The sequence below is a fragment of the Desulfosoma caldarium genome (genome assembly GCF_003751385.1).
Classification (GTDB): Bacteria; Desulfobacterota; Syntrophobacteria; order Syntrophobacterales; family DSM-9756; genus Desulfosoma; species Desulfosoma caldarium.
The window spans coordinates 115,343-171,722 of the sequence record NZ_RJVA01000013.1; the positions used below are offsets into that span (position 1 = coordinate 115,343).

Annotated in this window: 55 protein-coding genes, 1 tRNA gene and 1 pseudogene (1 of these 57 only partly in view); 44 read left to right on the top strand and 13 right to left on the bottom strand. The window is 57.3% G+C overall.

The features are described 5' to 3' along the window. On the top strand, positions 1-985 hold the 3' portion of the coding sequence (rmuC, locus tag EDC27_RS10845) for a DNA recombination protein RmuC (RefSeq protein ID WP_123290941.1). The gene continues 422 nt to the left of window position 1, outside the view; the window shows 985 of its 1,407 coding nt (coding positions 423-1,407); its start codon lies off the left edge, out of view; its stop codon occupies positions 983-985. 333 nt (positions 986-1,318) lie between these two features. After that, positions 1,319-1,966 (top strand): superoxide dismutase, encoded by a 648-nt coding sequence (locus tag EDC27_RS10850; protein WP_123290942.1) that lies wholly within the window; start codon positions 1,319-1,321, stop codon positions 1,964-1,966. A 128-nt stretch (positions 1,967-2,094) separates the two neighbouring features. Here the strand turns inward: EDC27_RS10850 and EDC27_RS10855 are convergent, their stop codons facing one another. Both EDC27_RS10855 and EDC27_RS10860 read right to left on the bottom strand, forming a co-directional pair. Continuing rightward, the gene (locus EDC27_RS10855) at positions 2,095-3,507 is read right to left on the bottom strand and encodes a coiled-coil domain-containing protein (protein WP_123290649.1); all 1,413 of its coding nucleotides are present in this window, start codon (positions 3,505-3,507) and stop codon (positions 2,095-2,097) included. A 211-nt stretch (positions 3,508-3,718) separates the two neighbouring features. After that, positions 3,719-4,543: a sterol desaturase family protein gene (locus EDC27_RS10860; protein ID WP_123290650.1), complete on the bottom strand. Its 825-nt coding sequence runs from the start codon at positions 4,541-4,543 to the stop codon at positions 3,719-3,721. A gap of 268 nt (positions 4,544-4,811) precedes the next feature. On the opposite strand from EDC27_RS10860, the gene EDC27_RS10865 reads away from it, so the two are divergent. From EDC27_RS10865 to EDC27_RS16305, 6 genes are all read left to right on the top strand, one after another. Then, positions 4,812-5,288: a MarR family winged helix-turn-helix transcriptional regulator gene (locus EDC27_RS10865; RefSeq protein WP_123290651.1), complete on the top strand. Its 477-nt coding sequence runs from the start codon at positions 4,812-4,814 to the stop codon at positions 5,286-5,288. Between the two features lie 49 nt (positions 5,289-5,337). Beyond that, positions 5,338-5,895: a DsrE/DsrF/DrsH-like family protein gene (locus EDC27_RS10870; RefSeq protein WP_211334872.1), complete on the top strand. Its 558-nt coding sequence runs from the start codon at positions 5,338-5,340 to the stop codon at positions 5,893-5,895. A 102-nt stretch (positions 5,896-5,997) separates the two neighbouring features. Then, on the top strand, positions 5,998-6,243 hold the full coding sequence (locus EDC27_RS10875) for a sulfurtransferase TusA family protein (protein WP_148045742.1): 246 nt from the start codon (positions 5,998-6,000) through the stop codon (positions 6,241-6,243). A gap of 8 nt (positions 6,244-6,251) precedes the next feature. After that, on the top strand, positions 6,252-6,746 hold the full coding sequence (locus EDC27_RS10880) for a hypothetical protein (RefSeq protein WP_123290653.1): 495 nt from the start codon (positions 6,252-6,254) through the stop codon (positions 6,744-6,746). After that, positions 6,707-6,946, top strand: a complete 240-nt coding sequence (locus EDC27_RS10885; RefSeq protein WP_123290654.1) for a hypothetical protein — start codon at positions 6,707-6,709, stop codon at positions 6,944-6,946. The genes EDC27_RS10880 and EDC27_RS10885 overlap by 40 nt, the downstream gene beginning before the upstream one ends. Before the next feature lie 181 nt (positions 6,947-7,127). After that, the gene (locus tag EDC27_RS16305) at positions 7,128-7,907 is read left to right on the top strand and encodes a thymidylate synthase family protein (RefSeq protein ID WP_211334873.1); all 780 of its coding nucleotides are present in this window, start codon (positions 7,128-7,130) and stop codon (positions 7,905-7,907) included. Here EDC27_RS16305 and EDC27_RS10895 read toward each other — a convergent pair. Then, entirely contained in the window at positions 7,904-8,224 is a 321-nt protein-coding gene (locus EDC27_RS10895) for a heavy metal-binding domain-containing protein (protein WP_123290655.1), read from the bottom strand. The genes EDC27_RS16305 and EDC27_RS10895 overlap by 4 nt on opposite strands. A gap of 140 nt (positions 8,225-8,364) precedes the next feature. Here EDC27_RS10895 and EDC27_RS10900 point away from each other — a divergent pair, with 140 nt between their 5' ends. From EDC27_RS10900 to EDC27_RS10915, 4 genes are all read left to right on the top strand, one after another. Then, positions 8,365-9,264, top strand: coding sequence for a Tim44 domain-containing protein (locus EDC27_RS10900; RefSeq protein WP_123290656.1), 900 nt, complete (start codon positions 8,365-8,367; stop codon positions 9,262-9,264). 223 nt (positions 9,265-9,487) lie between these two features. After that, positions 9,488-12,691: a carbamoyl-phosphate synthase large subunit gene (gene carB, locus EDC27_RS10905; protein WP_123290657.1), complete on the top strand. Its 3,204-nt coding sequence runs from the start codon at positions 9,488-9,490 to the stop codon at positions 12,689-12,691. Between the two features lie 34 nt (positions 12,692-12,725). Further along, positions 12,726-14,051 (top strand): DUF362 domain-containing protein, encoded by a 1,326-nt coding sequence (locus EDC27_RS10910; protein ID WP_245994465.1) that lies wholly within the window; start codon positions 12,726-12,728, stop codon positions 14,049-14,051. Between the two features lie 56 nt (positions 14,052-14,107). Next, entirely contained in the window at positions 14,108-14,497 is a 390-nt protein-coding gene (locus EDC27_RS10915; protein WP_123290658.1) for a metallopeptidase family protein, read from the top strand. A 379-nt stretch (positions 14,498-14,876) separates the two neighbouring features. Here EDC27_RS10915 and EDC27_RS10920 read toward each other — a convergent pair whose 3' ends face one another. Genes EDC27_RS10920 through dtd form a run of 4 tightly spaced genes read right to left on the bottom strand, consistent with a single transcriptional unit; the run spans position 14,877 to position 17,614 of the window. Beyond that, complete coding sequence (locus tag EDC27_RS10920; RefSeq protein WP_123290659.1) at positions 14,877-15,953, bottom strand: Lrp/AsnC ligand binding domain-containing protein; 1,077 nt, start codon at positions 15,951-15,953, stop codon at positions 14,877-14,879. Next, entirely contained in the window at positions 15,877-16,545 is a 669-nt protein-coding gene (locus EDC27_RS10925; RefSeq protein ID WP_170161767.1) for a metallophosphoesterase family protein, read from the bottom strand. Before EDC27_RS10925 ends, EDC27_RS10920 begins: the two co-directional genes overlap by 77 nt. A 40-nt stretch (positions 16,546-16,585) precedes the next feature. Then, entirely contained in the window at positions 16,586-17,128 is a 543-nt protein-coding gene (locus EDC27_RS10930; RefSeq protein ID WP_123290661.1) for a DUF1285 domain-containing protein, read from the bottom strand. A 36-nt stretch (positions 17,129-17,164) separates the two neighbouring features. Beyond that, complete coding sequence (gene dtd / locus EDC27_RS10935; RefSeq protein ID WP_123290662.1) at positions 17,165-17,614, bottom strand: D-aminoacyl-tRNA deacylase; 450 nt, start codon at positions 17,612-17,614, stop codon at positions 17,165-17,167. A gap of 96 nt (positions 17,615-17,710) precedes the next feature. On the opposite strand from dtd, the gene EDC27_RS10940 reads away from it, so the two are divergent. The 16 genes from EDC27_RS10940 to EDC27_RS11015 all read left to right on the top strand — a co-directional run bounded on the left by EDC27_RS10940 (position 17,711) and on the right by EDC27_RS11015 (position 35,589). After that, the gene (locus EDC27_RS10940) at positions 17,711-19,129 is read left to right on the top strand and encodes a B12-binding domain-containing radical SAM protein (RefSeq protein ID WP_170161768.1); all 1,419 of its coding nucleotides are present in this window, start codon (positions 17,711-17,713) and stop codon (positions 19,127-19,129) included. Between the two features lie 274 nt (positions 19,130-19,403). Next, on the top strand, positions 19,404-19,757 hold the full coding sequence (locus EDC27_RS10945) for an NADH-quinone oxidoreductase subunit A (protein ID WP_123290664.1): 354 nt from the start codon (positions 19,404-19,406) through the stop codon (positions 19,755-19,757). Then, a complete protein-coding gene (locus tag EDC27_RS10950) occupies positions 19,748-20,317 on the top strand; it encodes an NADH-quinone oxidoreductase subunit B (RefSeq protein WP_123290665.1) in 570 nt (189 codons plus the stop codon). Before EDC27_RS10945 ends, EDC27_RS10950 begins: the two co-directional genes overlap by 10 nt. Positions 20,318-20,347: 30 nt before the next feature. Continuing rightward, on the top strand, positions 20,348-20,830 hold the full coding sequence (locus EDC27_RS10955; protein WP_123290666.1) for an NADH-quinone oxidoreductase subunit C: 483 nt from the start codon (positions 20,348-20,350) through the stop codon (positions 20,828-20,830). Between the two features lie 25 nt (positions 20,831-20,855). Further along, positions 20,856-22,046 carry an NADH-quinone oxidoreductase subunit D gene (locus tag EDC27_RS10960; RefSeq protein WP_123290945.1) on the top strand — a complete coding sequence of 397 codons (1,191 nt, stop codon included), beginning with the start codon at positions 20,856-20,858 and terminating at the stop codon, positions 22,044-22,046. A gap of 2 nt (positions 22,047-22,048) precedes the next feature. Then, positions 22,049-23,122, top strand: a complete 1,074-nt coding sequence (nuoH, locus tag EDC27_RS10965; RefSeq protein WP_123290667.1) for an NADH-quinone oxidoreductase subunit NuoH — start codon at positions 22,049-22,051, stop codon at positions 23,120-23,122. Beyond that, a complete protein-coding gene (locus EDC27_RS10970) occupies positions 23,119-23,742 on the top strand; it encodes a NuoI/complex I 23 kDa subunit family protein (protein WP_211334874.1) in 624 nt (207 codons plus the stop codon). Before nuoH ends, EDC27_RS10970 begins: the two co-directional genes overlap by 4 nt. Next, on the top strand, positions 23,730-24,245 hold the full coding sequence (locus EDC27_RS10975) for an NADH-quinone oxidoreductase subunit J family protein (protein ID WP_123290669.1): 516 nt from the start codon (positions 23,730-23,732) through the stop codon (positions 24,243-24,245). The genes EDC27_RS10970 and EDC27_RS10975 overlap by 13 nt, the downstream gene beginning before the upstream one ends. 32 nt (positions 24,246-24,277) lie before the next feature. Further along, positions 24,278-24,580 carry an NADH-quinone oxidoreductase subunit NuoK gene (nuoK, locus tag EDC27_RS10980; RefSeq protein WP_123290670.1) on the top strand — a complete coding sequence of 101 codons (303 nt, stop codon included), beginning with the start codon at positions 24,278-24,280 and terminating at the stop codon, positions 24,578-24,580. Between the two features lie 7 nt (positions 24,581-24,587). After that, positions 24,588-26,093, top strand: coding sequence for a monovalent cation/H+ antiporter subunit D family protein (locus tag EDC27_RS10985; RefSeq protein WP_123290671.1), 1,506 nt, complete (start codon positions 24,588-24,590; stop codon positions 26,091-26,093). After that, positions 26,090-26,347 carry a hypothetical protein gene (locus tag EDC27_RS10990; RefSeq protein ID WP_123290672.1) on the top strand — a complete coding sequence of 86 codons (258 nt, stop codon included), beginning with the start codon at positions 26,090-26,092 and terminating at the stop codon, positions 26,345-26,347. The genes EDC27_RS10985 and EDC27_RS10990 overlap by 4 nt, the downstream gene beginning before the upstream one ends. Further along, positions 26,340-28,121 (top strand): Na(+)/H(+) antiporter subunit D, encoded by a 1,782-nt coding sequence (locus EDC27_RS10995; protein WP_123290673.1) that lies wholly within the window; start codon positions 26,340-26,342, stop codon positions 28,119-28,121. The genes EDC27_RS10990 and EDC27_RS10995 overlap by 8 nt, the downstream gene beginning before the upstream one ends. Continuing rightward, a complete protein-coding gene (locus tag EDC27_RS11000; RefSeq protein ID WP_123290674.1) occupies positions 28,121-29,707 on the top strand; it encodes an NADH-quinone oxidoreductase subunit M in 1,587 nt (528 codons plus the stop codon). Before EDC27_RS10995 ends, EDC27_RS11000 begins: the two co-directional genes overlap by 1 nt. 15 nt (positions 29,708-29,722) lie before the next feature. Next, complete coding sequence (locus tag EDC27_RS11005; protein ID WP_245994470.1) at positions 29,723-31,186, top strand: NADH-quinone oxidoreductase subunit N; 1,464 nt, start codon at positions 29,723-29,725, stop codon at positions 31,184-31,186. A gap of 97 nt (positions 31,187-31,283) precedes the next feature. Continuing rightward, the gene (gene fdhF, locus EDC27_RS11010) at positions 31,284-33,956 is read left to right on the top strand and encodes a formate dehydrogenase subunit alpha (protein WP_123290676.1); all 2,673 of its coding nucleotides are present in this window, start codon (positions 31,284-31,286) and stop codon (positions 33,954-33,956) included. Between the two features lie 394 nt (positions 33,957-34,350). Then, positions 34,351-35,589: a mechanosensitive ion channel family protein gene (locus EDC27_RS11015; protein WP_245994473.1), complete on the top strand. Its 1,239-nt coding sequence runs from the start codon at positions 34,351-34,353 to the stop codon at positions 35,587-35,589. Here EDC27_RS11015 and EDC27_RS11020 read toward each other — a convergent pair. Beyond that, the gene (locus tag EDC27_RS11020; RefSeq protein ID WP_123290677.1) at positions 35,576-37,606 is read right to left on the bottom strand and encodes a sigma-54-dependent Fis family transcriptional regulator; all 2,031 of its coding nucleotides are present in this window, start codon (positions 37,604-37,606) and stop codon (positions 35,576-35,578) included. The genes EDC27_RS11015 and EDC27_RS11020 overlap by 14 nt on opposite strands. A gap of 294 nt (positions 37,607-37,900) precedes the next feature. Between EDC27_RS11020 and EDC27_RS11025 the strand changes: the two genes are divergently transcribed. The 6 genes from EDC27_RS11025 to EDC27_RS11050 all read left to right on the top strand — a co-directional run bounded on the left by EDC27_RS11025 (position 37,901) and on the right by EDC27_RS11050 (position 43,216). Then, positions 37,901-39,235 carry a dihydrolipoamide acetyltransferase family protein gene (locus EDC27_RS11025; protein WP_123290678.1) on the top strand — a complete coding sequence of 445 codons (1,335 nt, stop codon included), beginning with the start codon at positions 37,901-37,903 and terminating at the stop codon, positions 39,233-39,235. A 112-nt stretch (positions 39,236-39,347) separates the two neighbouring features. Then, positions 39,348-39,725 (top strand): Lin0512 family protein, encoded by a 378-nt coding sequence (locus EDC27_RS11030; RefSeq protein ID WP_123290679.1) that lies wholly within the window; start codon positions 39,348-39,350, stop codon positions 39,723-39,725. Between the two features lie 24 nt (positions 39,726-39,749). After that, the gene (locus EDC27_RS11035; protein WP_123290680.1) at positions 39,750-40,709 is read left to right on the top strand and encodes a thiamine pyrophosphate-dependent dehydrogenase E1 component subunit alpha; all 960 of its coding nucleotides are present in this window, start codon (positions 39,750-39,752) and stop codon (positions 40,707-40,709) included. A 54-nt stretch (positions 40,710-40,763) separates the two neighbouring features. Further along, complete coding sequence (locus EDC27_RS11040; RefSeq protein WP_123290681.1) at positions 40,764-41,738, top strand: alpha-ketoacid dehydrogenase subunit beta; 975 nt, start codon at positions 40,764-40,766, stop codon at positions 41,736-41,738. Between the two features lie 54 nt (positions 41,739-41,792). Beyond that, positions 41,793-42,782, top strand: coding sequence for an NAD(+)/NADH kinase (locus tag EDC27_RS11045; protein WP_123290682.1), 990 nt, complete (start codon positions 41,793-41,795; stop codon positions 42,780-42,782). Between the two features lie 122 nt (positions 42,783-42,904). After that, positions 42,905-43,216 carry a DUF6506 family protein gene (locus EDC27_RS11050; protein WP_123290683.1) on the top strand — a complete coding sequence of 104 codons (312 nt, stop codon included), beginning with the start codon at positions 42,905-42,907 and terminating at the stop codon, positions 43,214-43,216. Positions 43,217-43,279: 63 nt separating this feature from the next. Here EDC27_RS11050 and EDC27_RS11055 read toward each other — a convergent pair whose 3' ends face one another. After that, entirely contained in the window at positions 43,280-43,606 is a 327-nt protein-coding gene (locus EDC27_RS11055; RefSeq protein WP_123290684.1) for a carboxymuconolactone decarboxylase family protein, read from the bottom strand. A 375-nt stretch (positions 43,607-43,981) separates the two neighbouring features. Beyond that, complete coding sequence (locus EDC27_RS11060) at positions 43,982-44,959, bottom strand: lipoate--protein ligase (RefSeq protein ID WP_211334875.1); 978 nt, start codon at positions 44,957-44,959, stop codon at positions 43,982-43,984. A gap of 207 nt (positions 44,960-45,166) precedes the next feature. On the opposite strand from EDC27_RS11060, the gene EDC27_RS11065 reads away from it, so the two are divergent. The 4 genes and pseudogenes from EDC27_RS11065 to EDC27_RS11080 all read left to right on the top strand — a co-directional run bounded on the left by EDC27_RS11065 (position 45,167) and on the right by EDC27_RS11080 (position 46,688). After that, complete coding sequence (locus EDC27_RS11065) at positions 45,167-45,703, top strand: pyrimidine dimer DNA glycosylase/endonuclease V (protein ID WP_211334876.1); 537 nt, start codon at positions 45,167-45,169, stop codon at positions 45,701-45,703. 92 nt (positions 45,704-45,795) lie between these two features. Continuing rightward, positions 45,796-45,909 (top strand): annotated as a pseudogene (locus EDC27_RS16925) (helicase HerA-like domain-containing protein); the annotation flags it as partial. A 139-nt stretch (positions 45,910-46,048) separates the two neighbouring features. Further along, positions 46,049-46,186 carry a HEPN domain-containing protein gene (locus tag EDC27_RS17080; RefSeq protein WP_407923350.1) on the top strand — a complete coding sequence of 46 codons (138 nt, stop codon included), beginning with the start codon at positions 46,049-46,051 and terminating at the stop codon, positions 46,184-46,186. 145 nt (positions 46,187-46,331) lie between these two features. Further along, the gene (locus EDC27_RS11080; RefSeq protein ID WP_123290686.1) at positions 46,332-46,688 is read left to right on the top strand and encodes a nucleotidyltransferase domain-containing protein; all 357 of its coding nucleotides are present in this window, start codon (positions 46,332-46,334) and stop codon (positions 46,686-46,688) included. A 160-nt stretch (positions 46,689-46,848) separates the two neighbouring features. Here the strand turns inward: EDC27_RS11080 and EDC27_RS11085 are convergent, their stop codons facing one another. The 3 genes from EDC27_RS11085 to EDC27_RS11095 form a co-directional block, all read right to left on the bottom strand. Continuing rightward, positions 46,849-47,577 (bottom strand): DUF72 domain-containing protein, encoded by a 729-nt coding sequence (locus EDC27_RS11085; protein WP_123290687.1) that lies wholly within the window; start codon positions 47,575-47,577, stop codon positions 46,849-46,851. 61 nt (positions 47,578-47,638) lie between these two features. Next, a tRNA-Thr gene (locus EDC27_RS11090) sits at positions 47,639-47,713 on the bottom strand. Positions 47,714-47,973: 260 nt separating this feature from the next. Further along, a complete protein-coding gene (locus tag EDC27_RS11095) occupies positions 47,974-48,357 on the bottom strand; it encodes a RidA family protein (protein ID WP_123290949.1) in 384 nt (127 codons plus the stop codon). A 216-nt stretch (positions 48,358-48,573) separates the two neighbouring features. On the opposite strand from EDC27_RS11095, the gene EDC27_RS11100 reads away from it, so the two are divergent. From EDC27_RS11100 to EDC27_RS11125, 6 genes are all read left to right on the top strand, one after another. Then, positions 48,574-49,785, top strand: coding sequence for a glycosyltransferase family protein (locus EDC27_RS11100; protein WP_123290688.1), 1,212 nt, complete (start codon positions 48,574-48,576; stop codon positions 49,783-49,785). Then, a complete protein-coding gene (locus EDC27_RS11105; RefSeq protein WP_123290689.1) occupies positions 49,776-51,065 on the top strand; it encodes a glycosyltransferase in 1,290 nt (429 codons plus the stop codon). The genes EDC27_RS11100 and EDC27_RS11105 overlap by 10 nt, the downstream gene beginning before the upstream one ends. Next, complete coding sequence (locus EDC27_RS11110) at positions 51,062-52,171, top strand: glycosyltransferase family 4 protein (RefSeq protein WP_148045743.1); 1,110 nt, start codon at positions 51,062-51,064, stop codon at positions 52,169-52,171. The genes EDC27_RS11105 and EDC27_RS11110 overlap by 4 nt, the downstream gene beginning before the upstream one ends. A 254-nt stretch (positions 52,172-52,425) precedes the next feature. Beyond that, positions 52,426-53,151 (top strand): metallophosphoesterase family protein, encoded by a 726-nt coding sequence (locus EDC27_RS11115; protein ID WP_123290950.1) that lies wholly within the window; start codon positions 52,426-52,428, stop codon positions 53,149-53,151. A 39-nt stretch (positions 53,152-53,190) separates the two neighbouring features. Next, positions 53,191-54,537, top strand: coding sequence for a protein kinase domain-containing protein (locus EDC27_RS11120; protein WP_170161769.1), 1,347 nt, complete (start codon positions 53,191-53,193; stop codon positions 54,535-54,537). Continuing rightward, positions 54,534-55,940 carry a YihY/virulence factor BrkB family protein gene (locus tag EDC27_RS11125; RefSeq protein ID WP_123290692.1) on the top strand — a complete coding sequence of 469 codons (1,407 nt, stop codon included), beginning with the start codon at positions 54,534-54,536 and terminating at the stop codon, positions 55,938-55,940. The genes EDC27_RS11120 and EDC27_RS11125 overlap by 4 nt, the downstream gene beginning before the upstream one ends. The last annotated feature ends 440 nt before the right edge of the window (positions 55,941-56,380 follow it).

Here is a 56,380-nt window from a genome sequence, read left to right on the forward strand (position 1 = left end):
AAAAGTTCTGGCCGAGGCGCGGGGCGATTTCGGTCGGCGCCAGGAAGCCATTCAAGGGTTGGTGAAACCTCTCGAAGACACGCTGGCAAAGTTTGAAGAGCACCTTCGGTCCATTGAAAAAAGCCGGCAGGAAGCCTATTCCGGGCTCACAGAACACCTGAGACTTCTGGCTGCGGGATACCAGAGTTTGCAAAAGGAAACGGCCAACCTGGTCAATGCCCTGCGGCGACCTCAGGTGCGCGGCCGCTGGGGGGAAATGACCCTGCGTCGCGTTGTGGAACTGGCCGGCCTTTCCGAGCATTGCGACTTTTCGGAACAGGTCAGTAGCCACGGCGAAGACGGGCGCCTGCGCCCTGACCTTGTGGTCCATTTGCCGGCAGGCCGGGACATCATCGTGGACGCTAAAGTCTCTCTAGAAGCCTACCTGGACGCCGTGGCTGCCGATTCCCATGAGAAACGCCGAGATGCCCTCAAGAAGCACGCCACGCAGGTACGGGCCCACATGCACCTTCTGGCCGACAAGAAGTATTGGAAACAATTTGAAAACACACCCGAATTCGTGGTCATGTTTATTCCCGGAGAATCGTTTTTTAGTGCCGCATTGGATGCCGATCAAAGTCTTCTGGAGGATGCTCTCGGCAAGAAAGTGATCCTGGCCACCCCGACAACCCTCATTGCCCTGCTGCGGGCCGTGGCCTATGGATGGCGCCAGGAACAGATGGCCAGAAACGCCATGGAGATCAGTGAATTAGGAAAACTCCTTTATGAGCGCCTGAAAACCATGGCTAAGCACATGGCCGATATGGGCCGTCAACTGGACAACGCAACCAAAGCCTACAATAACACGGTAGGTTCTTTGGAAAGCCGGGTTCTGGCGGCCGCACGCCGGTTCAGGGACTTAGGGGCCGCTTCGGGCGACGAAATTCCCGCTTTGGTTCCCATCGAAACCACTCCGCGCGAGTTGAGCGCTCCGGATCTTTCCTGACTCGGTCATGGCGGCCGGGTCAAAACCATTCCGGGATAGCCTGTGGGCGGATGCTGCGCCTTTCGGTGAGGCAGGGCTGACCCCACGAAGCCCTCAAAGCCCTAAACCCTCTATAACGCTTTGAGAGGATACCCCCGCGGTGTTGTCGATCGTGAAGCCCATCGTTATGTGTGGATGAGGCAAGGCATAGCCTGATCATGGGGGCGGCCCTTAGCTGAGAATGGCCCATGGCGATCATGAAGAGGGAGGACGCAAATGCAGGAGCACAAGAAATCTGAGATGAGTCGGCGAACGTTTCTTCAAGGCATGGCGACCGGGACGGCGATTTTGGCCATGCCGGGGGCCGTGCCACCGGCGTGGGCGCAGAAGATTCAGGGCTCCCCCGCCTGGGAGGTGCCGCCCTTGCCATATCCCGAAAATGCGCTGGAGCCCCATCTTTCGGGCAGGACACTTTCCTTTCACTACGGCAAACACCATCTGGGCTATGCCGTCAATCTCAAAAAGCTGGTGCAGGGAACGCCTTTGGCTGTCATGAGCCTGGAAGAAATCATTAAGGCGACGGTGGACAAGCCGGAACAAAAGGCTGTTTTCAACAATGCCGCACAGGTGTGGAACCATACCTTCTACTGGCGCTGCATGCGTGCCGGGGGCGGCGGCCAACCCGATGTGAGCCTGACCCAAAGGTTCATCAAGGACTTTGGGAGTCCGCAGGCTTTTATGGAGCAGTTTCGCGCCGCCGCCGTGAGTCTTTTCGGCAGCGGTTGGGCCTGGCTTGTGGAAGAGGCCGGCGTGCTGAAGATCGTGCAGACGTCCAACGCCGATACACCCATTGCCCACGGTCAAAAGCCCTTGCTCACCATCGATGTCTGGGAGCATGCGTATTACCTGGATTACCAGAACCGCCGAGCAGACTATGTCCAGGCTTTCATGACGCACCTCGTTGACTGGTCTTTTGTGGCCAAGAACCTCGGCGTCGCATGAGTCGCCGCCGGCCGGGACCCCCTGCGGCCGCCGGAACGCGATGGAGCATCGAACCCGAGCCGCACGGGGTTTCGACGCCGGCGCCGCGTTAGTGCGATGAAGGCATCTATTCTTAGGTGGGGGGAAGATCACCACTCAAAGCTTTGGATGACCAGAATGCTCCGCTGTCTGGCTTTTTCTAAGACGTCCTTTTTTGCGAAGTGGGTAACGATCACCGGAATCACCGGGCCGCCCAGAGCCTCTTCCACGGCGTCCATGGTTGCCTGGATCTGAGCGAGCTTTGCCCGATCGTCAAGGCGAAGCACGGATTCGCCCACCAAATGCCCCTCTTGTCCATCCTTACGCACACGGCCGAAAAAGTTGACCTCCCTGCCGGCGATTTCCGTGCGCACAAGACGTTCCAGCACGACGATGCCGTGCCGCTCCCTAAGAAAATCCGGCAGGCGGCGGTAGGCTTCATTTTCCAAGGCATAGGCCATGGTGCGGGAAAGCCCTCCCACCTGGTCGCGTACAGCCCCCAAGCCGAACCCCAGCCGTTCGACGGTTTCCTGGAGCGCAATTTGAGCGGAGGCGAGCTCGTCTAAGCGTTTTTCCGTTCTTTCCTGGGCTTCGGCGAGGCGATCGACGCGTTCGGTGAGTGCATTGAGGCGCTGTTCAGTTTGGCTTTGAGCTTGAGCGAGCTCTTCAAGTCGGCGTTCCGTTCTTTCCTGGGCTTCGGCGAGGCGATCGACGCGTTCGGTGAGTGCAGAGAGTCGCTGTTCGGTTTGGCTTTGAGCTTGAGCGAGCTTTTCGAGTTGCTGTTCCGTTCTTTCCTGGGCTTCGGCGAGGCGATCGACGCGTTCGGTGAGGGCAGAGAGTCGCTGTTCGGTTTGGCTTTGAGCTTGAGCGAGTTCTTCGAGTTGCCGTTCCGTTCTTTCCTGGGCCTCGGCAAGGCGCTGGATGTGCTCGGAGAGGGCCGATAGATGTTGTTCGGTCCTTTCCTGGGCTTCGGCGAGTCGCTGGATCGTATCGGCAAAGACGTGCAGTCGCTGTTCAGTTTGGCTTTGAGCTTGAGCAAGCTCTTCGAGTCGGCGTTCCGTTCTTTCCTGGGCCTCGGCAAGGCGCTGGACGTGCTCGGTGAGGGCCGATAGATGTTGATCGGTCCTTTCCTGGGCTTCGGCGAGTCGCTGGATCGTATCGGCAAAGACGTGAAGTCGCTGTTCGGTTTGGCTTTGTGCTTGAGCGAGCTTTTCGAGTTGCCGTTCCGTTCTTTCCTGGGCTTGGGCGAGGGCACAGAGGCGCTGTTCGGTTTGGGTCTGAGTTTCGGCGAGTCGCTGTTCGGTTCGTGCTTGCGCATCGGCAAGGCTTTGCAAGGATTGCGCCGTAAACTCTTGGGCTGCGGCAAGCCTTTTGACCACATTGGTGAGTTCGTCAAAGGCCTCTCGAGTGACGGATTCTTCCTGCACCTTTTGACTTGCCATTTCCTCCATTACAGCAAGAAGAGCGTCTCGAACGGCCGGCTCCAGTGCACTGAGTTTTTTCATCAAAGCCACGGAAGGCATTTCGATGGTTTTCCCCTTTTGCGATCGTACTAACGTCATTTTCGTTTAAACATACCAAATTTAAGAAACGCGACAACCCAAAAGGCCATACTCCCGGCCGTGCGGCCACGTAAAGGGGCCGTGACGGTCGGGTCTAGATTTCACAAAGCCATTGGGCCGGGGTGATGTCAGCCATACGCCCTCTGATGCAGACCGGGGAAAGAAGATGACCTCAGTGGCGGTTGATGGGCTGGCGGCCGGGATCTCCCGTGATCGGAAGCACAAGAAGGTTCCCAAGGCCGAGCCGCGTGGGGTCCCGAAACTGACTCAAACCGAGCGTCATGCCGTCGTGCCCCTTTTCCGGCTGGGCCTTGTAGGTGCCGAACAGGCGATCCCACCAGGAAAGGCAAAACCCGAAATTGCTGTGGGTTTCTCGAATAATCACCGAATGGTGCACGCGATGCATGTCGGGAGTCACCAAGACCAGCCGAAGGATGCGATCGACCATGCGAGGAAGCTTTAGGTTGGCATGATTGAAGACCGAGCATCCGTTCAGCACAACTTCAAAAAGCACCACGGCCGTCACCGGGGCTCCCAAGGCGGCCACGGCAGCGCTCTTGAGTCCTGCCGAAAGGAAAATTTCCACAGGATGAAAGCGAACCCCCGTGGTGCAGTCCAGGTCCAGGTCCGCATGGTGCACCATGTGCAAGCGCCACAGGCTGGGCAGTGCGTGGGTCAAAACGTGCTGCAGGTAAATCACGCCGTCCAGCGCTATCACGCTCAGGAGCACCCCAGCGCCTGGGGAAAGGTCCAGGGCGGGCAAAAGGCCCCAACCGTGCCGAGCCGCCACGGCGGCGATCCCGGCAGGAACCAAGGGAGAAGCGGCCCGGGTCAATAGATTTCCTAGCCCGATCATGGCCAGATTGCTCACCCATCGCCCTGTTTTGGGCTGGGTGCGCCGGCGCCGAGGAAAGACGGCTTCCAAAATCGCCACGGCCGCAAATACGGCAAGAAAACACGCCATACGAACGCGCCATTCTAGAACATCGGGCTCCATCGCGAACTCCCTCATCGCAAGGGTCTCTGCCATGCCCGTTGGGTTGCCTTTGACCAGGCCTTTTCTTCGAAGCCGTGGGCGCCGTGAAGCGCAAGTGGCCCACACGCTGCGGTGCAAAACACGTCCTCCACCGTGGCCCCCCTGCAGCCTCACTGACACATTCAAGGCCCCTTTTCAAGAGTCCCCACCCGGATGGAACACAAGGCAGCCCTGAGGCCGCAACTTTTTCCTTGACTCGAGCACATTTTTCGGTTCATATGTTCACACTATGAACGATAAGAATTTTACTCGAGATGACTATTTTCGATTTCAAGTGCAGCGGTTCCAGGCGCTCATGCAGGAGGTGGTCCGGTGCTGCGAGGGGCGGGCGGCGGATCTTTCCAAGAAGTTTGGCCTTCCCGATGCGGAATTGCGCTGCCTAATGCTCTTTCGCGAAGACAAGTACCTGACGGCCAAAGGGATTGCCCTAAAGATGGACGTGGCCAAGAGCCGCGTCACCAAGATCGTCAATGGGTTGTTGGACAAGGGCCTGGTGCAGTGCATCGACGATCCGGCCGACGGCCGCATCAAACTGATCAGCCTTACCCCAAAGGGCCGGGCTAAGTGCGACGAAATGGCGGCTTTCATCACGGCACTTCATGAAATGATCCTCCAGGAACTGGAGCCGGAAGAGCGCACACAGGTGCTGAGGGTTCTGGAACGATTGCGCACGAGCATGGAAGCGGTCAAGCAAAAGGTGTTCTAAGGTTTTTTTTGCGGCATATGATTCATAGTGTTAACTAAAGGAGGCGCTGATGACACACGATTTGGCGGCGGTGGAAAAACAGCTGGCGGAAATGCGAGCTCAACTGGACGCCCTTCAGGAAAAGGTGCCGTCCAACAAGCTTGCCATGGTGGTTTTCAGCGGTGATCTGGACCGCGCTTTGGCGGCTTTCATCATTGCGACGGGCGCGGCGGCCATGGACATGGAGGTGGTCATGTTTTTCACCTTCTGGGCCACGCCGATTTTGCGCGACCCTGCTAAGAAGGTGGAAGACAAGGATTTCATGGGCAAGATGTTCGGCACCATGCTGCCCAAGGGGGCCCGTTCTGTAAAGCTGTCCAAGATGAATATGGGCGGCTTGGGCACGGCCATGATGAAGAACCTCATGAAGCAGAAGAACGTGGCCAGCTTGGAGCAGATGATCGCCGTGGCGGGAGAATTGGGAGTGCGGATTTATGTGTGCACACTTTCCATGGAGCTCATGGGGTTCAAGCGGGAAGAGATGATAGCGTATCCGGCCTTGGATTTTTGTGGCGTGGGCACATTTCTAGGAGAAGCCATGGACAGCCGCGTGCAGCTTTTCATTTAGATCCTCGGTCCACTGGAGAGCGAGGGGAAATTGGGGACGTGTCCCCGCATCGATAAAGGGCGAATGGATGATGGGCGAGACCTTTCGAGCAGGCAAGGTCTCATGGATTTGCAAGGGTTGCTGTGTCCCACGCCGGGGGTGAAGGTGAGCAAGGGAATCATGGATCTTACGGTGGGGCAGATCCTGGGCGTGGATGACAAGGGCACGGCAGTGGATCAACCGGGGTTTTACAACTTTGGTCCCATGGGATCTTTCCCCTTGGTTGCCGGGGCCTACAGCGAACCGGCCATCATGAAATTCGCTCCGGCCGTTGCCTTGCAGCTTTTGATAAGTTTTCCTTCGGCATAGCGCTTCACGTGGACGACGCCACCCTGGACCTTCGCCAGAGTTTGTCGTCCGGCTACGACATGGGCGTCCAACTGGGCATGATCGACAAAGCGACGGATCGTGTCTTCCTCGGTTTCAGCGACACTTCACCCCAAAATGTCAACCGCGACGAGATGGCCGACTTCGACGGGGACGGCAGCCTTGATCGCCTCAATTTGGAATCGCCGCAACAGATCGCCTTTGGGGGCGCCTACCGTGTCAACAACAAATTGCTGCTGGAAGCCGACGTGAAATGGTTGAACTGGTCGGATGCCAACGGCTATGAGGATTTCCATTGGAAAGACATGTGGCTACTGGGCGCAGGAGTCCAGTCTAAACCCACCACCAAGCAGACCCCGCGTGCCGGTTCCTGTTACGGAGAAAACCTCTTGAAACCCACGATGGTTTCAACAGGCAGGTGCCGGTGTCTGTTCAGGGAAAAACCATGTCCACCTATGACGATGAATCTTTCCGAATCGTCGTAGTTCCCGCCATCGTGGAACATCATCTGACCTTCGGGATCGGCTATCATGTCACACCACGGTTTTCGGCGCATGCAGGCCTTGTTCATGCTCTCAAAAAGAGTGTGAACGAGTCGGGAACCGACATCACCGGGCAGCCGGTGGAAATGAAATCAACCTTGAGCGAAAACATTGTGGCCTTCGGCTTTACGTGGCGCTTTTGAGAAATGCTGTGGCCGGGGCGCCGGCCGGCGCTTTTCCCTGGGAAAAGATTCTCGGGGGGCGCCTCGGCTCTGTGCCGAAACGATTCCGACGAAACCCGGTTGTCCTCGGCGCGCCGCAAAGCTATATCCATGGGCGTGGTGCGGCACGCAAATGGAGACGATGGATGGAAAGGGGCCAACCATGCTTAAGGCAGTGTTCGTGACGGCGCGGGATATTCCGGATCTGTGGTACCAGCTGGTGCGCAAGGCCGTAGAGGAAGGCCGGGAATACAAGGTCGACAAGGGCAGCACGCCCACCAAGCGATGGGAGCTAGACTTTGTGTCGGCCCAGATCACGCATCCGGGTTCGCGTCCCCTGGAACCCGATATTCCTCCCGGCGTGGGCATTCCCAATCCCGTGGAGCCGGGCTATGCGGAAAAATACCTTCCCTACTACATGACGGATGTGGTCCAACCCGGAGAACACTACACCTACGGGCAGGATTTGGCCTGGCAAATCGAATGGGTTATCGATTACTACCGCAAGAACGGCCCTGGCACCAAGCACTGCTACATGACCGTCGGGCGTCCCGAAAGCTTACTCTTTTACGATGAGTCCGTGGACTATGAAGATGTGATTCGCGTCACGGATCGGGCCACGGGAAAGATGCTTCGCGAGCGATCCATTTCCAACGCCTTCAACAAAAAAGAACCCGGAACGACCCAGTGTCTGCGCGGTGTGGACACGGCCATCAAATACGGCAAGCTGCACTTCAGCGTTCATTTTCGTAGCTGGAACCTGTGGAACGGGCTTCCCGCCAATCTGGCGTGCCTGCAGTTGGTCAAGGAATACATGGCACAGCAGATCGGCGTGGAAGATGGTGAAATGTTTGTCACGTGTCTGAAACTGGGTCTGGCCGAAGCCTATTTTGACCTGGCGCGGTTGCGCCTCTACCTCAACACGCCACGAAACGCCTCTTAGCCCAGCCGCACCGCCGTGCCGCTCACGCTCACCATGAGCATGCCGTTCTTTTGCCCCAGCACCTCGTAGTCGATGTCCACGCCCACCACGGCGTCCGCTCCCAAGCTGAGCGCGGCGGCCCTGATCTCTTCCAAGGCCGTCTCTCGAGCCTTGCGCAGTTCCTTTTCGTAAGCCGCCGCTCGGCCGCCCACAATGTCTCGAATGCCCGCAAAAAGATCGCGAAAAAGATTGGCTCCCATGATGGCTTCGCCTGTGACGATGCCAAGATAGGCTGTGATGCTGCGTCCTTCCACGTTCGGGGTCGTGGTGAGGATCATGGCTTATCCTCCGTCCATTTTGGGTTGCCCTGCCTGTTTAACTTGGTTACTTTTACGCTTACGAAATTGGTTTGAGAAAAACAACGGGTTTCGCGCGCCTTGAGTGGCGTGAAATTTTGGAGCTGAAAGGAAGAGAAGCCGTGGACAAAAAGCGTTTACTTGTCTTGTGTGGGCTGTGTGTTCTGGGATTTTTTCTGTGGACCCTCTGGGCCGACGTGGCGGATGCGGCGCGCTTTGGAGGTGGAAAATCTTTTGGAAGTCGGCCCAGTTATCAGCGGAGCGCTCCGGCCCCTTCAAAGACTTATTCCTTTCCCAGAAGCGCCCCTGGGCAGATGAGCGGCGGCGCCATGCCAAGATCGCCCCTGTCGTCACCGACACGTTCCTGGGGAGGCATGCTAGGCGGTCTGCTCCTGGGCGGTCTCGTGGGCTCGCTTCTTTTTGGGGGAGCCCACGCATGGGGTGGGCCCAGCCTGTTGGATCTTCTCGTTATCGGCGGCGGTTTGTTTCTTCTGTTTCGCTTTCTAAAAGCGAGGCGCCTGGCGACGTCCTCAGCATCGGGATTCAACACCGCCGGTTCTGGACCTTGGGCGGAATCGTCACAGGGCTTTGATCGCGCGGGTTCTTTCAGGACGGGAGTGGAAACGGCGTCCGGCGCTGCGCACACTTCGGTCCCCGAAGACTTTGATGCTCACGATTTCCTTGAAAAGGCCAAGGCGCTCTATGTGCAACTGCAGGAAGCGTGGGATCGGCGAGACCTCAAGGCCATTCAACCCTTCGTGTCCCCTGAAGTCTTTGAAGAAATTCAGCGCCAAGCCCAGGAGGATCCTCAGCCGAGTCGCACGTATCTTTTGTGGATTCAACCCGAGCTTCTGGAAGTGCGAGACATGGACGGTGACCGAGTGGCGTCGGTGCTCTTTGACGTCATGATGCGGGAAACCGACCAGGAAATGGCCAAACAGGTTCGAGAGCTGTGGCACTTTCGGCGCCAAGGGGCCTCGCCATCGTGGATCGTGGAAGGGTTGCAGCAGGTGGCCGGGTAGCCTGCCGAACTCCACATTCATTTAATCAAACTGACCCTCACGGCCTCACCTCGAGGCCTTTTTTTTTGCCTTTTTCAAGGCTGCCCGGACCTTTGGCACCACTTTTTCAACAAGCTTCTATGCAAAACACGGGCCTCTCTGCTATAGTCCCCGCCCGAACTCTTGGCCAGCTTCTCTCTGTCTTTGAAACATATCTTAACCTCAAATCGGAGGCGGTTTTCCCATGCCCAGAAGACAGGACATTCACAAGGTGTTGATCATCGGCTCAGGGCCCATTGTCATCGGCCAGGCCTGCGAATTCGACTATTCGGGCACCCAAGCCTGCAAGGCCCTGCGCAAGCTCGGCTACCAGATCGTGCTGGTCAATTCCAATCCCGCCACCATCATGACCGATCCAGGCATGGCCGATGTGACCTACCTGGAACCCCTGACGGTAGAATATCTGGAAAAGATCATTGCCAAGGAGAGGCCCGATGCGGTGTTGCCGAACCTGGGCGGACAAACTGGCTTAAACCTCACGGCCCAACTTCACCGCCAGGGCATTTTGGAGCGATACGGCGTGCGCATCATCGGAGTGCAGGCCGATGCCATCGAACGCGGGGAAGACCGCATCGCTTTCAAAGAAACGATGCATCGGCTGGGGATTGAGATGCCCCGCAGCCAGCCGGCCTTCAGTGTCGAGGAGGCGGAAGGAATCGCCGCGCAACTGGGCTATCCTGTGGTCATTCGGCCAGCCTACACCCTTGGCGGCACGGGGGGTGGTCTGGTGTACAACGTGGAGGAACTGCGCACGGTGGCCAGCCGCGGTCTCGCCGCCAGTATGGTGGGGCAGATTCTTGTGGAAGAATCGGTGCTGGGCTGGGAAGAATTGGAACTGGAAGTGGTCCGAGATGCAAAGAACCAATGCATCACCGTGTGCTTCATCGAAAATGTGGACGCCATGGGGGTGCACACGGGCGATTCCTTTTGCACCGCGCCCATGCTCACCATTGATCCCGCCTTGCAAAAACGGCTGCAGGAAGCGTCCTACGCCATTGTGCAAGCCATTGAGGTGATTGGCGGCACCAACATCCAGTTTGCCCATGATCCCAAGACAGGCCGCGTGGTGGTCATTGAAATCAACCCGAGAACTTCCAGGTCTTCGGCTCTGGCTTCCAAGGCCACCGGCTTTCCCATCGCCCTCATTTCGGCCATGTTGGCCACCGGCGTCACCCTGGATGAAATTCCCTATTGGAAAGAAGGCACCTTGGAAAAATACGCGCCATGGGGTGATTACGTGGTGGCGAAATTCGCACGATGGGCCTTTGAAAAGTTTCCCGGTTCCCACGACAAGCTGGGTACGCAAATGCGGGCCGTTGGCGAGGTCATGAGCATCGGCAAAAATTTCAAGGAAGCTTTGCAAAAGGCGGTGCGCTCCCTGGAAATCGGCCGATATGGCCTGGGTTTTGCCCGTGACTTTCACACAAAGCCCCTGGAAGAGCTGCTAAACATGCTCGCCGAACCCAGCAGCGAACGGTATTTTCTCATTTACGAGGCCTTGCGCCGGGGGGTGGATATCGACACTTTGTATCAGAAGACATTCATCAAGCCCTATTTCTTGGAACAGATGCGGGAACTGGTCCTTCTGGAAGAAGAAATCCTCACCTATCGAGGCAAGGACCTTCCCGAGGATCTATTGCGCCGCGCCAAACAGGACGGCTTTAGCGACCGGTACTTGGCAAATCTTTTGAACGTTCCGGAAAAGGCCATTCGAGAACGGCGAAAGAGCCTGGGCATCGTTCAAGGCTGGCACATTTTGCCCGTGAGCGGCGTGGAAAACGCGGCCTATTACTATTCCACGTACAACGCTGCGGACCAGGTGCAGACCAGCGATCGTCCCAAGGTGATGGTCATCGGGGGAGGGCCCAACCGCATCGGCCAGGGCATTGAATTCGACTATTGCTGTGTCCATGCGGCCTTTGCCCTGAAAGATTTGGGCTATGAAACCATTATGGTCAACTGCAATCCCGAAACGGTTTCCACGGATTACGACACGTCGGACAAGCTCTACTTTGAACCCGTTACGGTCGAAGACATCCTGGCCATCTATGAAAAGGAAAAGCCCATCGGTGTTGTGGTGCAGTTCGGCGGCCAAACGCCGCTCAATATCGCTCGAGAGCTGGCCGAGGCGGGTGTCACCATTTTGGGCACTTCTCCCGACGCCATCGACTTGGCGGAAGATCGAGACCGCTTTCGAAAGCGCATGGAAGCTCTCGGTATTCCCATGCCCGATTCGGGGATGGCCAGCAGCTTGGAAGAAGCTTTGGACGTGGCCAAACGCATCGGCTATCCTTTGATGGTGAGGCCGTCCTATGTTCTGGGAGGCCGCGGCATGGAAGTGGTCTATGACGAAGAGATGCTGCGCGAATACGTTTTGGCGGCCGTAGGCGTAACCCCGGACCGCCCCATTCTCATCGACCGTTTTCTGGAAGATGCCATCGAAGCAGAAGCCGACGCTCTGGCGGACGGCAAGGATGCTTTCGTGCCGGCGGTCATGGAACACATCGAGAGGGCGGGCATTCATTCGGGGGATTCGGCCTGCGTCATTCCGCCCATCAGTATTCCGGCGCGCCACTTGGAAACGATTCGAGAATACACCCGCCGCCTTGCCGTGGAACTCCACGTCGTGGGTCTCATGAACATCCAGTACGCCATTGCCAACGACACGGTTTATGTGCTGGAAGCCAATCCGCGCGCTTCCCGAACCGTTCCCCTGGTTTCCAAAGTCTGCGCCATTCCCATGGCGCGCCTGGCCACCGAGCTCATGCTGGGAAAATCCCTTGCGGACCTGGGGCTTTCCGGGTCGCGGGTTCTGCACCATTACGGGGTGAAGGAAGCCGTGTTTCCATTTGACATGTTTCCGGAAGTGGACCCGGTGCTGGGGCCGGAAATGCGTTCCACGGGCGAAGTCCTGGGCCTGGCGGATTCCTTTGGTTTGGCCTTCTTCAAGGCCGAAGATGCGGCGCTACAGCGGTTACCCGAAGAAGGTTGCGTGCTCTTTACCGTAACCGACAAAGACAAGCCTGCAGCCTTGGAAGTGGCCAAGCGGTTTCATCAGATGGGATTTCGCCTTCGAGCGACCCGCGGCACCTGCCGCTATTTTCGGGACAACGGGCTCGCCTGCGAACCCATCGACAAGATGCACGAAGGGCGTCCCAATATTGTGGATGCCTTGAAAAACGGCGACATTCAACTGGTCATCAACACCCCCAGCGGGCGGCGCAGCGAATACGACGATTCCTACATTCGCAAAACGGCCGTCAAATACAAGATCCCGTACATCACCACCATTGCGGCGGCTGAAGCGGCGGCCCGAGGCATCGAGGCGTGGCGTCGCGGGCACGGGGATGTCAAATCGCTTCAGGAATACCATGCAACCACTCGATGAAGCCGGGATTGAACCTGCCGGGCGAGGTTGAACTATGGAAAGCATGCATCGCGTCGGGCTCATACCTTACGAAAAACCTTATGACTCGGTCGTTCAGGCGCTGCAGGCCGCCGGGGGCCTTGGCGACTTGGGGCCCCACACCCGCGTTTTTGTCAAACCCAACGTGGTATGCTGGACTTCCGAGATCCCTTTTCCCAAATGGGGAGTCATCACCACCACGCGGGTAGTGGAAGATATGGTGCGTTGCCTCAAGGAAGCCGGCGTGCATCGCATCGTTCTCGGTGAAGGTCTCGTGAACCTCAACCCCAAGGACAGGGGGCTGGCCGAGCGGGCCTTTCGCGGTTTAGGCTATGAGACCTTGGCCAAGCGGTACGGGGTTCAGCTGGTGGACGTTTTTCAAAGGCCCTTTCGCAAGGTGTCCATAGGCGATGGCGTGGAACTGGCTTTCAACGTGGATGCTCTGGACAGCGACCTTATCGTGAATCTTCCCGTCCTCAAAACCCACGCCCAAACGGTGGTCAGTTTGGGCATCAAGAATGTGAAAGGCTTGATCGATCTCGCGTCACGAAAGCGCTGCCACAGCATCGACGCCCATTGGAACCTCCACCGCATGGTGGCGGCTCTGCCCAAGGGCCTGCCTCCCATGTTGACGCTCATCGACGGCATCTACAGCAATGAACGAGGGCCGGCCTTTGACGGCACGGCCCATCGCATGAATGTTCTCGTGGCTTCACGCGATGTTCTGTCGGCGGACCTGGTCGGTGCAGCCCTCCTGGGATACTCGGCCCAGGACGTGCCGCACCTGGCTTGGGCGGCTCAAGAGGCCGGCCGCCCCGGGGACCTGTCCGATGTGCTCGTGGTCGGAGCCTCACTGGACGCCCTGAGGCGCCCTCACGCCTACACCTTTGACTACAATGCGCAGGGGACGCTTCCCATGGCCATGGCCGCCATGGGCATTCAAGGGGTGAGCTATCGAAAGTACGATGACACGCTGTGCACTTATTGTTCCTTCATGAACGGATTGATTCTGACAGCCATTGCTCGCGCCTGGCAGGGCACGCCATGGGACGATGTGGAGGTGCTCACGGGAAAGGCCATGACCCCTACACCGGGCATGAAACACACGATCCTTTTGGGGCGATGCATGACCCGACTCCATCGAAACAACGAAGCGATTCGTCATGCCATCCCCGTTGCCGGCTGCCCGCCCAAACCGGCCGAGATTGCCCGAGCTTTTCATGAAGCCGGCATACCGGTGGATTTACTCTTTTTGGAAAACGCCGCGCTGTATCCAGGTCGGTTCATGAAAAAATACGCGGGACGGCCTGAATTTGACGAGTCTTTTTACCAGGCTACCTGAATAACGCGGGCTTTTCTGGATTTTGAGAATTTTTCAGCCGACGGAAATGGCAGGCCATGGCGCCCAAGAAGATTCGGTTGAGCCGCAAGGAATTTGAAGACATTGTGGAAAGGGCCGTGGACCGCATTCCCTGGACCATTCGGCGACATTTGCACAATCTGGTCATTGCTGTGGAACGCAGGCCGAGTCGAGAACTGCTCGAAGAGATGGGGCTTCCGCCCCACGAGACCCTCTTGGGCCTCTATGACGGCGTGCCCCTCTCGGAACGCAACCTCACCGCCCCTCCCCTATACCCCGATACCATTTACATCTTTCAGGATCCTCTGGAGGAATTGTGCACCTCTGAGGAAGAACTCATCGAGGAAATCGAACGCACCGTCGTCCATGAAGTGGCCCACGCCCTGGGCATCAGCGATGAACGCCTCGAGGAATTGGGCTACGGCTAAGGGATTCGACGCGAATACAAACCACGTGGCGGTTCACTGTCCCAGGGGCACGGAATCCATTGAGGCGCGTGAGGGGGGACTCGAGGCTTCCAAAGCTCAGGGCGCGGGCATAAAAAACCAGCTGAGGGTCTAGGTTATCGGTGCAGGGAGCCCCGGAATTTCTTCAGCCGCATTGGATGCGTATGCCGTCGAATGAGCTTTCCGCGTTCTTGACCGTGTCGCCTTGAAAGCCGTCCACGACAGTGTAGACATTGGTCAAGCCGGCGGCGGCCAGCCGCGGTGGCTTCGGCGCTGCGGTGCCCCGAGCGGCACATGACCAAAAGAACGTCGTTGGGTTGAAATCGTGCTTTGTCCTGAGCTTCAAAGTTAAGGCGAACGGTTAGTCTTTGATGCAGGAAGTGCCGGGAATAAGGGTCTTGGTGGCGATGACGCCCGGGAGTTGGCGGATGTGGTCCTGCACAAACTGGGAGATGGTTTCCGCGTCGGAACTGAGAAGATCCCGGCGCAGCTGCACCTTGACCAAGAGATCCACATCGCCAAAGACGCTGTGAACCTCCCGAACCTCTTCCAACTCCAACAACTTTTCCACGATGCGGTTTTCTTTCTTGGCTTGCACGTTCATGAGTACAAAGGCCGTGATCGTTCGCTGCATTTCAGGATAGTGTTGGGCGTCCGAGTTTTTCATTTTTTCCCTGAAAGCCTCCATGTCGTCGGGAAGCATGTCGTTGAGGCCGATGCCGTATTGGCGCCGTTCACCTTTTTCCCATAGGCGCACGGACACGTAGGCGTAAAGGTCGGCGGTAGTTCGGCCCGGAAATTCTTCAGCCAGGCGAGCTCGGGACAATAGACCCGTCAGGGGACGGTAGATGTGGTGGTACCAATCCGCGGCCGCTTCCTGCAAAGTGATCTCAGGCCGTTCCTGTTCTCGAAGGTATTCCAGATGGCGCTCGATCTGGGACAAAAGCCGTTCGTATTGGCCGGGTTCGGTGAGGGAAATGTCCGCTTGAAGGCCTGTTACATCGAGAAAATGGGCGCGTTGTCTGTAGATGGCGTCCTGCAAATTGTCGCCGGAGGGGATGAATTCCACGATGTGGGCCAGGATTTCGTCATGGCCCAGGGCCTTGGCGGCTGCCACGCGGTGGTTTCCGTCTTCGACGTAGTAGGCGTCGCGAATCTGCCATAATTTCACGGGCGGCAGGACGGCTCCCTGGCGTAGGGCGGACTTGATCTGTTCGAGCCGCTCCGAAGGGGAGCGACTCCTTAATTGAAATCGTTCGTCAAAATCTTGGTATCGGCCCACACTGCCGACAATCTTAGCCAAGGGCACCGTGCGCAGGCCGCGATCTCGGCATTCAAAGGCGCCGTCCTTTCGCTGCAGGTCATGAAAGTCGTTGGCGCATGGGTTTTGGGGCGGTTTGGGGCCGAAAAGCCCAAGCCGAGCGATCCATCGTTTCATGGTCCGTGTCCACAATGTGCCAGCCGACGGTGTTGACAATGGTGGTGTCTCCAAGCCGAAGAAACCTCTGAGATGGCTCGCTGAAGGTGCGGTGCACGTGCCCGTGAAGAAACCACCGGGGCTGATGAGAACGAATGAAACGGACGAAACACTGAAACCCCCGGTGGCACAAGTCATCTCCGTCGCCAAAACCTCGAGGCGGCGCGTGGGCGAGGACGATGTCCACGCCGCCGTGCCACCAGATGAGCGGGCGCGTTTTCCAGACCGTCCAGCGCATCTGGGCTTCCGTGTACTGGATAGGTCCACCATTGTACCACATGGAGCCTTCAAAACCCACGATGCGCACCCCCTTGGTCTGCACGAGTCGACCATGAACATTGGTGGCGCCTTGGGGGGGACGCCGGGCATAGCGAAGGTCGTGGTTGCCTCGCACGTAGTAGACAGGCACGCGAAACACGTGTCCAAGGTAGGACAAATATTCCGGCGGCACATCACCGCAGGAGAGCACCGCATCCAGGGGTTCAAAGGCCTCGGGGTGCGCCACGGGGTAGAGTTCCGGGCTGACCACATCGGATACGATCAAAAAACGCATGGCGTGGGCTCCCGTAGCCTTGGTCGAGCCATTGGAAGGTTCATAGGCGGCTCGGCGCGGCAGCGGCATCATCTGGCGGCTGCGCAATGGGATAAAGCCCATCGCCGAGCCGCAAGGCAAATCGGGCGTGGTCTACGGGCTCAATCCACTGCGCCACCTGGTAGTAAGCGGGCCTAGAAAAACGCGCCGGAAAGCGACTCTGACGCACGCGGCAGTACAGCACGTTTTCCGGGCCGACCCACAGAGTGGATGGGTCGAGAATCTCGGTTTCTGAAAGGTGCTTGAATGTGAGCTGAATCTGAGCGCGACCGAATTCGTCGGTGAGGTGATCCACGCGGGTGATGACAAAGGGCGTATCGGCTACGGCAATGGGATAGAGCCGACCTTGCCATTCCAGAACGTAGCGCCCGTCACGGGTAAGGCGCAGGCATTGGTAAAAGGTTTCAAGAATTTCCTTGCGAATGATGGGGCGATTCCCGTAGAACCAATCCCCTTCTCGATCCACGAAAATGAGGACGTCTTCTTCGTTGGCTGGTGTCGCGTGCGCGTGGGCTTGATCAGACGGCAAAGTGTTGTCGCTCATGATGGCTCCTCTGAAGTGGCGCGTCGATTTTTCCCCTCAAAAGGCTTTTCGGCTGTCCAACAACAAGGTCACCGGACCGTCGTTGGTCAAATGAACGGCCATGGTTTCCTGAAAAATGCCGGTTTGGACGGGAACCTCCAGGGCCTTCACTTCCTGAACGAAGACTTCGTAGAGGCGGCGGGCCGGCTCGGATGGGGCGGCTTCTATGAAGGAAGGGCGGCGTCCCTTTCGGCAATCGCCCCAAAGAGTGAATTGGGACACAGCCAGAACGGCACCGCCCGTTTCCCGCACCGAACGGTTCAACTTGCCTTCCTTGTCGGCAAAGATCCGCAGATGCACGATCTTGTCCGCAAGGTAGCGGGCGTCCTGTTCGGTGTCGTCACGGCCAACGCCCAAAAACACCACCAGACCGTGGCCGATGGCCCCCACCGTGTGCCCTTTCACTTCCACGAAGGCTTGAGAAACCCGTTGCACGACGGCTCGCATGAGACCTTCCTTCAACGTTTTTGACCATGTCCACCGTCGCAGGATATAAAAGAGGCCCGCAGAATGGCAAACGGTTTTGACAAAGGAACCCAACCCATGACCCGCTCCCCGAGCGTGTTGCTCGTCAATCCCTGGATTACGGACTTTGCCGCCTATGATCTGTGGGCAAAACCCCTGGGACTGTTGCTACTGGGTGCCCTCATGCGTGAAGGCGGGTGCCGCGTCCATTTCATCGATTGCCTGCAGCGCCACGATCCGGACACGCAGGGCCGCCCCGACGTGCTGCCGGGCCGAGACGACGATTTTGGCACGGGAAAATATGACAAAATGCCCATTCCTGTTCCGGAGATTTTGGCCGACTTGGGCCGTCCCTTTTTTCGCTACGGCTTGCACCCGGAAAGCTTTCGAAAAAAGCTCCTGGAGGTGCCCAGGCCGAACCTGGTCTGCGTCACCAGCCACATGACCTATTGGTATCCCGGGGTTCAGGAAACCATCGCCCATATCCGCGACGTGTGGCCCGGGGTTCCCATATGGCTAGGAGGTATCTATGCTCGTCTCTGTACCCAGCACGCTCGCAAACACAGCGGCGCCGACCGGGTGATGGCCGGGTCGCTGGATCAGGTGGCCACGGCGCTGGAAGAGACTCTGGGCATTTCGCTCACGAACCGTGCGGCTTGGCACGATCTGAGTCGGGCTCCCGCACCCGCTCTGGACCTCATCCCCTCACCCACCTACGGGCCGCTTGTGTTGAGTCTTGGCTGTCCGTACCGGTGCCCGTATTGTGCATCATCGGTGCTGCACAAAGACCCGGTAACCTTTTCGGTCCAAAGTCTATGGGCGCAAGTGCAAAGCCTTCACGAACAAGCTGGAATACGCGACTTTGCCTTTTACGATGATGCGCTGCTCTATAACGGCAAAGCGGCATTGAAGCACCTTGTGCACAAGGTCCAACAGGCGGGTTATTCATTGAGGTTTCACACGCCCAACGCCCTTCATGTTCGGGCCTTGACGGATCAGGGTTGGTGCCGTCTTTTGTTCGAGGCAGGTTTTGTAACGCTTCGGCTCGGCTTGGAAACGACGCATGTGGAGCGCCAGCGCCAATGGGGCGGCAAGACGGACCTGGGGACCTTTGAGCGGGCCATGGAGGCGCTGCAGAACGCAGGTTTTTCTTCTCGGCATATCGGAGTCTACCTGCTTGCGGGGGTTCCCGAACAGACACCAGAGGAGGTGGCCGAAGGCATCGAGGTGGTTTTCAAGGCCAAAGCGCAGCCCTTTGTGGCGGAATTTTCTCCCATTCCCGGAACGGCCCTCTGGCCCGAAGCCGTGAAAAACAGCGCTTTTCCCTTGGAGGACGAACCCCTGACGCACAACAACTCTTTTTTTGCGCTGCGCCGTGCCGACTTTTCCCTCGAGGACCTTATGACCTTGAAGAAATTGGCCCGAGAGGCTCGCCGCGCGCTGGCCTTCGATCCTTCCATGTGCGAAAACACCGTGGGAAAATCGCAAACAGCGTAAGGTGCCAGGGCGGCACGGAGCCCTTCGGCAGAGCCGTTCCCCAAGGGGCCTTGTTCGGTCCGAACCCGAAAGCCTAAGGTTCGTGAAATATTTCTTGACCCCCCGACGCGTTGGCGCTATAAGTTCTTCCCTATCAATGGGATCCTTGCTGGCTCATGCGGTGCAGTAAGGCCATGGCTGGGCGAGAGGGGACAATGGTGCGTGACAAGGATCACAATCTTTGCGGTGAAGTCCCTGTCGGCGCAATGAGAACCTTGCACATGGGATCGCGCGAATGAACCCTTATGTTCCTGTCCTCATCATGCTGTTTTTGGCGGCGGCCACGGCCGCAGGGATGATCGCGGCGACGACCTACATCGGGCCCAAGAAGAAGTTTGCCGAAAAGATGGTGGTTTTCGAGTGCGGTGAAAGCCCCATCGTGAATCCCATGCAGCGGTTTTCGGTCAAGTTTTATCTCGTGGCCCTTTTCTTCGTGATCTTCGATATTGAAACCGTGTTTCTGTACCCGTGGGCGGTGTTGTTCAACGATCTAGGCTGGTTTGGCTTTGTGGAAATGATGCTCTTTGTCTTCATTCTGGCCATCGGCCTCATTTACATATGGCGAAGGGGAGCCTTGGAATGGGATTAAAACTGTCGCGGTGGCGAGCTACGCGTGAGCTGCGTGTTGGGCAAAGGGACAGTGGGGGGCCGGAGCGCCTTCTGGATGGCAGTGTGGTGTTGACGCGGTTGGAAGCGGCGGTCAACTGGGCCCGGAAGTACTCCTTTTTTCTGTATCCCTTCGTCACCGCGTGTTGTGGCATGGAATTCATGTCGGTTGCCGGCCCGCGCTACGACGTGGACCGATTTGGCGCCGCGCTGCCTCGGTTTTCTCCCCGCCAAGCCGATCTCCTAATGGTGGTGGGCACCATCAGCCACAAGCAGGCTCCCATTTTGGTCAAGGTCTACAACCAGATGGCGGAACCCAAATGGGTTCTCGCCTTTGGTGTGTGTGCCGTGTCCGGAGGATTTTACGACAACTACTCGGTGGTGCAGGGCATTGACACCCTGATTCCGGTGGACGTTTATGTGCCGGGCTGTCCGCCGCGTCCGGAGATGGTCTTGGATGGTCTTTTGCAGTTGCAGCAAAAGGTCAAGGAGGAGCGGTGGTCGGATTGGCCGCGGGGGCAAGCGCCCGTGAGTCGATGTTAGGGGCCGGTGGCAGACGAGGATATGGGGCTCATGGACGAAAGCGTCACGCTCAAGAAGCTGGCTCAAAAGTTTCCGGACGCCGTGGTCGGCACGCACCGGTATCGAGGCGACGACACGGCCATCGTCACCAAAGAAAAGATTCGAGATATCTGCCTGTTTCTCAGGGACGACCCGGACCTTCTCTACAACTTCATGATGGACCTCACGGTGGTGGACTATTTGGGGCGGGAGCCTCGGTTTGAGGTGGTCTACCATCTCTATTCCCTGGCACACAACCGGCGGGTTCGCCTCAAGGCTCTTGTGTCCGAATCCGACCTCACCATCGATTCCGTGGTACCGGTGTGGATTGCTGCCGATTGGTTTGAACGGGAAGCGTACGATATGTACGGCGTGATTTTTCAAGGGCATCCCAATTTGCGCCGCATACTGCTTTACGAAGGCTTTGAAGGGCATCCGCTGCGCAAGGACTATCCTCTGAAAAAGCGGCAACCTTTGATCGGCCCCGTCAACTAACACTCCAACGGGTATGCGCGAAGCCATGGCTGAGATTGCAAAAGACCTTCATACCGAACACATGGTCATCAACATGGGTCCCTCTCACCCGGTGACCCATGGCACGGTGAAGTTCCTGGTCACCCTGGAAGGGGAAACCATCGTGGACCTCGACGTGGAGATCGGCTACCTCCACCGAGGCTTTGAAAAGATGTGCGAAAACAGCACATGGCAGCAGGTCATGCCCTATACGGACCGGCTCAACTACGTCTCCCCTCTGATCAACAACACCGGTTATGCCCTGGCCGTGGAAAAGCTTTTAGGCATCGATGTGCCCGAGCGGTGCAAGTATCTGCGCGTGATTGCCTGCGAACTGTCGCGTCTTGCGGACCATCTGACCAACGTGGCGGCCGCCGGACTGGAACTGGGCGCCTTTACGGCCTTTCTCTATTTCGTAGAAGCTCGGGAACTGGTCTGGGACCTCATCGAATCCCTGTGCGGTGCTCGAGTGACCGTCAATTACGTGCGCATCGGCGGCCTCAAGAACGATCTTCCGGAACGGTTTGAAGAAAAAGTCCGCGATGTTTTTCGAGAAGTGCGGCGGCTGTGGAAGGATGTGGACAAGCTTCTGACCAAAAACCGCATCTTTATCGATCGCATGCGGGGCGTGGGCGCCATTTCCGCCGAAGAAGCCATTGCCTACGGGTTTACTGGGCCGTGCCTGAGGGCTTGTGGCGTGCCCTACGATGTGCGCAAGGCGCAGCCTTATCTGGTCTACGATCGCATGGACTTTGAGGTGCCCATCGGCGAAACGGGCGACAATTTCGACAAGTACTTGGTGCGCATGGAAGAGATGCAGCAAAGCATGCGCATTGTGGAACAGGCTTTGGCCCAGATGCCCGATGGGCCCATCAACGTGCGCATGCCTCAGGTGCGCATGGAACCCAAGGAAAAGATCTACACCCGCATCGATTCTCTTATTTACCACTTTAAGACGGTCATTGAGGGCATCAAGCCCCCACCCGGTGAAGTGTATCAGGCCGTGGAAGGCGGAAACGGAGAGTTGGGATTTTATCTGGTGAGCGACGGCAGTGGCAAGCCGGTCAAGTGCCGTGTGAGGCCGCCATGTTTTGCCTTGACCGCGGCCATGCCGAGGCTGGTCAAGGGTCGGTTGCTTGCCGATATCGTTCCCACATTCGACATGATCAACATGATCGGCGGAGAATGCGATAGATAGCCATGGCTGCAGACCTCATCGAATCCGTTGCCAAGATTCTCTTCATCTTCGGGGTCAACGTGGGCGTGTTTGCACCCATTTTAGGGTGGGTGGAGAGAAAGCAGAGCGCCGTAATGCAGGACCGCATCGGTGCCAATCGTGCCGACATTTTAGGCTTTACGGCCATCGGGCTTTTCCATTCCCTTGCCGATGCCATTAAGCTGCTCACCAAGGAAGACTTCGTTCCCGACAATGCCAGTAAGTTTTTTCACACTCTGGCGCCGTTCATTTCCTTGGTTCCGGCCATTGCCGCCTTTGCCATCGTGCCCTTTGGAGGCCGATACGAACTGTTCGGGCGTGAAATCCATCTGGTCATTGCGGACCTGGATGTGGGGATTCTCTATGTGTTCGCTCTGGCGGGTCTGGCCACCTACGGCACGGTGCTGGCGGGCTGGTCGTCTCGAAGCAACTGGTCCCTATTGGGAGGCCTTCGTGCCTCGGCCCAGATGCTTTCCTACGAAGTGGCCATGGGTTTGAGCATCATCGGCCTGATCATGGTCTACGGGACACTCAAGCTCACCGAAATTGGAGCCATTCAGGAAAACTTCTTTCGCTGGGGCATCTTTTTGCAACCTGTGGGTTTCATCATTTTCATGACCTGCGCCATTGCAGAAAACAAGCGTATACCGTTTGACATTCCGGAAGCGGAATCCGAGCTCGTGGCCGGGTACTTTACCGAATACAGCGGCATGAAGTTCATCATGTTTTGGATGGCTGAATTCTTGGAGATGGTGACCATCAGTGCTGTGGTGACCACGTTGTTTTTTGGGGCCTGGCACATTCCCTTTGTCACGGACGCCATGTTGCTGTCGTGGTTTGCCCCTGCAGGGCCCAACGGTGCCGCTGCTTTGGCCATGCTGGTCAACATCGCCGTGTTTTTTGCCAAGGTTTCCTTTTTCATCTGGCTGCAAATGACCATCCGGTGGACGCTTCCGCGCTTCCGATATGACCAGGTCATGCGAATGTGTTGGAAGATGTTGCTGCCGCTTTCCCTCATCAACCTCTCCATAACCGGGCTGGTGGTTTTGTTGCGATGAAGACAATGACAGGATTGGAACACAGCGCGTCTTCCGTGCAGGTCGGTATTCCCGCGGCGATTCTGAAGCCAAAAAAGGTGCGACGCCGCCTGGACATGACCTTGTGGGAAAAACTCTATGTTGCGGAAATCGTGCGCGGGCTGGTGGTGACCAGCAAGCATTTCTTCATCAACATGATTGGGTTCATCTTCCCACCGGCCGGAAAGAAGCGCAAAGTCTTTACCGTCTACTACCCGGAAGAAAAGCTCACGCTGCCTCCGGCCTACCGAGGACGGCCCGTGCTGGTGGCCGATGCGGCCGGAGAGGCCAAATGTGTGGCGTGCGGTTTGTGTGAAAAGATGTGCCCGGCCCATGCCATTTCCATCGTGGCGGCAGAAAAGGCGCCCGGGGAACGCTACCCCGAGCGCTACACGCTGGATCTGGGCCGGTGCGTCTATTGTGGGTATTGCGAGGAGGTGTGTCCCAAGGAAGCCATCGTCATGAGTGATGAATACCAGGGGCTTGCGCAAAGAGATCGAAGCCGGCTGGTTTTTGAAAAGGAGCAGTTGCTGAGGCCGGAGGGGAAAGTCAAGGCGCGTCTTACTTATGTGAGAAGGATATACTCCAAATGGAACTACTGATCTTCTATGCCTTCTGCGTGGGGGCGGTGGTTTCGGCCCTGCTGATGGTGACGACCAAACGGCCGGTGCACGCGGCCATGAGCCTGGTGGCGACCATGTCTTTTCTGGCGGGCCTCTACGCCCTTCTGAACGCGCACCTGATTGCCGTCTTGCAGCTCATCGTCTATGCCGGCGCCATCATGGTGCTGTTCCTCTTTGTCATCATGCTCTTGAACATCGAGGAAAAGGAAGGAAAGCTCGCGAAAAACGCTTTTTTCATTCAGCTGGCGGGCACCGTGGTGGTTGGCATTCTCATGGTGGCCATGGTGGTCCTCATGAATCGGCTGGGGCCTTCGGTGACGTCCATGGAGGTGGATCCAAGCTTTGGTACCACCAAGGCCGTGGGCTGGATGCTTTTTACCAAGTACCTGCTGCCGTTTGAAATTGCGTCCGTGCTGTTGTTGGCAGCAATTGTGGGGGCGGTGATTCTAGCCAAGAGGAGGATAGACAATTCGAAGGCTTAAAGGAGAGCCGATCGGGTTGTCGGGTGGAGCCTATGGTTTCGTTAAACGCATACCTCATGCTGGGCGCGGTCTTGTTTACCATCGGTGCGGTGGGCGTGCTGGCGCATCGCAATGCCTTGATCATCTACATGTGCATTGAATTGATGCTCAACGCCGTGAACCTCACCATCGTGGCGTATTCGCGGTTTCTCAACAGCTTGGACGGTCATGTGTATGTGTTCATGATCATGACCGTGGCTGCGGCCGAGGCGGCCGTGGGGTTGGCGATTCTCATTGCGCTTTTCCGCAACAAGCCGACCGTCGATGTGGACGAAATCCATTTAAGCAAAGGTTAGGAAGGACGTGGAAACTATTCTGTCGATCAAACCCTTGCTGGCCGTGCTGGTGTCACTTCTGGCGGTGCCTCTGATCCTGAAGACCGGCGACGAGAAACCCAACCTAAGGGAATTCTGGTCGGTTCTGGCCGGGCTTCTCAAGTTTTCCATCGTCATTTCCATGGCCCCGGCGATTCTGTCCGGGCACACCATCGAGTGCACTCTGGTGGAAGGCTTTTACAAAGGCATCGACCTTAAATTTCGCGTGGACGCCTTTGGGCTGCTTTTCGCCACGGTTTCGTCTTTTCTGTGGATCGTGACAACCTTTTACTCCATTGGGTACATGCGAGCGGGCAAGGAACATGCCCAAACGCGCTACTTTAGCTGTTTTGCCATTAGTCTTTCCGCCACCATGGGTGTTGCCTTCTCGGCCAATTTGGTGACCTTGTTCCTGTTCTATGAAATTCTGAGCCTGGCGACGGTGCCTCTAGTCGGCCACAAGGAAACCGGTGAGGCTTTGGAAGGCGCCACCAAGTACTTTTTGTACCTGCTGGGTTTGTCCAAGACGCTCCTATTGGCCGGTGTCATTATCGTCTACATCACAGCAGGAACCACGGATTTTCAACCGGGCGGGTTGCTGCGGCATCAAGCGGGATCGACCCTGCTTTTCGCCTCTTTTTTCCTGTTCTTGTTTGGCTTTGCCAAAGGTGCTGTGATGCCCTTTCACAACTGGCTCCCTTCAGCCATGGTGGCGCCAACTCCGGTCAGCGCTTTGCTCCATGCCGTGGCCGTGGTGAAGGTGGGCGTGTTTTCGATTTTACGGGTGGTGTTCCACATTTACGGCGTTGATCTCATGAGCCGCATGAATTTGGGAATCACGGCAGCGTATGTGGTCTCCTTCACCATCATCATGGCCTCAGTGGTTGCTCTCACCAAGGACAACCTCAAGGCGCGACTGGCGTACTCCACGGTGAGCCAGCTTTCTTACGTCATCTTGGGTGCGGTGTTGCTGACGCCTAGCAGCATGGTAGGCGGCATCATCCACATCGCCAACCACGCCTTTTCCAAAATCACCCTGTTCTTTTGCGCGGGCTCGCTCTACGCCTGTGCCCACAAGACGGAAATCAGCCAGCTGTCGGGCATCGGCAAAAAGATGCCGTGGACCATGGCCGCCTTTTTCATAGCGTCCTTGAGTATGATCGGGGTGCCGCCGGCGGCGGGATTTACGAGCAAGTGGTTCCTGGCCCTTGGATCCATTGAAGCACATGCCGTGCCGATTCTCATGGTTCTCGTCATGAGCACCCTGTTGAATGCAGCCTACTTCTTGCCGATCACCTACAAGGCTTTTTTTGAAAAGGAAAACCAGGCGCACGGTGCCGAAGGCCATGGGCACGGCCATGGAGACGGGCACCATGAGGAAGTTCGGGAACTGAAATTCGTCGTGGTTCCTTTGGTACTGACGGCCATCATTTCCCTGCTCATCGGCATTTTTCCCGACTACTTCCTCACTTTGGCCCAGGAGGTGATTCGATGATTCGAAAGCTCGTCCTGTTTATCGGGGACCCGGCCAATTCCAAAAAGGTGAAGAAGATCGGGATCGCCATGCTCATCGTGACCTTTATTTCCGACTTCTTCGTTCATCGGGAACACGTCCATTACATCTGGGACAGGATTCCTGGCTGGGGGGCGCTCTACGGGTTTGTTTCGTGTGTGATCATCATTTTGGCATCCAAGTTCTACGGGCATCAGTGCCGCATCATGAGGGACGAGGATTACTACAATGACTGAGTGGATTCACCCGTCCGTCTTCTACATTCCTGGCGCATTTCTTCTTCCGTTCTTGCGAGGGCGGATGCAAAAGGCGGGAATGCTGCTGATCCCTCTTTTGGGCACGGCGGCCATGTACCTCATGATGCACCTGCCCCACGGCACGTACTGGACGTGGAATTTCCTGGGTCAGTCCATGATCTTTGGGTCCGTGGACAAACTCAGCATCGTCTTCGGGTGGGTGTTTGTCATCATGTCGTTCATCGGCATGGTCTACGCCCTGCACGTGGACGACGCGGGCCAGCATGTGGCTGCGTTGCTCTACGTGGGCGGGTCCCTGGGGGTCACCTTTTCCGGTGATTATCTGACGCTGTTTATCTTTTGGGAACTCATGGCCTTTTCGTCCGCGTATCTCGTCTTTGCGCGGCGCGAACCGGAAGCCATTCGCGCAGGATTCCGATACATCCTGGTGCATGCCTTTGGCGGCGTGTGCCTTCTCGGTGGCGTAGTACTGCATTACCTGAACGGCGGCTCCATGCTGGTGGGGCCTCTGGAACAGGACGGCAGTCTGGCCTTTTACATGATGCTTATCGGCGTCATCATCAACGCAGCCGTGCCGCCGCTCCATGCGTGGCTAACCGACGCGTATCCTGAGGGGACCGTGACGGGCTCCGTCTTTATGTCCGCCTTCACCACTAAGACGGCGGTCTATGTGCTGGTCCGCGTCTTTCCCGGCACCGAACTCTTAGTGTACCTTGGAACCATCATGGCGCTCTACGGTGTCGTCTACGCAGTGCTGGAAAACGATGCGCGTCGCCTGCTCGCCTACCACATTGTCAGCCAGGTGGGCTACATGGTCACGGGCGTGGGTATCGGCACGGAAATGTCTCTGAACGGGTCGGTCTCGCACGCCTTTGCCCACATCCTTTACAAAGGGTTGCTTTTCATGGGAGCCGGCGCCGTCATTCACATGACCGGGCGGCGAAAGCTCACGGAACTGGGCGGTCTTTACCGGACCATGCCCATTACGCTGGTGCTCTACATGATTGGAGGCTTCGCCATTTCTGCGTTTCCACTCTTTAGTGGCTTTGTCACAAAATCCATGGTGGTGGCAGCCGCCAGCGCCGATCACCGACCTTTGGTGGCGCTGCTCCTTACCATGGCCTCATCGGGAACCTTTCTTCACACGGGTTTGAAGCTTCCCTATTATATGTTCTTTGGCAAGGATTCCGGCTTGGAAGCTAAGGAACCGCCCGCCAATATGATCTGGGGCATGTCCATTGCCGCTTTCCTATGTATTGCCATTGGGTGTTTTCCCAAGCCCCTATATGACCTGCTGCCGTTCCCTGTGGATTTTGATCCCTACACGGGCGATCATGTGACCAGTGCTCTGGGCATTCTGCTTTTTACCGGGCTTGGCTTCTTCATGCTGCTGAAGAAGTTGGATCCTGAGCCGACCATCAGCATCGATACGGACTGGTTCTATCGCAAGGGCAGCCGTGTGTTTATGTGGGTGGCCAGTCGGCCTGTGGCCAAGACGGACACCTACATTGGGGATATTTACAAGACGTGGTTTTCCCGGTTCATATTATTTTTCTCGGACATTCTGGCGCGCATCATGGATGTTCGAGGCATTGACGGGGCGGTGAACGGCATCGCCAATCTTTTCTTGGCGGCTTCGCGGTGGATGCGCACCACGACGACCGGGTTCGTGCGGCAATATGCGGCGACGATGCTCATCGCCGGCATCGTCATTCTGGGCTATTACCTCTTCTCCACTTTGATGAGTCTATGATGAATGCTGCGAATTATCCCATCCTGTCGGTGACCACGTTTCTTCCACTTTTGGGCGTGGCCTTGGTGTGTCTCATTCCGAGCCGTCACCAAAGGGCCATTCAATGGGCGGCCTTTTTGGTGACCGTGGCGACCTTTCTCGTGTCGCTGCAGCTCTATTTTCAGTTCGACACCACCACATGGCAGATGCAATTCGTGGAAGACGCGCCGTGGATTCCTCAGTTTGCCATTCGCTACCAGATGGGGATCGACGGCATCAGTCTGCTCCTTGTGCTCCTGACCACCTTTCTTTCCGCCGTCGCCGTGTTGTCCACGTGGAGCGCTGTGACGGAAAGGGTCAAGGCGTACATGGCGTCCCTGTTGCTCCTGGAAACGGGGATGATCGGTGTCTTTTGCGCCCTGGACTTCATTCTGTTCTATGTGTTTTGGGAAGTCATGCTCATCCCCATGTATTTCATCATCGGCATCTGGGGGGGGCCTCGGCGCATCTATGCGGCTGTGAAGTTCTTCATCTACACCATGAGCGGCAGCGTGCTCATGTTGGTGGCTATTCTCGTGCTTTACTTCATGCACCATGAGGCCACGGGCACGTTCAGCTTTCATATTTTGGACTACCATAAATTGGGCCTGCCGGCCCACCTGCAGATGTGGTTGTTCTTGGCTTTTGCGATCGCGTTTGCCATCAAGGTGCCCATGTTTCCGTTCCATACATGGCTTCCCGACGCCCACGTGGAAGCGCCCACGGCGGGCAGCGTCATTCTGGCCGGCATCTTGCTGAAAATGGGCACTTACGGGTTTCTGCGGTTCTGCTTGCCCATGTTTCCCCAGGCCACCCTGTTCTTTGTGCCGCTCATTCTCGTCCTGGCTCTGATCGGCATCATCTATGGAGCCTTGGTGTCTTTGGCGCAGGACGATGTCAAGAAGCTGGTGGCCTACTCCAGTGTGAGCCACTTAGGCTACTGCATGTTGGGTATGTTTGCCTTAAACGTGGACGGTATCAAGGGCAGTCTTATTCAGATGATCAACCACGGGTTGAGCACGGGGGCTCTGTTCTTGATTGTCGGGATTCTCTATGAACGGCGCCACACGAGGATGATTTCCGAATACGGGGGCCTCATGAAGGTGATGCCCATGTTTGCCTTCATCTTTCTCTTGGTGGCTTTTTCATCCATGGGGGTTCCCGGTACCAACGGGTTTGTCGGCGAACTGCTCATTCTCATCGGGGCCTTTCAGGCCTCGTTGAAATTCGGCCTGATCGCGACTGTGGGCTTGATCCTTGGAGCGGTCTACCTTATTTGGACGGTCAAACGGGTCACCTACGGCCCCATTACCAAGGAAGAGAACCGCACGTTGAAAGACATGACGGCGCGGGAATACGCCTACATGCTTCCGGTGATGCTTTTTATCTTTTGGATCGGGCTTTATCCCAAACCTTTCCTTCGAACCATGGATGCGTCGGTGAGCCATCTTCTGGAATCGGTCCAGGCACAGCGCACAGCGCAGACCGTTCCTCAGGGACCGGTGTGGTTTCAGCATCTTTTTGCCAAAGTCGATCGTCAACTGCTGACAAAGGGCCAAGGGCGGTAACTTATGGAACAGGTGATGAGCAGCATCAGTCTGAGCGCGATTGCTCCGGAGTTGGTTCTGGTCGCTTGCGGGTTGATCGTGTTAATGATTCAAGCTGTCGTCGGAAGAAAATATCCCGATTCTTTTGCCTACGTCTCCTTGCTGGGCGTGGCGGCCGCTTTGGTCTTGGTTTGGAAGCAGCCTGGGCCCTTTGAGGCGAGGATTATCGAATATTTCTTTATGGACATGTGGGTGGTGGACAATTTTTCTCGTTTCTTCAAGATCATCTTTCTTCTCGGGACCGGCCTGACCGTGCTCATTTCCATAAAATACCTGCACAATGAAGCGATGCAGCACAGCGAATACTACGCCCTGATGCTCATGTGCACCGTGGGCATGATGGTCATGGCCAGTGCGTCGGAACTGATCACCATCTTTCTGGGCGTGGAACTCATGTCCATCTCCCTTTACGCCCTGACGGGGTACACGAGAACGCGGATGCTGGCCAATGAAGCGGCCATCAAGTATTTCATTCTGGGATCCTTTGCGTCGGCCTTTCTCATTTATGGCATTGCCTTGATTTATGGGACAACGGGCACGTCGCAAATTCCCGCCATCGCCGAGTTTCTGGCCAAGGCCGGCAGTGGAGCGAGCGTGCTGGTCATGGGTATGGCGCTTATTCTCATCGGCTTTGCCTTCAAGACGGCGGCGGTTCCCTTTCACATGTGGGCGCCGGATGTCTACGAAGGCGCACCGGCTCCCGTGACCGGCTTCATGTCGGCGGGCCCGAAGGCAGCGGCCTTTGCGGCCTTTGTGCGCATCTTCATGGAGGCGTTGCCCGGGTTGCAGACGGATTGGGTCATGGTCATCTGGATTCTCGCGGCTCTGACCATGACGGTCGGCAACGTCATTGCTCTGGTGCAGGAAAACATCAAGAGAATGCTTGCCTATTCGAGCATTGCCCATGCGGGGTATGTGCTGGTGGCCTTTCTTGCCGCGGGAGAGCTGGGCCTGACGAGTATTCTCTATTACATGTTGGTTTATACTTTTATGAATCTTGGGGCCTTTGCGGTGATTACGATGCTGGCGGGCGCTGGGGAATCCCGCGTCAGGGTAGACGATTACCGAGGCGTGGGATACAAGCATCCCGTGGCGGCCTTGGCCATGAGCTTGTTCCTGTTCTCTTTGGCGGGCATTCCGCCCACAGGGGGGTTTCTGGGCAAGTTTTACATCTTTTCTGCGGCCGTCAAACAGGGTTTTATCTGGCTGGCCATCATCGGTGTGTTGAACAGTGTGGTCTCCGTCTATTACTACCTTAGGGTTACGGTGGCCATGTACATGCAACCTGCGGCACAACCTGAAGATGTGCCGGCGGCGACGGCCCTGTCCCCGGCCCTCATTATTGCGGTGTGCATTTCCGCCTATGGCGTCTTGACGTTGGGGCTGTTTCCTTCAAGCTATGTGGCCATTGTCAAGGCGTCCTTCCTCTCCTTTCTCTAAGGCCCGCCCGCAAGGGTTTTCATAGCGCTCGATTCGGGCTAGACTAGTGCGCAAGGCACGGCGAAAGGCATGTTGGTCTAACAAGAGAGAGAAAGCCATGAGTTCGGTGAAGCTGACAATTGATGGGCGGGAGCTGGCGGTCGCCGTCGGAAGCAGCATCCTCGATGCGGCTAAGGCCGCAGGCATTTCAATTCCAACCCTATGCTATCATGAGCGGTTAAATCCCATCGGGTCATGCAATCTGTGCGTGGTGGAAGTTCAGGGGAAGACCAGTCCCGTGCAAGCGTGTAAAACCGCGGTGGAAGACGGGATGGTCGTGACTACCGATTCCGAGCTTTTACAAAGCATGCGGCACAAAGCCCTGCAGCGCCTTTTGGCGCATCATCCCTTGGATTGCCCTGTCTGTGACAAGGCCGGGGACTGCCGATTGCAGGATCTGGTTTTTGAACTGGGCGTGACCGCGGAACAATACGAAGAACCCAAAGAGCGGAGCGAGGTCGCCTACGCGACGCCACTTATTAAGTACTGGCGGGATCGATGCGTGTTGTGCCAGCGCTGTGCGTCGGCGTGCCGGGAAATCAAGGGCCAGGGTGCCATAGATTTTATCGAAACCAACGGCACGCTGGAGATGAAGGTCACGCCGGAAAAGTGCGTCTCTTGTGGTGAGTGCCTGCAAGTGTGCCCGACGGGTGCGCTTACGGAGAACCTCAGCCCTTTGAAGGCGCGTACCTTCACCGGGAAGAAGGTACCAACCACGTGCACGTACTGCGGGTGCGGCTGTCAAGTCGAGCTGAACGTTTTGGAAAATCGCGTGGTCGCGGTGAACGGGCGTCATGACCCGGACATCAATGAGGCGAGTTTGTGCGTCAAGGGCCGATTCGGCTACGAGTTTATTGCCAGCCCAGAGAGGCTGACCAAGCCACTGATACGACGCGGCGAGGGCTTCGTGGAAGTCGGCTGGAACGAAGCTTTGGATGAGGTTGCCAAGAACTTGTCGCGCATCAAGGCGGAGTACGGGCCCGACGCCATTGGGGGCTTCGCATCGGCTAAGTGCACGAATGAAGACAATTACGTGTTTCAGAAGTTCATGCGCGCGGTGATCGGCACCAACAATGTTGATCATTGCGCCCGTCTCTGACACAGCTCCACGGTGGCAGGTCTTGCCGCCACGTTTGGAAGCGGGGCCATGACGAATCCTTTCAAGGATGTGCTCCGTTCCGGGGTGATCTTGCTGACGGGAACGAACACCACGGCCAATCACCCTATCATTGCCAATTATATTCACGAAGCGGTAACCAAACACGGGGCGAAGCTCATCGTGGTGGATCCGCGCCGGATTAAGCTTGTGGACATTGCGACCCTATGGCTGCAGCCTGCGGTCGGCACCAATGTGGCCTGGATCAATGGGCTCATGCATGTCATCATCAAAGAAAATCTGTACAACAAGGCATATGTGGAGGAGCGCACGGAGGGGTTTGAAGAGCTCAAAGCATGCCTGCAAAAGTACACACCCAAGGCCGTTGCCAAGATCACGGGTTTGAAGGAAAAGGAGATTGTCGCGGCGGCTCGCCTCTTTGCCACCTCTGGGCCTGGGTCCATTTTATACGCCATGGGCATTACCCAGCACACGTCCGGAACCGACAATGTCAAATCCCTCGCGGCCCTTTCCATGCTTTGCGGCTATGTGGGGGTTCCCGGCGGCGGCGTGTGTCCGCTCCGCGGCCAGAACAACGTGCAAGGGGCCTGCGACATGGGAGGCTTGCCCAACGTCTATTCCGGCTACCAGGTCGTAACGTCGGAAGAGATTCGGCAGAAGTTTGAAAAAGCCTGGAATGTGCCGAAACTTCCCGATAAGGTGGGCATGACCGTGACCGAAATGGGCCTGGCGGCGGGCAAGACCATTAAGGCGCTCTACATCATGGGTGAAAACCCTGTGCTCAGCGACGCGGACATCAACCATGCCGAAAAGGCCTTGGCATCCCTAGATTTTCTGGTGGTTCAGGACATCTTTATGACCGAGACGGCGAAGCTGGCCCATGTGGTGCTGCCCAGCGCCTGTTTTGCGGAAAAGGATGGCACCTTTACCAACACCGAACGCAAAGTGCTTCGGGTGCGGAAGGCTGTGGATCCACCTGGGGAGGCCAAGGATGACTGGTGGATTACGGCAGAGATTGCCAAACGCATGGGGTATTCCATGGCCTATGATGGGCCGGAAGCTATCATGAAGGAAATCAACGCCGTGACCCCAAGTTACGGCGGTATCACCTATGAACGGCTGGAAAAGGGCGGGCTGGCGTGGCCGTGTCCGACCACGGATCATCCGGGAACGCCCATACTGCATGTGGGACGGTTTGCGCGAGGCAAAGGCGCCTTTTTTGCCATCGACTACAAGCCGCCGGCAGAACCCACGGATGAGGAGTACCCCTTCGTGCTCACGACGGGCCGCGTCCATTGGCATTACCACACCGGGACCATGACTCGAAAGGGTAACGCCCTAACACGCCTCTACCCTGAACCTTTGGCTGAAATCAATGCCCAGGACGCCAAGCGGCTCAAAATTGCCGACGGAGAACTGGTGCGCATCTCGTCCCGCCGAGGTTCCATCACCATCAAGGCCATGGTCTCCAAGATTACGGCCAAGGGGGTTGTCTTCGTGCCGTTCCACTTTTACGAAGCGGCGGCCAACAAACTCACCATCAACGCTCTGGATCCCGTCGCAAAGATTCCGGAATTAAAAGTCTGCGCCGTCAAGGTGGAGAAAGCCGCTTAAAGGGTACGGCACCACTGTTAAACGGGGTCCCCGGTCCAAGCGCAACGCATGGATCGGGGATTTGCATCTCAGAGCCGGCGAAACATTCTAGACGGCGTTTCGATGTTGGATTGCCCGGACAGCGATGTCGGACGCTGTGCGTCTGAGTGCTCAGCATCATGCTTTAACCGCTGTCCCGGCAAAGTTGGAGGATGCGATGTCCGTTTCTTGGAAAACCATTGGACTAATTTGCTGCCTCAGCTTCGTGGTGGCTGGGGTTACGCTAGGACCTTCGGGCAAGCCGGCTTGGGGTTCGAACAATTCTTGGGCTGCCGAAGAGCCAAAGACGGATGAAAAAGACCATGACGAAGCCAAGCGACCGCTGGTGATTGTGCCAAAGGAACCAGTGCCACCATTGAAGACAGAAAGAATCGACGAAACGGCAAAAAAGATTGGATCGACACTTGACAACATGAGCGAGAAAGCTTCCAGGCGTTTGGGCACTTGGGTCAATGCCAGGTTATTTTTTGGAATCAGCTGGTTGAAGCTCCTGTTCTGCCTTGGTCTTGTCTTTGCCGTTGTGGTTTTTGAGCGGCTGGTGCGCTTTGTTGTGCGTCGGAAGCTGCAGATGATTCAGGACACCAAAGGTAGTGAAAGTTGGCAGTTTTTGATCTTGGAAACTGTGCGAACGCCACTGACCCTTTTCATTTGGGTTTACGGCATCTACGCGGCGCTTTCCCCGTTATTTGGGCACTTTCAGGCACCCGACGGCACGAACCTGGTCCATTTGGTGGCAAGCCGAAGTGCCGATTTGGGCGGTATCATCGTGCTCATTTGGATTGTCTTTCGCCTGGCGACGGTGGTGGATGTTCGTCTGAAAAAATGGGCTGCCACCACGGAAAGTACCATCGATGACATGTTGGTTCCTCTGGTGGGCAAAAGCTTGCGCATCTTCGTGATAGCCATTGGTGCTGTGATGGTGCTCCAGACTATGACCGGAATCGACTTGGGACCGCTCATCGCGTCTTTGGGCATTGGAGGTTTGGCGCTGGCTTTGGCGGCCAAAGAATCGGTGGCCAATTTCTTTGGCACGCTGACCATCCTGTTTGACAAGCCCTTTCAGGTCAATGATCGCATCCTGGTGGACGGTTATGACGGCGTGGTGGAATCCGTGGGCTTTCGCAGCACTCGGATAAGAACGCTCACGGGCCATCTGGTGACGGTGCCCAACGAAAGAATCGTCAGCTCAACTATTGAAAATATCACCAGACGCCCCCATATTCGATGGTTGACCAATATCACCATCACCTATGATACGCCGCCGCACAAGGTGGAACGTGCCGTGGAGATCCTTAACAAGATTCTTGAAAATCACGAAGGTATGCATCCGAATTTTCCGCCCAGGGTTTACTTTAACGGTTTTAATGATTGGAGCCTCAATATCATGGTCATTGCCTGGTATCATCCACCGAATTACTGGGACTTCCAGGCTTGGTTACAAAAAACCTGTTTGGCGATCCTGAAGGCTTTTAACGAAGAAGGAATCGATTTCGCCTTTCCGACGCGGACCCTTTATCTGGCCAACGACGATCGCAGACAGCTCAAGCTGAAAATGCTTCGAGGCACCACAGATGTGCCCATCACAGAAGGTTGAGTTTTTTCAGCTTGGCGTAAAGCGTGTTTCGGCCGATGCCGAGAGCCCGGGCGGCTTGCGAAATGTTGCCTTGAAAATGGGCGTAGGCCTGGCGAATCGATTCCGCTTCGCGCCGCCTCAAGTTGAAGTCGAGGTGGTCGCAAGAGCCCGGCGCGGGACCATCCTTTTGGACAATGGCTTCGGGAAGACAGTCTGCGGAAAGGACATCGTTGGGCATCAGGGCCACGGCCGCCTCGATGGCGTGGCGTAGCTCCCTCACGTTGCCCGGCCAATGGTACCGGTGGAGGGCGTCGTAGAAATCGGGGAGCACGGCCCGAACGCGCCGCGCCAATGTCTTCGAATAGAGCGTAAGAAAATGCTGCACCAACAATTCCAGGTCTTCTTTTCTTTCCCGCAAGGGCGGCAGCGCAATGCGGACCACTTGGAGGCGGTAGAACAGGTCTTCGCGGAACAAGCCATCAGCCACCCTTTGCGCCAAGTCGCGATGGGTCGCTGCGATGATGCGCACATCCACTTTGATGGGCTTGTTGCCTCCGACACGGGTCACCTGACCGTCTTCCAGAACCCGCAGGAGATTTACCTGCATGTCCAGAGGCATCTCGGCGATCTCATCCAAAAAAAGTGTACCGCTGTCGGCCGATTCAAACAAGCCACGGCTTCCTCCGCGGCGTGCTCCTGTGAACGCCCCCTCCTCGTACCCGAACAAAACGCTCTGAATAAGCCCGGATGGGATGGCTCCACAGTTCACGGCCACAAAGGGCCCGGCTTTTCTTCGACTTGCCTCGTGAATGGCCCGGGCCAGGACTTCTTTCCCGGTGCCGCTTTCGCCCACAAGGAGCACCGTCGTGTCGGTGCGTGCCACGCGGCGGGCCACATCCACGGCTCGACAAATGGCGCGGCTGCGCCCTAGCACTTTCTGAAAAGGATCCTTCGTCGAACGAGAAGAGGATGACCCTTTGGGTGAAAAGTGGGGTTCTTGAAGAATGAGCAGGAAACCCATGACGGTGCCGTTGGGGCTGCTCATGGCATGTGCAAAGACGGGCAGTGCGGGGTTCGTGTGGCATCGCACGGCCCTCACCCTTTTTTCGGGTTCTGCGATGTTTTTGGCGAAGGCCTTAAAGCTTCGAGGAAGGTCGAACCAGAGCTCTGCCTTGGCTCCTCGCCATTGGCCGGGCGGTATGCCCAATAGATCGGCAGCTGCGTTGTTGCCTTCCAGGATTCGACCCTCGGGATCCACCAGTACCAGGCCCGCACTCGTGGCGCCGAAAAGTTTTTGCACCAGGTTGAAAGCGCGAAACATCTGCTGCGCCGCTTCGATGCGATACAGACGGCTTTCAATGTGCCGTGCGCCATGAAGGGCCAGTTCCAGCGCCTGCCTGTGATCGGAATCCATAGGACCGGATATGTCCAACACTGCGACCGGCTTACCATCCCAGCCAAATATGGGAGCGGCGGAACAGATCCATCCGTGATGGCTTTCGCAGAAGTGTTCCCGGCCTTTCACTTGAAGAGGATGGCAACATTGGAGCGCGGTGCCTATGGCGTTGGTGCCCACACTGGCTTCCGACCAGTTGGCGCCGGGGCCAAAGTTCAGCCGGTCGGCGGCCGTCAAGGCCTTCACGTCGCCGAACATGCCCAAAAGATATCCTCGTTCTTCGCTGATGGTCACCAAAAGGCCGCGGTCACGAATGAGCTCGTAGATTTCCATCTGCATATCCAGGGTGATATCCCGAAGGAATCGAAAAGCTTCGCCCAGTTCGGCGTCGGAGCGGATATCGCGACATTTGCCCTGCGAGGGATCTACACCGTTTTCTCGGCACCGGGACCAGGATCGAAGGATGACATCGCGAATGCCGTCGGCGCAAAGCCCTTGAAGCACATAGTCCTTCCAGGTCTTCAGGTCCAAGGTGTGCGCGGACAAGATGAGGGGTGATGACTTCGTTGCACCACTTCGCTTGGGAACCCTTTTGGAAGGAATGATCTGAAATCGCGAGCCCTGCCAGATCAATTCGTACATGGTTCCCACCTCCTTGAGAAAGGAAGAAACCGTGAGCGCTCGCCTCGAGGAGCTTCCAAAGCTTGCTCAAAAGCTCATTTTTCTTCTTTTCTAGAACGAAGCTCCTTGCCTGTCCAAGACTTTTTGAAGGCGACGACATGGTTGCCAAGACGTGTTCGATAACCGAACAGGCTTTCTTGCGCCCGGGTTCGTAACGGCGCCATGGCTGGGCCTTGAAGGGTGGCACCGGTTTTGCCCACATCTTTCGGGAAGCATTGATGGCCCAAAGACCCTGCGTACACAAGGAGGAGAGCCGTGGCCGTGCACGTTTTCATGCCCAAGTGGGGCCTGACCATGACCGAAGGAAAGATCACCCGCTGGTTCAAGCAGGAAGGAGACGCGGTGGTCAAAGGTGAGCCGCTCTTTGAAGTGGAGACGAGTAAGATCACCAACGTGGTGGAAGCGCCGGCCAGCGGCAGGGTGTACCGGATTTTGGTGCCGGCCGGAACAACCGTGCCGGTGAAGACGAGGGTGGCGGTGATTGCCGAAGAGGGGGATGAGCCGCAGAGGCTGCGTGCCGAGTCAGCGCCTGTTGAGGAAGCTGGGGTGGAAAAGGAAGTGGAGGCGGCTTCTAAGGGCGCTTTTGTGCAGGCGACGCCGGCGGCGCGGCGTTTGGCCAAGGAATGGGGGCTGGATCTGGCAGCCGTTACGGGATCCGGGCCGGAAGGGCGCGTGACCGAACAGGACGTGCGCCGTCACAGGGAAGCACTGACCGCGCAGCCGGCCGTGAGCCCGCAGGCGCAAGCCCTGGCGAACAAGGAAGGTATCGACCTTTCCACCGTTCAAGGGACGGGCGAAGGGGGCCGCATCACCAAGGCGGATGTATTGCGTGCCGCAGAAGCGAGGAAAAAGGCTCAGGCCGCTCCCGCCCCTCAAGGCTTTGAAGGAACCAGGGTGCTGCCGGGCACGGTGCTTCCCATGACCGGCATGCGTCGCCTCATTGCCGACAACATGATGGCAAGCCTGCACCAGTCAGCACAACTCACCGTGTTTGTGGAAGTGGACGTCACCGAACTGCTTCGCCTCAAGAACCTTGTGCATCAACGCTTCACGGCGCCCGAAGATCCCAAGGTCGGCACCAACGACCTGATCTGCTATGCCGTATGCCGGGCGCTTCGCCGGGTCCCCATCCTAAATTCCTGGCTCACAGAAGAGGGCATTCGCGTCCACGACGTCGTGAATTTGGGCATTGCCGTCGCCTTGCCTCAGGGGCTCATTGTGCCCAACGTGAAAAACGCCCACCAGAAGAGCCTTTTGGAACTGTCTCAAGAGATTAAGGACCTGGTGAGCAAGGCTCGAGAGAATCGCCTAAGCATCGACGAAATTCAGGGGGGAACCTTTACGGTCACCAATGTGAGCATGCTGGGAGTGGATGGTTTCACGCCCATCCTCAACCCGCCGGAAACAGGCATTTTGGGAGTGGGTCGTGCTATGGCCAAGCCTGCCGTGTTTCAGAACCAGATCGTCATTCGCCAGCTCATGACCCTGAGCTTGACCTTTGATCATCGTGTCACCGACGGGGCCCCGGCCATGACCTTTTTGAGAACCTTGGCGGATTTTCTGGAAGAACCCGCCACCTTGATCGCTTAGCACCGGGCATTCACCAGTAGACCGGCGGAGCGGCCCGGGGCACCAGGGGCCATGGCGCCTTGGGACATCGACGTAGCAAAAAGGGGCCAAACGCCGCCGAAGGACGGAGCGCATGAAAGGCAAGCGATTCATTGTGGAATTGGGCACGGGCGCGGATCTGCACGGTGAGGATGTGACAAAAGCCGCCTGCCGGGCGGTAAGGGACGCCATTGGAAGAAGCTGCCTGTGCGGGTTGGTGGAGATTCTGGGGCTTGAAAGGCTGGAGGAGGTTCAGGTGGAGATCCTCGTGGCCTGTCCCGATCCGGATCGTGTGGACCGAGAGGCCGTGGCGGCGGAAGTTCCCATCGGCCGCAAGACCGTTCGCGTGATGTTTGGGGGTATGACAGCCCCCGGCCTCTGCGTGGACCGTTTTGCTAAGGGTTGTGACCGGATCGTGGTGGCCAACGTGGCGCTTACCGTATCCGTGGACTCACAAAGAACGGGTGCCTGAGGCAACCCGCGGGGGAGGTGCACCATGAGTCTTAATGAAGAAAAACTGCTTCAGATGTACACCACCATGGTTAAGATTCGGGAATTTGAAAGCAAAGTCCAGGAGTTTTTCGCCGCAGGCAAGATCCCCGGTTTCGTCCATCTGTACATCGGCGAAGAGGCCGTAGCCACCGGCACCTGCGCCGTGTTGCGACCGGCGGATTACATCACCAGCACCCATCGAGGGCACGGGCATCTGATTGCCAAGGGTGGAGACCTCAAGAAAATGATGGCAGAACTCTTTGGAAAGAAGACAGGGTACTGCAAGGGCAAGGGAGGCTCCATGCACATTGCCGATGTGGATCTGGGGATTCTTGGGGCCAACGGCATCGTAGGCGGTGGAGGGCCCATTGCCAATGGAGCAGCCTTGGCAGCTCAGTACAGGGGTACGGACCAGGTGGCCGTGTGCTTTTTCGGAGACGGGGCCTCGAATCAGGGAACCACGCAAGAGGCCATGAACCTGGCCAGTGCCTGGAAACTTCCGGTGGTGTTCGTCAACGAAAACAACGGCTACGGTATTTCCTGTCCCACGTGCAAGTCGATGGCCGTGGCCGACATTGCGGACCGGGCCGCCGCCTATGACATGCCGGGCGTGGTAGTGGACGGCAATGATGTGGTGGCAGTCTACGAAGCGGTGGCGGAAGCCGTGGATCGAGCGCGCAAAGGCAACGGTCCATCGCTCATCGAATGCAAGACCTATCGGTGGTGTGGCCATTTTGAAGGCGACGCCTGCACGTACCGGGATGAGGAAGAGTTGCGCACATGGAAAGCCAAGGACCCTTTGGCACGCTTTCGAGAAAAACTCATGGACCAGGGGATCCTCACAGAGGACCGGGACCGAAAAATTCGGGAGACCATCGCCCAGGAGCTCCAAGAAGCCGTGCGGTTTGCAGAAGAGAGCCCACTTCCGGCGCCCGAAGAAGTCCTAGAAGACGTTTATGCCTAGGCGTCCCAACGCCGTGCCACCGCCATGCACTCAAAGGGTTGAAGGAGAAATGCCATGCCGACCAAGACCTATCTTCAGGCCATCAATGAAGCCCTTCGCCAGGAAATGGAGCGAGACTCCAACGTTTTCATCATGGGCGAGGACGTGGGGCCTTTTGGAGGATGCTTTGGGGTCACCAAGGGCCTGTACGAGCAGTTCGGGGAAAAACGGGTCAAGGATACGCCCATCACGGAAAGTGCCATCATCGGAGCGGCCACGGGAGCCGCGGCGGCGGGGCTGCGGCCCGTGTGCGAAATCATGTTTGTGGACTTTATAGGCGTTGCTCTGGATCAGCTGTTCAACCAGGCCGCCAAGATGCGCTACATGTTTGGCGGTAAAGCCAAGATTCCCATGGTGCTTCGAACCCCGCAAGGGGCGGGCATCGGGGCGGCGGCTCAGCATTCCCAAAGCCTGGAAGCCTGGTTCGCCCATGTGCCCGGCCTGAAAGTGGCCATGCCGGCCACCCCCTACGACGCCAAGGGCTTGCTCGTCACCGCCATTCGCGATGACAATCCCGTGGTGTTTCTGGAACACAAGCTACTTTACGGGCTGGAAGGCGAGGTGCCCGACGAGCTCTACAGCGTGCCGTTCGGCAAGGCCGAAGTACGGCGAAGCGGCAAGGACGTCACGGTGGTGGCCACGGCCAAAATGGTTCACACGGCCCTGGAAGCCGCCGAAGTCTTGGCCAAGGACGGCATTTCGGCCGAAGTCATCGACCCTCGAACCCTTGTGCCCTTTGATACGGCCACGGTGGTTGAGTCGGTGAAGAAAACCCACGGCCTGGTGGTGGTTCACGAAGCGGTGAAGCACGCCGGGTTCGGTGCTGAAATCGCCGCGCAGGTGGCCGAAATGGCCTTTGACTACCTGGACGGCCCCATCGTGCGGGTGGCCGCGCCGTTCACGCCGGTGCCTTTTTCTCCACCCCTGGAACAGGCCTTTCTGCCCGACGTGAACGACATTGTGGCGGCGGTGCGGAAAATTCGAGGCTGAACCCAATTGGCGTGCCGGCCCGATGCGGAAGATTTCCAAAAGCAAAGGAGGCTCATGTCCAGTGCCATTGGAATTGTGGCCAACCCGGCCTCCGGCAAAGATATTCGAAGGCTGGTGGCTCACGGCAGCGTGTTTGACAATCAAGAAAAGGTGCGCATTGTTCGGCGGATTCTCATGGGCCTGGAGGCTGCCGGAGTCCAAGATGTCTGGTACATGCCCGATGCCTACGCCATTGTGGATCGAGCCCTGCGAGGCTGCGCCGTGACCATGAATGTGAAAGCGATTCCCATGAGCGTTCAGGACAGCCAAGAAGATTCCATGAACGCCGCGGCGTGGATGGAAGCCCACGGCGTGGGCTGTGTGGTGGTTTTGGGAGGGGACGGGACATGCCGGGCTGTCGTTCGAGGCACGCGCGGCGTGCCCCTTCTTCCCCTGTCCACGGGGACCAACAACGTGTTTCCTCAGGTGCTGGAGGCCACCATCGTGGGGCTGGCAGCGGGCCTGGTGGCCACGGGCGCCGTGCCCTTGGACGAAGCGGGCTCCAAGGTTTCCTGCCTGGAAGTGCTTTGCGACGGCATGCCGGTGGATCTTGCGCTGGTAGATGTGGCGGTTTGCGAGGGTACTTTTATCGGCGCTCGCGCCATTTGGGAAGTGGATAAGGTTCGAGAACTGTTCCTCTCTCGATGCCGACCGGAATCCATCGGCCTGTCGGCTCTGGGAGGACAACTGGAAACCGTGGAGCCCGAAGAGCCGGCAGGGCTGCATATCAGAATGGGCGATGAAGGTCTTCGGGTTTCCGCGGCCGTTGCGCCGGGTCTGATCCGCACCGTGGCCGTCGCGCACTTCGAACGCATGGCACCGCAGGCGGTCTACCCCGTGAATGTGACCCGTGGCGTGTTGGCCCTGGATGGGGAAAGGGAGAGGGAAATCAAGCCGTCGGCGGCCGTGGGCGTGCGATTGAGCCTGGATGGTCCGTTTGTGGTCAATGTGGCGCGGGTCATGGCACGGGCTCGAGAAAGAGGCCTTTTTCTTTCAAGAACGTAGAGGTTTAGGCGGCCGCCGGCTTGGGATCCTTTGCCTGCCTGGCTCGCTCTTCGTGCGAGCGAAAGGGCTCGCACGCAGCCCCAGGCGCCAACAGGTTTAAAGCATGCGCGAAAGGAGAAAAAATGAGCGACGTTGTCAAAGCGGCCTTTCTTTTCGTTGCCCCCGAAGCGGACCCCGACGTGCACCGCCACTGGGTCAAAACCCCTAAAGTGCACCTTCTGGTGGTAGGGGTTGCCGATTACCGGCAGGCGGTGACGACGGCCAAGGTTTTGGTCGAAAAGGAAGGGATCAGCGCCCTCGAACTGTGCGGCGGATTTGGAAACCGAGGCACGGCCCTGGTGGCCGAAGCGGTGGGTGGATCGGTTCCCGTGGGCGTGGTCCGTTTCGACGCGCATCCGGGATTGGGTCACGTCAGAGGAGACACCCTCTTTTGAACGGAATGGCGGGACAAAAGCCTGAAGTGGTCTTGACCACTTCAAGGCTTGCCCTGTCTGCACTCAGCCGAACAGATCATCCAAGGCCTCAAAAACGTATTTCAGATACATGAGCTTAGGGGATCCTCCCATGGCCACGGCCATGAGGGCCGCCTGAAGAATCTGATCGCGAGAGGCGCCTGCGGCAGCGGCCGCTTCTACATGAATGGCGATGCACATGTCGCATTGTGACATCACGGAACAGGCCACAAGGATCAGTTCCTTGTCTCGATCGCTGAGGTCTCCTTTGAGCGCCATGGTCTTGGTGAATTCCAGGTACTTTTCGTAGACCTCGGGAACATGGTTTTGAATGTACGAAAAGGCCACACTCGCTTTTTCCGCCGTGTTCATGACATCTATCCTCCCTTCGTGAAATCGACCGGGAACGCAGCCCTTCAACCGTTGGCGCCTGCCATGTCACGGGGAGCAAAGAACGTGCTGAGCTGAAAACCCTGTCCCCGCGCCGTCAAAGCAAAAACCTTTTCTCGCCGTGAACAACAAGCTTTACGGGTTTCGGCATGTGCCAAACATGGACTTTCCCTGAGAGCGCGGGCCTCAGGCCCGCCAAAAAAACAGGCACCGCCTATCGATTCCCGAGGAAATGCAAATCCTCAAGGGGTTGTGGCTTCACCTTGTTGGACACAGGCCTTTTGCGGTCTGACGGCCATATGTTCGGAAAATGAACAAAACCATTTGGGCCTGTTCCGGAATCGAACAGACATAGTTCTAGGTGAGGGCCTGCGCCAGTTCATGGGCAAAGAGGCCCTGAATGTAAAGCGATACCGGAAAGTTTTGAAGGAAAGCGGTGAGCTCGCGAACATCGTGCCGAAGGCCCACCAGTTGGGCTTCCAATCCTTCAACATCCTCGAAACCGAAGAAATCACCGAAGATGCGCGCATTGCGAATGATGCCTTTTTCCACCTCAAGGCACACTTCCAGCACACCGGCCGAGGTTTTGACCACCTTGTGAAAGGTGTAGGGCGGAGAGGTCCCGTAGTTCCATTCCCAGCGCCGGTACCGTTCGTCGGCGAGGCGTTCGATGGCTTCGTGGTCGAGCGATGAAAGGTTCACCGTGCGGGCCTTCATCTTTTTTTGCATGAAGCCATAGAGCCTTTCCATAAAAGCGTCCGCCGAAACAGGCGAAGGGAGGTGTTCTCGAATGTTGGTCACCCGCTTTCGTATGGATGGAATGCCCCGATCCTGATATTTCACGTCGCCTACGCGCAGAGCCTTTTCCAGGGTGTCCAGGTCCGAGTCAAAGAGCAGGGTTCCGTGGTGAAGAAGATGGTTGTGGCGCACGTACTGGGCGTTGCCTGAGATTTTTAGGCCATAAAGGCTCAGGTCGTTTCGACCGTCAAAGGCTGCGGGAACCCCCAGTTTCTGAAGGAATTCCAAAATGGGCGCCGTGAATTCATGAAAAGCTGCAGGCTTCTTTCCTTGGCCGGGCGCGATGAACGTGAAATTAACGTTTCCCAGGTCGTGGTAGACGGCTCCGCCGCCGCTCAGTCGTCGCACCACGGCAATGCCCTGGGTTTCCACGAATGGGCGATTGATTTGAGCGCACGTGTTTTGGTTGCGCCCCACGATGACCGATGCCCTGTTCCGCCACACCACAAAACAAGGCTCCGCAGCCTTTTCCAGAAGATATTCCTCCATGGCAAGATTCCACGGTGCTTCTGTGCCCTCATGAAAGATACCGATCACGGGTTGTGCCTTCCTCCTTTATCATGGTCTTGGCCGTCAAAAAGGCAAAGAATGTGCCGACCAAGGGTCTCCGTGTCATGCTTGGTGCGTAAAAGGGAACCCAAGGAAAGGGATTGAAAAAGTTCCTGGGCCTGGGCCAAAGGTCGGTGTAGATTACGCGGTGTTTTGGTCCATACGCTGCGCCGTCAAAGGACACGAAAGGGGTACATGAATATTTTCGTTCTCGATCTGGATCCGGTAAAGTGTGTCCGCTATCATTGTGATCAGCACGTGATCAAGATGATTCTGGAAAGTGTTCAAATCATCTGCACGGCTCTGAACAAAAAGGGCCTGAACACGCCCTATAAGCCCACGCATAGGAAACATCCGTGTGTGCTGTGGGCCGAAGAATCTTACGACAATGTGCGGTGGCTCATGCGTTTGACGCGGGCCCTCAATCGCGAATACAAATACCGATACCGAAAATCGACGGATCATGCTTCCGTGCGCATTCTGGACCAAGTCAAAGGGCTGCGCTTTCCGTCCGTGGGCCTGACGCCTTTTGCGCAGGCCATGCCCGACAAGTATAAAGTGCCCGGAGATCCCGTCACGGCCTATCGGCGTTTTTATGTGGGAGAAAAATTGCGGTTTGCCACCTGGACACGCCGGCGAAAGCCCCCGTGGCTTCAAGAATATGTGTGCCTTCTTCCCGAGCCCGCTCTGAGTACAAGGGCGGTTTCAAAGGCCACACGGCTGCCCCAGTGATGGAAAGCACACGGGCGACGCCGCAACACGAAATGGACTGGGCCATGGATCGAGTCCTTTGGGGAAAGGGCGAAAAGCCTGTCTAATGGCTTCTGAAGTACCCTAATGGCCAGGGGCTGATCACCGTCGCCACGGGTACCGGCAAGACCTTTTCCTTGCTGGTACTGGCTGAAGGGTTTTCGCGACACGGCGTGCCTGTGTTCATTCACCTACCTTTTTTGATCCCGATTCGGGGAGGAGGCGAAACCCCTATGGGCCGCGCCCGAGATTGGCTTCGTCAGGCAGAAACGACCTTCTCTGGGCAGAGCACTCCTTTCGCGGAGGTTTTTTGCCCAGAGCTGCTTTATTTGTCAGCAGGCTGGCGAGAAAGCCTTAAAAGCTCTGTGCTTTCGCAAGGGTTTTGACATCATCAAGACCCATTCTGTTTACAAGATCATGACGGCCCTCGGTGTGGACGACGAGCTTTTGGAGCGGGCCAAATAGCTTGATCTTCATTACGTGTCCGGCCGATACCCGGATGCCTTTCCCGATGGCGCCCCTTTGAGATGCTGACGGCTAGGCAAGCGAAGGCTGCTTTTGGTGTCGGCGCGATGTATCGTGCAATGGGTTCAGCGGGAGATGCAGCCCGATGAGTGATTCGGACGTGCTCATGCGCAGCCGCCCTCCTGTGAGTGTCCTGGATTTTTCTCTGGAAGAGATCGTGGCTCGGCTGCGCCGTGCCTTGAAGGACCGAGGAGTTCTGGAAGCCTATATTTTCGGGTCCGTGGCGGCTGGGAATCCCCACGACTGGTCGGATGTGGACGTGATCCTTGTTGCCCCTTTACAAGAACCCTTCATCGAACGACCCCGTAAGTTCTGGGATCTGCTGGATCGTGGCTTTCCACTGGACATTCTTGTTTATACGCCGGAAGAATTTTCCCGGCTGTGGATCGAAGAATCGGGCTTTTGGCGCACCATCCGGGAAAACCACATTCGAATAATCTAAAATGGGCTGTGGCACGGCGCTCCCCTCCATTGGCATGCCCCTCAGAGTTCTGACCCTGCCGCCTTGATCCTCCAAACCTTTATCGGGCAAATTTTTTCTCGCTGCGAGCAAGGGCAATGAAAACGACAGGCTGTTTTTGATAGACCGTCCAGGACCGTGTTTAGCCGAGTTGCAGAAGAGCTTTGAGTTCCAAGGCGTTGTGCGGTGCGTGAGCTTGGTCGTCGTTATCGAAATAAATGTAGGCATCCCGATTCCATGACCGGATGCGGTCCGCCCAGGCCTCCAGTTCTTGGCGGCTATACCGAGACCGGTAGAGTTTTTGGCTTCCATGGAGTCGAACATAAACAAAGGAGGCGGTCACGGCTTCATGAAAAGGGTAGCGGCCCGCCGTGTCGGAAAGGCACAGGGCGATGTTCCGCGCTTCAAGGAGGCTGAAAAACGAATCCTGTAACCATGACGGGTGACGCACTTCCATGACATGCCGGGAGGAGGGATCGAGCCGGTCCAGAAAATCCCGAACCAGTCCATCATCATAGGCAAGGCTAGGGGGCAATTGGAGCAGGATCGGACCTAGCTTGTCGCCCAGTTTCGAAACGCACCGATAGAATCGAACCAAGGGTTCCTCCACATCCCTCAGGCGTTTGATGTGGGTGATGAAACGATTGGCCTTCACGGCCCAGCAAAAATCCTCTGGCGTCCTTTGCTTCCAGCCGTCAAAGGTCTCGGGTTTGGGCAGCCGATAAAAGGTGGCGTTCACTTCGACGGTGTCAAATTGCATGGCGTAAAAATCCAGCCACCGGGCCTTGGGCCAATCTTCCGGGTAGAACCGCCCTTTCCAGTGAGGGTAATTCCATCCCGAGGTGCCGATGCGAACACGCGCTTCCTGCATGGCCTCTTCGACCTCAAATACGAAAGGGTTAGGCCCTGAGGCCTAACCCCCTTGTTTTTGCTGGAGCCGGCGATGGGATTCGAACCCGCGACCTGCTGATTACGAATCAGCTGCTCTACCCCTGAGCTACGCCGGCCTGAGAAGCGGCAAGGCTTATAGCACGCTGCTTTTTGGGCGGTCAAGGTCAAATCGTGAGGGTTCCGGCCTGCGGCGAAGCGGCTCATTTCAAAAGACAGGGCGTGGGAGCGGCGTGAGCCGAACCTGGGTCTTTGGCGCTGCAAAAGTCTACAGAAAATTGGCAGCCACCGACGCGCCTTGCGGCGCTGCCACAGCACGGGGCTGTCGGTCGTCTTCTTGGGCCAGCTTCGAGAGAGTCGTCTGACCCGGCAGGCCTCCTCACGCTTTGACGGCCACGCACTTCATTTCGATCTGGGCCCCTCGGGGCAGGGCGCTCACCTGCACCACGGCTCGAGCTGGCTTGTGGTCTTGAAAGACCTCTTCATACAGGGCGTTGAAGGTCTGAAAATGGCCAAGGTCCGTCAAAAAAACATCCACGGCCACCACCTCGTTCATGGCGTACCCTGCCGCCTCAAGAATCCGCGCCACATTGTGCAGCACCTGGCGCGCCTGTGCATCGAAAGTTCCTTCCACCATTTGACCGGTTTCGGGGACCAAGGGAATCTGGCCACTCACGAAGAGCCACGGACCGGCCTGAACAGCTTGACTATAAGGGCCGATGGCCGCCGGCGCTTTCTTTGTTTCCACGAAACGCAAAGGCATGGGCTTTTCTCCCCTATCGAAGGCTCGAACTTGATCCAAGCGAGGCGACACCGCCATGGTGCGTGATACCATTCCTTGAGCTTTCACACGCAAGCCCTTGTAACACCGGAAAAGACGGTTGCCAAGGTGCTTGCATATCTTTAAGATGCCGTTTATGGACTTCGAAAGCTGTCGAAATCCTGGGTATCAAAGCTAACGCAAGATGACGGGGGACGAGTGGCTTCCATACCCGTAACAAAGATTCTCATGTACAGCCATGACACCTTTGGCTTGGGCCATATTCGCCGCACTTTGGCCATCGCTCGAAGCCTGCGCAAGCTTCCTGCCACCGTCCTCATCCTCACGGGCTCCCCACTTGTGGGCCGCTTCAAGATTCCTCGCCGCGTCGATTTCGTTCGCATTCCGGGCATGATCAAGATGACCAACGAGGAATATCTGCCTCTTTCCATGAAGCTGGAGGCCACCGAGGTTTTGGAGATTCGTAAGAGCATCATTCTGAGCGCGGCCCAGGCTTTTAGCCCGGATTTTTTTATTGTGGACAAGGCCCCTTTGGGCCTGAAGCGTGAAGTGGTGGACACGCTGCACTGGATGCGGGAGGACCTTCCGTCCTGCACGACCATTTTAGGGCTTCGCGACATCATGGACGAGGCCCAGGCGACCATCGAAGATTGGGAAAGCAAGGGCATTTATGGGGCCATGGAAGCCCTTTATGATGAAATCTGGGTTTACGGCCATCGATCCTTTTATGACCCGGTGCAGGAATACCGCATTCCGGATTCCGTAGCCCGCAAGATCACCTTTACCGGCTATATTCCGCGTCAGGTGCCATCTGCGGCGGAGGTGAAGCAGGTGCGGCGGGAATTGGGCTTGACAGACGACCAGAAGATGGTGCTCATGACCACCGGCGGCGGCGGAGACGGCTATCCCGTGGTCAACACCTTTCTCAAAGCCTTTGAACAGAACGTGGCCCCTGCGGGCATGAAGGCCGTGATCGTCACCGGGCCATTCCTTTCGCCCATGCATTATAAGGAAGTGGCCGGGCGATGCGAGACCCTGGGGTTTCAAATTCTTCGGTTTCACCGCTTCATGGAAGGGCTCATCGGAGCCGCCGACGTCATCGTCAGCATGGGCGGCTACAACACGGTGTGCGAAATCATCAGCCAAAGAAAACCTTTTTTGATCATTCCTCGAACTGTGCCGCGACAAGAGCAGCTCATTCGAGCGGAAGTTTTATACCGGCGTGGCTTTTGTGAATACCTGCATCCGGAGCGGCTGAGTCCTTTGGCCGTCTACCAAAAGGTTGAGCACCTTTTGGCCAACGGCACCGGCATGGCCGCCAAAGCGCAGGAATTTCCCTTTACGGCTCTGGAAGTCATTCGAGCGCGGGTTGCTGAATGCCACAAGGGAGCGCGAGTTCAATGGGCGTGAAAGCGGCGCGCGGCCATGGGGCTCCTCGGCTGGGCATGGTTCTCAAAGGCTACCCGCGCATTTCCGAATCGTTTATCAGTCAGGAAATTGCCCTTTTGGAATCCATGGGCATGCCCATTGAAATCTATTCCCTGCGGCGGCCTCGAGAGTCTTTTACCCACGAGAGTGTGCGCCGGATTCGCGCTTCGGTGACCTACCTTCCCGAATATGTGCTGCCGCACCCTCGAGCCATGATCGCCCCCAACCTGCGCCTGTGGGTTCGACTGGGCCCTCGGTACGTGCGAGGCTTTCGCGACGCTTTGCGCCGTGCTGTGGATCGGCGCACCTCGGCCACTCTGCGCCATTTTCTGCAAGGGGGGTATCTGGCCTACAATCGCTTGATGGGGCGCCCTGTGCGGCATCTGCACGCGCATTTTTGCCACACACCCACGTCGGTGGCTTTTTTTGCTTCCCAATTGAGCGGAGTGCCTTACAGTTTCACGGCGCACGCCAAGGACATTTACACCTCAGACCCCAATCAGCTGCGCCGCAAGATACAGCGGGCTCGCTTTGTGGTCACCTGCACGGCCTACAATGCGCGTTACCTACAATCCCTGCTGAACACGGGTGCTGGAGATGGCTCAAAGAACCGCTCCCTTGTTCCCATCCACACCATCTATCACGGCATCGACCTGCGTTTCTTCGCCTACGGCACGGACCCTTGGCCTGCGCCTCCCTTTCGCGTGCTCTCGGTGGGCCGACTGGTGCCCAAAAAAGGCTATGATGACCTTTTGAGAGCTTTGAAAATCCTGGAAACCTTGGGTGTCGATTTTCACTTCGACCACATCGGTTCCGGAGAGGACAAAGAGAAGATTCACGACCTGGCGCGACGCCTGGGACTGTGGCCTCGCGTCACCTTTCATGGAACGTTGCCTCACGAAAAGGTCATCGGCTTTTACCGCCGTTCCCATGTCTTTGTTCTGGCGTGCAAGACGGCGCCCAATGGCGATCGGGACGGCATTCCCAACGTGTTGGTGGAAGCCATGGCGGTGGGGCTTCCGGTGGTGAGTACGCGCCATGCGGCCATTGCGGAACTGGTAGAAGACCAGGTGACGGGAACTCTGGTGCCTCCCGCATCCCCTGACACTTTGGCCTGGGCCATCAAGGCCGTGCTGGAAGCCGGAACATCCCTGGAGGCTCAAAAGCGGGCCGCGCGCCGCACAGTGGAAACGCACTTTGACAGTCGGCGCTGTATTCAACCCCTGGAGGCACTCTTGCGAAAGGCTGTCGGTAATCCTTGAGAATCGCGTTCTATAGCCCCAACAAGCCCCTGGGGCATCCAGACCCTTCGGGCGATCAGACCATCGCCCAGGGGCTTGTGGAAGCGTTACATGGCGCTGGATATGCCTGCCGGGAGATGAGCCGCTTTCGTGCCCGATGGTTCTGGAGGGAAAAGGGCGGCTGGTCTCGAGCGGTGCAAGGGGTCGTAGAGGCCCTGCGCCAATCCAGAATCTGGCGGCCGCACTTGTGGCTGACGTACCATACCTACTACAAGGCTCCCGATGTGATCGGCCCGTGGCTTTCCCGGCTTTTGGGGATTCCCTATGTTCTCGTGCAGCCCATGTACGGCACAAAGCGCCGAAGGCGTGCTGAGACGCGGCCGGGTTTTTATCTGAACCGATGGGCTTTGCTGGGTGCTCATCTGGCCGTCATCAACAACCGAAACGATCTGGCGGCCCTGGAGCGCGTGGTGCCCTTGAATCGGTTAGCCTATGTGGCGCCTGGTATCTTTCCGGAAATGTTCGTGCGCTGTGAAGCGGCCCGCCGGACGGTGCGGGCGCACTGGGGCTTTGCCGCCCATGACCCGGTGCTGCTTGCCGTGGCGCGGTTTCGGCCGGGGGTGAAAAGAAAGAGCCTACACTTTCTTTTTCATGCCCTGGCCCGAATCGGGGACAATCCGAAACCCTGGCGCCTTGTGGTGGTGGGCGATGGACCCCTGGAAGCCGAAATGCATCGAACGGCCGCGCGGCGTCTGGGCCGGCGTGTGGTTTTTGTGGGGCGCGTGGCGCGCCGGGAGCTGCATGCCTATTACAGTGCCGGTGACCTTTTCGTTTTTCCGGGAATTAGAGAATCCCTAGGCATGGTGTACTTGGAAGCGCAGGCATGTGGTCTTCCGGTGGTGGCGTTGCGGGAAGGCGGCGTGGACCAGGTGGTGTGGGACGGCCTTACGGGTATTCTGATTCCCCGCCGGGATCCGGGGGCGTACGCCGAGGCGGTCAGAAATCTTTTGCAGGATGAGGCGCGGCGGCGCTTTTTGGGGTTGAAAGGGGTTCGGTACGTGGAGTGGTACCGGAACCTGCATCGACAGGTGCGCTATCTTGCGGGGTTACTGGAATCGCTGGTTTAGAAGGCGGCTTAAGGGCGGCTTGGTGGGGTGTTTTTCGGCGTCATCTTGAGGGGCCTTGCGGGTTGTCTTCCTGGGGAGCCCAAGCGTGGACGTTCACGTTATTTTCCTGGGAGCGCAATCCTGTGGCCCCACAGAAAGAAAAAGTGGGCGGGACATCTGCGATCTCGGGCAGGGACGAGGGGCTTTCGGCGCGCTAGGTGCTCAAGGGCCCTGGAAATGACCAAAGCTCCCGGGACATTTTGGACTGCATCACCATGAACATCGCCGTTCTTTCCGACATACACGGGAACCTGGAAGCCTTTGAAGCGGTGCTGCGCGACCTGGAGGACACGCGGCCCGATCGCGTGGTGTGCCTCGGCGATGCCGTGGGCTACGGTCCCGATCCTGAAGCCGTGGTGCGGCGCCTTCAATCCCTTCGCATTCCCTGCGTCATGGGAAACCACGAATGGGCCCTCATGAACCCGGATTACCTGGAGTGGTTCAATCCTTCGGCGCGACAATCCCTGGAACTGACCCGGGAACTGCTCAGCCCCCAAGGGTTTCGCACCGTGACAGCATGGCCGACGACGCTTCACGTGGAAGGGGCCCTGTGCGTTCACGGGTGTCCGCCCCAGTCGGTCACCCGGTATCTGTTTGAGGTGGTCGTGGAAGAGCTTCCTCACCTCTTTTCCCTTTACGAAAATCCCCTGTGTTTTGTCGGGCACACGCACCAGTTGCTGTGGGTGCGATGGGACGGAAACCAAGGACGCATCCATCGGTTTCGATCCGATGCGCTGCACTTGCAGCCATCCGCCCGGTACATCGTCAACGTGGGCAGCGTGGGGCAACCTCGGGACGGAGACAATCGTGCCAAATACGTGATCTGGAACACAGAGTCTTCGACGATCGTCGTGCGGCGCGTGGCTTACGACATAGCCAAGACGGTGCAAAAGATTCTCGCTTTGGGTTTTCCACGCATTAACGCCGACCGGCTCTGGTGAGCCGTTCTCAGGTGCGTTGCAATGCATGAGGGGCATGCCGTGCGGTGGATCGGACGGTATCAGATTCTCGGGCTTTTGGGGCGGGGCGGCATGGGCCGCGTCTATCGCGTGTGGGATCCCGACGCCTCGAGCCTTCTCGCCCTAAAAATCCTGGATCCCCATCCGCACTTGGTGACGCTTCTCGGGGAAGACCAGGCGCGCCGACTCTTCCTCATGGAAACCTCTGTTATGGAGCGGCTGCGCCACCCTCACCTGGCCTGCGTACTGGATCGCGGCGTTCACGATGGACGTCCCTATTTCGTCATGGAATACCATTGTCATTCTCTGGCGGATCATATCGGTGAAGAGGCCGTGCTGGAGCGGCCCACGCGACCCTTGCCCCCTCGAGAGGCTTTCCGCCTCGTGGAAGAGATGCTTTCGGGGCTGGGGGCCATGCACCGCTCGGGTCTGGTGCATCGGGATCTGAAACCGGCCAATGTGCTTCTGGCCGACGAAGGGACCGTCAAATTGATCGACTTCGGGCTGTCCAAGATTCCGGGCGTTGTCTTTCCCAAACCGAGGCAACTCATCGTGGGGACACCCTATTATGCGGCGCCGGAACAGGAGCGTGATCCCGATGACGCCACGCCGGCTTCCGACCTTTACAGTGCCGCCGCCGTCTTCTTTCGGCTCTTGACGGGCTTACTGCCTTCAAAAACATCGGTGGCCGCCCTGCCCCATCCCTTTGACGGGGCACCCTGGAAGGCCTTCTTTGGCAAAGCCTGTGCCGCCGACCCCGCGCGGCGCTATCGCACCACGCGGGGCATGATGCAGGCCTTGAGGTCCCTACGCCGCACCTTTGATGCTGCGCTGGACCAGGCATGCCGGTTGTGGCACGACGAGCCGCCTCAGGTCGCGGATCGGCTGCGGTGCCGGCGCGAACCCGTCAAAGTGCGTCGCCGAGACGCTCAGGAATTTTTCGAATTAGATGCCCTATGGCGCCCTCGCCGTGAGACGATCAATTCCTGGGTTGTCTATCCCGAATGCCTCTACGATGGCACTACAGGGTTGTGGTGGCAGCGCGACGGTTCCAAGGACAGGCTGTCGTGGCCCGAGGCACGCAGGTACGTCGAGGATCTGTGCCGAGAGTCTTTCGGCGGCCGCAGGGATTGGCGACTTCCGACGGTGTCCGAGCTGACCACCATACTTAAAAGACCCCGATATCCGGACACCTTTTGCCTGGAACCGGTCTTTTCACGGCGCGTGCAGCGGTTCTGGTCCACGGATCGATGTTCTTATCGATCGGCTTGGTATGCCAGTTCTGAATTGGGTTATGTGGGCGTGAAGGATTTTTCCTGCCGCATGTATGGGCGCGCCGTGGCTGGGCCGCAGGAACGACCCATATGACGAAAGGGAAGACCATGCCCAGGGGTTGGATGCATCGCCTGCAGGGGTTTCTTTTCAAAGAGGATCATCGCCTTGCCAAAGGCCTTGTGGAACATAGGCTGCGCCAGGTGGGGCGGTTGCTCTACTTGAGCTTGTGGAAATTTCAGCGGGATTTTTGTTTTGACCGCGCGGCCAGTCTGGCCTTTGCCAGCATCTTGTCGATGATCCCTTTGTCGGTGTTGTTCGTGAGCTTCGTGGGGCTTTTGGGCGGGGGTGAACGCATCATGCACTTTGTCCAGCAAAAGATCCTGCCGGCCGTGGTGCCCGAATTTCAACACCAGGTCATGGAGTGGCTGGAAAGCTCCATTTCCCCCACGGTGTTCAAAGCCGGCCCGGCGGGTCTCATCAACCTGGCCGCCTTGCTGGGCCTGATCATGGGGGCTTTGAACATCCTGATCACCGCGGAAAGGGTTTTTAACCATATCTGGAGGGTGCAGGGATCGCGCCATTATTTTCAAAAAGTCACTGCCTTTTGGGTGCTGCTTACTTCAAGCCCCTTCGTCATCGTGGCCTCCATGTGGATCAGCAACGTGCTGGTGCCCCAAGGTGGGGCCGTGGAATCCTTTCTTCAAAGGAATTTTCTGGCTCGAACCCTTTACAGCCTGTGTGCTCCCGTTTTTGTGGAAACCATCTGTTTTGCTCTCATCTACTTCTATTTGCCTTCGGCGCGGGTACGGTTTCGAAACGCGGTCTTGGCCGGGTTGTGTGCCGCCGTCCTGTGGGAATTGTCCAAAAAGGGTTTTTATTTCTACGTGAGCCAGGCGGGCACCATGACGAATTTTTATCGAAACCTGGCCACAGTGCCTTTGTTTTTCGTGTGGCTGTTTCTCACGTGGATCATCCTTTTGTGGGGAGGGCAGCTGAGCTACGCGCTGCAAAACGCCAAAGCCCTGATACTGGAACAGAACCAAGGATGGGCGGCGCATCGGTATTCGCAAGTGTTTTTGGGTTTTTTTCTGGTGCTTCGTGTGTACGAACATTTTCTTCGAGGTGATGAACCCTGCGAACTGGACGCGTTGGCCGACGAGATCGGCGTTCCTCAGGAGACGCTTCTCACTCTTTCGGAATACCTTGTGGAACACCGCGTCCTTGTGGAAGACGCGCAGCGCCTCGGCTGCTACACTCTGGCCAAGCACCCGTCCCTTATCTCGCTGCAGGACCTGGCGCAACGGCTTTATGCCAAAGAATTTCCCGGCGAAATGCCCCTGCTGGATTCCCTAGGGCAAGCCGAAAGGAGCGGCAGCTATGGCGAGGGCGGCATTTCTGTGTTGGCGCAAGAACTGCTTCGGGCGGCCTTACGCGGCTACTTTTCCCCGTTTGTTGGAAAAACGTTGGAAGACCTCGACATTGGGGTCACATCTTGATTTATGCCATAAATCTGTTGCAGCCCTGAGGGCCAGCCCGACAAATGTGGGAACGACCGGTGCTTGGGAAGGGGCCACCTTTTCGTGAGAAGATCTGGAGGGAGCGAGGGGGCTGCGCCCGTTGAGGGAGGGGACGATGCAAGGATGTCCACTCAAGCCATGCCCACGCCCGAAGGATCGCCGCAAGGCACTAGGTCTTCTATTCAATTATTCCATGTCCATTGGACCAGAGGAGGCCCCTATGGCAGGCTGAGCCACTCCTTTCAGTGGGCACTCAGGGACGTTCTGATATCTCTGGATATCCTGCTTGCGGTCTGCCTCGCACGGCGATGGCGGGACGGCACAATTTATCCGCGGGGAAAAATTCCGTAATGAATCCGTAAGACTTTTTAAGCCACCAAGAACTCCGGGCATAGTTTCCCATAGTTGGTGTTGTTCGC

Excerpts from the sequence above, each read along its gene's own strand:
- EDC27_RS10915 (WP_123290658.1), top strand. The coding sequence starts at position 14,108 with ATGGCGCCCAAGAAGATTCGGTTGAGCCGCAAGGAATTTGAAGACATT.
- dtd (WP_123290662.1), bottom strand. The coding sequence starts at position 17,614 with ATGCGAGCCGTCGTGCAACGGGTTTCTCAAGCCTTCGTGGAAGTGAAA.
- EDC27_RS10930 (WP_123290661.1), bottom strand. The coding sequence starts at position 17,128 with ATGAGCGACAACACTTTGCCGTCTGATCAAGCCCACGCGCACGCGACA.
- carB (WP_123290657.1), top strand. The coding sequence starts at position 9,488 with ATGCCCAGAAGACAGGACATTCACAAGGTGTTGATCATCGGCTCAGGG.
- EDC27_RS16305 (WP_211334873.1), top strand. The coding sequence starts at position 7,128 with ATGCTTAAGGCAGTGTTCGTGACGGCGCGGGATATTCCGGATCTGTGG.
- EDC27_RS10855 (WP_123290649.1), bottom strand. The coding sequence starts at position 3,507 with ATGCCTTCCGTGGCTTTGATGAAAAAACTCAGTGCACTGGAGCCGGCC.
- EDC27_RS10975 (WP_123290669.1), top strand. The coding sequence starts at position 23,730 with ATGGAACTACTGATCTTCTATGCCTTCTGCGTGGGGGCGGTGGTTTCG.
- EDC27_RS10850 (WP_123290942.1), top strand. The coding sequence starts at position 1,319 with ATGCCGGGGGCCGTGCCACCGGCGTGGGCGCAGAAGATTCAGGGCTCC.
- EDC27_RS10990 (WP_123290672.1), top strand. The coding sequence starts at position 26,090 with ATGATTCGAAAGCTCGTCCTGTTTATCGGGGACCCGGCCAATTCCAAA.
- EDC27_RS10885 (WP_123290654.1), top strand. The coding sequence starts at position 6,707 with ATGTCCACCTATGACGATGAATCTTTCCGAATCGTCGTAGTTCCCGCC.
- EDC27_RS11020 (WP_123290677.1), bottom strand. The coding sequence starts at position 37,606 with ATGTACGAATTGATCTGGCAGGGCTCGCGATTTCAGATCATTCCTTCC.
- EDC27_RS10910 (WP_245994465.1), top strand. The coding sequence starts at position 12,726 with ATGGAAAGCATGCATCGCGTCGGGCTCATACCTTACGAAAAACCTTAT.
- EDC27_RS11000 (WP_123290674.1), top strand. The coding sequence starts at position 28,121 with ATGAATGCTGCGAATTATCCCATCCTGTCGGTGACCACGTTTCTTCCA.
- EDC27_RS11040 (WP_123290681.1), top strand. The coding sequence starts at position 40,764 with ATGCCGACCAAGACCTATCTTCAGGCCATCAATGAAGCCCTTCGCCAG.
- EDC27_RS10945 (WP_123290664.1), top strand. The coding sequence starts at position 19,404 with ATGAACCCTTATGTTCCTGTCCTCATCATGCTGTTTTTGGCGGCGGCC.
- EDC27_RS11055 (WP_123290684.1), bottom strand. The coding sequence starts at position 43,606 with ATGAACACGGCGGAAAAAGCGAGTGTGGCCTTTTCGTACATTCAAAAC.
- EDC27_RS10875 (WP_148045742.1), top strand. The coding sequence starts at position 5,998 with ATGGATTTGCAAGGGTTGCTGTGTCCCACGCCGGGGGTGAAGGTGAGC.
- EDC27_RS10940 (WP_170161768.1), top strand. The coding sequence starts at position 17,711 with ATGACCCGCTCCCCGAGCGTGTTGCTCGTCAATCCCTGGATTACGGAC.
- EDC27_RS11065 (WP_211334876.1), top strand. The coding sequence starts at position 45,167 with ATGAATATTTTCGTTCTCGATCTGGATCCGGTAAAGTGTGTCCGCTAT.
- EDC27_RS11035 (WP_123290680.1), top strand. The coding sequence starts at position 39,750 with ATGAGTCTTAATGAAGAAAAACTGCTTCAGATGTACACCACCATGGTT.
- nuoK (WP_123290670.1), top strand. The coding sequence starts at position 24,278 with ATGGTTTCGTTAAACGCATACCTCATGCTGGGCGCGGTCTTGTTTACC.
- EDC27_RS10920 (WP_123290659.1), bottom strand. The coding sequence starts at position 15,953 with ATGAAACGATGGATCGCTCGGCTTGGGCTTTTCGGCCCCAAACCGCCC.
- EDC27_RS10960 (WP_123290945.1), top strand. The coding sequence starts at position 20,856 with ATGGCTGAGATTGCAAAAGACCTTCATACCGAACACATGGTCATCAAC.
- EDC27_RS11005 (WP_245994470.1), top strand. The coding sequence starts at position 29,723 with ATGAGCAGCATCAGTCTGAGCGCGATTGCTCCGGAGTTGGTTCTGGTC.
- EDC27_RS10995 (WP_123290673.1), top strand. The coding sequence starts at position 26,340 with ATGACTGAGTGGATTCACCCGTCCGTCTTCTACATTCCTGGCGCATTT.
- EDC27_RS10925 (WP_170161767.1), bottom strand. The coding sequence starts at position 16,545 with ATGCGTTTTTTGATCGTATCCGATGTGGTCAGCCCGGAACTCTACCCC.
- EDC27_RS11050 (WP_123290683.1), top strand. The coding sequence starts at position 42,905 with ATGAGCGACGTTGTCAAAGCGGCCTTTCTTTTCGTTGCCCCCGAAGCG.
- EDC27_RS10955 (WP_123290666.1), top strand. The coding sequence starts at position 20,348 with ATGGACGAAAGCGTCACGCTCAAGAAGCTGGCTCAAAAGTTTCCGGAC.
- EDC27_RS11080 (WP_123290686.1), top strand. The coding sequence starts at position 46,332 with ATGAGTGATTCGGACGTGCTCATGCGCAGCCGCCCTCCTGTGAGTGTC.
- EDC27_RS11045 (WP_123290682.1), top strand. The coding sequence starts at position 41,793 with ATGTCCAGTGCCATTGGAATTGTGGCCAACCCGGCCTCCGGCAAAGAT.
- EDC27_RS11105 (WP_123290689.1), top strand. The coding sequence starts at position 49,776 with ATGGGCGTGAAAGCGGCGCGCGGCCATGGGGCTCCTCGGCTGGGCATG.
- nuoH (WP_123290667.1), top strand. The coding sequence starts at position 22,049 with ATGGCTGCAGACCTCATCGAATCCGTTGCCAAGATTCTCTTCATCTTC.
- EDC27_RS11095 (WP_123290949.1), bottom strand. The coding sequence starts at position 48,357 with ATGCCTTTGCGTTTCGTGGAAACAAAGAAAGCGCCGGCGGCCATCGGC.
- EDC27_RS10865 (WP_123290651.1), top strand. The coding sequence starts at position 4,812 with ATGAACGATAAGAATTTTACTCGAGATGACTATTTTCGATTTCAAGTG.
- EDC27_RS11115 (WP_123290950.1), top strand. The coding sequence starts at position 52,426 with ATGAACATCGCCGTTCTTTCCGACATACACGGGAACCTGGAAGCCTTT.
- EDC27_RS10970 (WP_211334874.1), top strand. The coding sequence starts at position 23,119 with ATGAAGACAATGACAGGATTGGAACACAGCGCGTCTTCCGTGCAGGTC.
- EDC27_RS11030 (WP_123290679.1), top strand. The coding sequence starts at position 39,348 with ATGAAAGGCAAGCGATTCATTGTGGAATTGGGCACGGGCGCGGATCTG.
- EDC27_RS11085 (WP_123290687.1), bottom strand. The coding sequence starts at position 47,577 with ATGCAGGAAGCGCGTGTTCGCATCGGCACCTCGGGATGGAATTACCCT.
- EDC27_RS10950 (WP_123290665.1), top strand. The coding sequence starts at position 19,748 with ATGGGATTAAAACTGTCGCGGTGGCGAGCTACGCGTGAGCTGCGTGTT.
- EDC27_RS10895 (WP_123290655.1), bottom strand. The coding sequence starts at position 8,224 with ATGATCCTCACCACGACCCCGAACGTGGAAGGACGCAGCATCACAGCC.
- EDC27_RS11125 (WP_123290692.1), top strand. The coding sequence starts at position 54,534 with ATGACGAAAGGGAAGACCATGCCCAGGGGTTGGATGCATCGCCTGCAG.
- EDC27_RS10860 (WP_123290650.1), bottom strand. The coding sequence starts at position 4,543 with ATGGAGCCCGATGTTCTAGAATGGCGCGTTCGTATGGCGTGTTTTCTT.
- EDC27_RS10870 (WP_211334872.1), top strand. The coding sequence starts at position 5,338 with ATGACACACGATTTGGCGGCGGTGGAAAAACAGCTGGCGGAAATGCGA.